45 protein-coding genes are annotated in these 45,728 nt (G+C 62.4%); 32 read left to right on the top strand and 13 right to left on the bottom strand.

The features are described from left to right. Positions 1 to 482: 482 nt before the first annotated feature. From C0Z18_RS31365 to C0Z18_RS31325, 8 genes are all read left to right on the top strand, one after another. A complete protein-coding gene (locus C0Z18_RS31365; protein WP_233217571.1) occupies positions 483 to 1,274 on the top strand; it encodes a peptidoglycan DD-metalloendopeptidase family protein in 792 nt (263 codons plus the stop codon). A gap of 281 nt (positions 1,275 to 1,555) precedes the next feature. Next, positions 1,556 to 1,759: a cold-shock protein gene (locus C0Z18_RS31360; RefSeq protein ID WP_102649347.1), complete on the top strand. Its 204-nt coding sequence runs from the start codon at positions 1,556 to 1,558 to the stop codon at positions 1,757 to 1,759. A 158-nt stretch (positions 1,760 to 1,917) separates the two neighbouring features. Next, entirely contained in the window at positions 1,918 to 2,142 is a 225-nt protein-coding gene (locus C0Z18_RS31355) for a hypothetical protein (protein ID WP_102649346.1), read from the top strand. A 157-nt stretch (positions 2,143 to 2,299) separates the two neighbouring features. Further along, positions 2,300 to 2,515 (top strand): hypothetical protein, encoded by a 216-nt coding sequence (locus C0Z18_RS31350; RefSeq protein ID WP_102649345.1) that lies wholly within the window; start codon positions 2,300 to 2,302, stop codon positions 2,513 to 2,515. Positions 2,516 to 2,946: 431 nt separating this feature from the next. Beyond that, the gene (gene rpsU / locus C0Z18_RS31345) at positions 2,947 to 3,126 is read left to right on the top strand and encodes a 30S ribosomal protein S21 (RefSeq protein WP_408647218.1); all 180 of its coding nucleotides are present in this window, start codon (positions 2,947 to 2,949) and stop codon (positions 3,124 to 3,126) included. A gap of 852 nt (positions 3,127 to 3,978) precedes the next feature. Beyond that, the gene (locus C0Z18_RS31335; protein WP_102649342.1) at positions 3,979 to 4,266 is read left to right on the top strand and encodes a hypothetical protein; all 288 of its coding nucleotides are present in this window, start codon (positions 3,979 to 3,981) and stop codon (positions 4,264 to 4,266) included. 84 nt (positions 4,267 to 4,350) lie between these two features. Then, a complete protein-coding gene (locus C0Z18_RS31330) occupies positions 4,351 to 4,614 on the top strand; it encodes a hypothetical protein (RefSeq protein WP_102649352.1) in 264 nt (87 codons plus the stop codon). Between the two features lie 44 nt (positions 4,615 to 4,658). Further along, on the top strand, positions 4,659 to 5,171 hold the full coding sequence (locus C0Z18_RS31325) for a DUF1697 domain-containing protein (RefSeq protein ID WP_102649341.1): 513 nt from the start codon (positions 4,659 to 4,661) through the stop codon (positions 5,169 to 5,171). 65 nt (positions 5,172 to 5,236) lie between these two features. Here the strand turns inward: C0Z18_RS31325 and C0Z18_RS31320 are convergent, their stop codons facing one another. Both C0Z18_RS31320 and C0Z18_RS31315 read right to left on the bottom strand, forming a co-directional pair. After that, positions 5,237 to 6,616 (bottom strand): FAD-containing oxidoreductase, encoded by a 1,380-nt coding sequence (locus tag C0Z18_RS31320; RefSeq protein WP_102649340.1) that lies wholly within the window; start codon positions 6,614 to 6,616, stop codon positions 5,237 to 5,239. Between the two features lie 53 nt (positions 6,617 to 6,669). After that, positions 6,670 to 7,434, bottom strand: a complete 765-nt coding sequence (locus C0Z18_RS31315) for a ParA family protein (RefSeq protein WP_102649339.1) — start codon at positions 7,432 to 7,434, stop codon at positions 6,670 to 6,672. 178 nt (positions 7,435 to 7,612) lie between these two features. Between C0Z18_RS31315 and C0Z18_RS31310 the strand changes: the two genes are divergently transcribed. The 3 genes from C0Z18_RS31310 (at position 7,613) to C0Z18_RS31300 (ending at position 9,213) form a co-directional block, all read left to right on the top strand. Then, positions 7,613 to 8,071 carry a GNAT family N-acetyltransferase gene (locus tag C0Z18_RS31310; protein ID WP_102649338.1) on the top strand — a complete coding sequence of 153 codons (459 nt, stop codon included), beginning with the start codon at positions 7,613 to 7,615 and terminating at the stop codon, positions 8,069 to 8,071. Between the two features lie 71 nt (positions 8,072 to 8,142). Continuing rightward, on the top strand, positions 8,143 to 8,739 hold the full coding sequence (locus C0Z18_RS31305) for an HD-GYP domain-containing protein (RefSeq protein ID WP_233217570.1): 597 nt from the start codon (positions 8,143 to 8,145) through the stop codon (positions 8,737 to 8,739). A 24-nt stretch (positions 8,740 to 8,763) separates the two neighbouring features. Then, positions 8,764 to 9,213, top strand: coding sequence for a GNAT family N-acetyltransferase (locus C0Z18_RS31300; RefSeq protein WP_102649337.1), 450 nt, complete (start codon positions 8,764 to 8,766; stop codon positions 9,211 to 9,213). A 9-nt stretch (positions 9,214 to 9,222) separates the two neighbouring features. Here C0Z18_RS31300 and C0Z18_RS31295 read toward each other — a convergent pair whose 3' ends face one another. The 5 genes from C0Z18_RS31295 to C0Z18_RS31275 all read right to left on the bottom strand — a co-directional run bounded on the left by C0Z18_RS31295 (position 9,223) and on the right by C0Z18_RS31275 (position 16,383). Then, positions 9,223 to 10,803: a hypothetical protein gene (locus C0Z18_RS31295; protein WP_102649336.1), complete on the bottom strand. Its 1,581-nt coding sequence runs from the start codon at positions 10,801 to 10,803 to the stop codon at positions 9,223 to 9,225. A gap of 12 nt (positions 10,804 to 10,815) precedes the next feature. Next, the gene (locus C0Z18_RS31290; RefSeq protein ID WP_158244343.1) at positions 10,816 to 11,427 is read right to left on the bottom strand and encodes a tetratricopeptide repeat protein; all 612 of its coding nucleotides are present in this window, start codon (positions 11,425 to 11,427) and stop codon (positions 10,816 to 10,818) included. 405 nt (positions 11,428 to 11,832) lie between these two features. After that, entirely contained in the window at positions 11,833 to 13,236 is a 1,404-nt protein-coding gene (locus C0Z18_RS31285; protein WP_102649334.1) for a hypothetical protein, read from the bottom strand. Between the two features lie 112 nt (positions 13,237 to 13,348). Continuing rightward, a complete protein-coding gene (locus C0Z18_RS31280) occupies positions 13,349 to 15,160 on the bottom strand; it encodes a cobaltochelatase CobT-related protein (RefSeq protein ID WP_102649333.1) in 1,812 nt (603 codons plus the stop codon). Further along, complete coding sequence (locus C0Z18_RS31275; RefSeq protein ID WP_102649332.1) at positions 15,157 to 16,383, bottom strand: AAA family ATPase; 1,227 nt, start codon at positions 16,381 to 16,383, stop codon at positions 15,157 to 15,159. Before C0Z18_RS31275 ends, C0Z18_RS31280 begins: the two co-directional genes overlap by 4 nt. Before the next feature lie 343 nt (positions 16,384 to 16,726). Here C0Z18_RS31275 and C0Z18_RS31270 point away from each other — a divergent pair, with 343 nt between their 5' ends. From C0Z18_RS31270 to C0Z18_RS31185, 19 genes are all read left to right on the top strand, one after another. Continuing rightward, the gene (locus tag C0Z18_RS31270; protein WP_233217569.1) at positions 16,727 to 17,593 is read left to right on the top strand and encodes a sterol desaturase family protein; all 867 of its coding nucleotides are present in this window, start codon (positions 16,727 to 16,729) and stop codon (positions 17,591 to 17,593) included. A 116-nt stretch (positions 17,594 to 17,709) separates the two neighbouring features. Next, positions 17,710 to 18,447: a methyltransferase domain-containing protein gene (locus C0Z18_RS31265; RefSeq protein WP_102649330.1), complete on the top strand. Its 738-nt coding sequence runs from the start codon at positions 17,710 to 17,712 to the stop codon at positions 18,445 to 18,447. Then, positions 18,435 to 19,388 (top strand): class I SAM-dependent methyltransferase, encoded by a 954-nt coding sequence (locus tag C0Z18_RS31260; protein ID WP_199189598.1) that lies wholly within the window; start codon positions 18,435 to 18,437, stop codon positions 19,386 to 19,388. The genes C0Z18_RS31265 and C0Z18_RS31260 overlap by 13 nt, the downstream gene beginning before the upstream one ends. After that, the gene (locus C0Z18_RS31255) at positions 19,385 to 20,530 is read left to right on the top strand and encodes a M50 family metallopeptidase (RefSeq protein WP_146014146.1); all 1,146 of its coding nucleotides are present in this window, start codon (positions 19,385 to 19,387) and stop codon (positions 20,528 to 20,530) included. The genes C0Z18_RS31260 and C0Z18_RS31255 overlap by 4 nt, the downstream gene beginning before the upstream one ends. Positions 20,531 to 20,547: 17 nt before the next feature. Continuing rightward, the gene (locus C0Z18_RS33095) at positions 20,548 to 20,712 is read left to right on the top strand and encodes a TglA family RiPP precursor (RefSeq protein ID WP_158244342.1); all 165 of its coding nucleotides are present in this window, start codon (positions 20,548 to 20,550) and stop codon (positions 20,710 to 20,712) included. A gap of 87 nt (positions 20,713 to 20,799) precedes the next feature. Then, complete coding sequence (locus C0Z18_RS31250; RefSeq protein ID WP_199189597.1) at positions 20,800 to 21,732, top strand: DUF692 domain-containing protein; 933 nt, start codon at positions 20,800 to 20,802, stop codon at positions 21,730 to 21,732. Further along, positions 21,729 to 22,601 carry a hypothetical protein gene (locus C0Z18_RS31245; RefSeq protein WP_146014145.1) on the top strand — a complete coding sequence of 291 codons (873 nt, stop codon included), beginning with the start codon at positions 21,729 to 21,731 and terminating at the stop codon, positions 22,599 to 22,601. The genes C0Z18_RS31250 and C0Z18_RS31245 overlap by 4 nt, the downstream gene beginning before the upstream one ends. Positions 22,602 to 22,603: 2 nt before the next feature. After that, on the top strand, positions 22,604 to 25,105 hold the full coding sequence (locus tag C0Z18_RS31240; protein ID WP_102649326.1) for a lantibiotic dehydratase: 2,502 nt from the start codon (positions 22,604 to 22,606) through the stop codon (positions 25,103 to 25,105). Next, positions 25,102 to 25,431 (top strand): DHCW motif cupin fold protein, encoded by a 330-nt coding sequence (locus C0Z18_RS31235; RefSeq protein ID WP_102649325.1) that lies wholly within the window; start codon positions 25,102 to 25,104, stop codon positions 25,429 to 25,431. Before C0Z18_RS31240 ends, C0Z18_RS31235 begins: the two co-directional genes overlap by 4 nt. A gap of 72 nt (positions 25,432 to 25,503) precedes the next feature. Next, positions 25,504 to 27,183, top strand: a complete 1,680-nt coding sequence (locus C0Z18_RS31230) for an AMP-binding protein (protein ID WP_102649324.1) — start codon at positions 25,504 to 25,506, stop codon at positions 27,181 to 27,183. A gap of 36 nt (positions 27,184 to 27,219) precedes the next feature. Beyond that, entirely contained in the window at positions 27,220 to 28,386 is a 1,167-nt protein-coding gene (gene prpC, locus C0Z18_RS31225) for a bifunctional 2-methylcitrate synthase/citrate synthase (RefSeq protein WP_102649323.1), read from the top strand. A gap of 28 nt (positions 28,387 to 28,414) precedes the next feature. Beyond that, positions 28,415 to 29,242, top strand: coding sequence for a c-type cytochrome (locus C0Z18_RS31220; protein ID WP_102649322.1), 828 nt, complete (start codon positions 28,415 to 28,417; stop codon positions 29,240 to 29,242). A 7-nt stretch (positions 29,243 to 29,249) separates the two neighbouring features. Next, on the top strand, positions 29,250 to 29,912 hold the full coding sequence (locus C0Z18_RS31215) for a chromate transporter (protein WP_233217568.1): 663 nt from the start codon (positions 29,250 to 29,252) through the stop codon (positions 29,910 to 29,912). Beyond that, positions 29,909 to 30,454 (top strand): chromate transporter, encoded by a 546-nt coding sequence (locus tag C0Z18_RS31210; protein ID WP_102649320.1) that lies wholly within the window; start codon positions 29,909 to 29,911, stop codon positions 30,452 to 30,454. The genes C0Z18_RS31215 and C0Z18_RS31210 overlap by 4 nt, the downstream gene beginning before the upstream one ends. A 63-nt stretch (positions 30,455 to 30,517) precedes the next feature. Next, a complete protein-coding gene (locus C0Z18_RS31205) occupies positions 30,518 to 31,648 on the top strand; it encodes a 3-deoxy-7-phosphoheptulonate synthase (RefSeq protein WP_102649319.1) in 1,131 nt (376 codons plus the stop codon). 34 nt (positions 31,649 to 31,682) lie between these two features. Then, complete coding sequence (locus C0Z18_RS31200; protein WP_102649318.1) at positions 31,683 to 32,660, top strand: extracellular solute-binding protein; 978 nt, start codon at positions 31,683 to 31,685, stop codon at positions 32,658 to 32,660. Between the two features lie 13 nt (positions 32,661 to 32,673). Further along, positions 32,674 to 35,841, top strand: coding sequence for an efflux RND transporter permease subunit (locus C0Z18_RS31195; protein WP_102649317.1), 3,168 nt, complete (start codon positions 32,674 to 32,676; stop codon positions 35,839 to 35,841). A gap of 86 nt (positions 35,842 to 35,927) precedes the next feature. After that, the gene (locus C0Z18_RS31190; RefSeq protein WP_102649349.1) at positions 35,928 to 37,118 is read left to right on the top strand and encodes an efflux RND transporter periplasmic adaptor subunit; all 1,191 of its coding nucleotides are present in this window, start codon (positions 35,928 to 35,930) and stop codon (positions 37,116 to 37,118) included. Between the two features lie 2 nt (positions 37,119 to 37,120). Further along, positions 37,121 to 38,614, top strand: coding sequence for an efflux transporter outer membrane subunit (locus C0Z18_RS31185; protein ID WP_102649316.1), 1,494 nt, complete (start codon positions 37,121 to 37,123; stop codon positions 38,612 to 38,614). Between the two features lie 68 nt (positions 38,615 to 38,682). Here the strand turns inward: C0Z18_RS31185 and C0Z18_RS31180 are convergent, their stop codons facing one another. The 3 genes from C0Z18_RS31180 to C0Z18_RS31170 form a co-directional block, all read right to left on the bottom strand. Further along, on the bottom strand, positions 38,683 to 39,975 hold the full coding sequence (locus tag C0Z18_RS31180; RefSeq protein WP_102649315.1) for a phospholipase effector Tle1 domain-containing protein: 1,293 nt from the start codon (positions 39,973 to 39,975) through the stop codon (positions 38,683 to 38,685). 32 nt (positions 39,976 to 40,007) lie between these two features. Continuing rightward, positions 40,008 to 40,499, bottom strand: coding sequence for a hypothetical protein (locus C0Z18_RS31175; RefSeq protein WP_146014144.1), 492 nt, complete (start codon positions 40,497 to 40,499; stop codon positions 40,008 to 40,010). A gap of 411 nt (positions 40,500 to 40,910) precedes the next feature. Next, positions 40,911 to 41,816, bottom strand: a complete 906-nt coding sequence (locus C0Z18_RS31170; RefSeq protein ID WP_233217567.1) for a LysR family transcriptional regulator — start codon at positions 41,814 to 41,816, stop codon at positions 40,911 to 40,913. 227 nt (positions 41,817 to 42,043) lie between these two features. Between C0Z18_RS31170 and C0Z18_RS31165 the strand changes: the two genes are divergently transcribed. Further along, positions 42,044 to 42,634: a class I SAM-dependent methyltransferase gene (locus C0Z18_RS31165; protein ID WP_102649313.1), complete on the top strand. Its 591-nt coding sequence runs from the start codon at positions 42,044 to 42,046 to the stop codon at positions 42,632 to 42,634. A gap of 94 nt (positions 42,635 to 42,728) precedes the next feature. Next, positions 42,729 to 43,016: a hypothetical protein gene (locus tag C0Z18_RS31160; protein WP_102649312.1), complete on the top strand. Its 288-nt coding sequence runs from the start codon at positions 42,729 to 42,731 to the stop codon at positions 43,014 to 43,016. 23 nt (positions 43,017 to 43,039) lie between these two features. Here C0Z18_RS31160 and C0Z18_RS31155 read toward each other — a convergent pair whose 3' ends face one another. The 3 genes from C0Z18_RS31155 to C0Z18_RS31145 form a co-directional block, all read right to left on the bottom strand. Next, the gene (locus C0Z18_RS31155; RefSeq protein WP_102649311.1) at positions 43,040 to 44,065 is read right to left on the bottom strand and encodes a DMT family transporter; all 1,026 of its coding nucleotides are present in this window, start codon (positions 44,063 to 44,065) and stop codon (positions 43,040 to 43,042) included. Positions 44,066 to 44,097: 32 nt separating this feature from the next. Then, entirely contained in the window at positions 44,098 to 44,727 is a 630-nt protein-coding gene (locus C0Z18_RS31150) for a TetR/AcrR family transcriptional regulator (RefSeq protein WP_102649310.1), read from the bottom strand. A gap of 326 nt (positions 44,728 to 45,053) precedes the next feature. Continuing rightward, entirely contained in the window at positions 45,054 to 45,599 is a 546-nt protein-coding gene (locus C0Z18_RS31145; protein ID WP_102649309.1) for a hypothetical protein, read from the bottom strand. Between the last annotated feature and the right edge of the window lie 129 nt (positions 45,600 to 45,728).

Below are 45,728 nucleotides of genomic sequence, written 5' to 3'. Positions count from 1 at the left end.
TTCGAGCACTATAACGAGCATCATCCCCATAGCGCGCTGAAATACCGTTCGCCACGCGAATTCCGGCGCAGGACCGAATCATCAACTCAAGTGTGAGGCGGTGTCCGGAAGTACGGGGGCAAATCCAGTATCCATCGCATGCCATGCATTCCTGCATAAACATGGCTCATGTTTGGAATCGCTACAGGGCCACTCCTTCCTCCCAATCGATCGCCGCCGGGTCCCTTCCCGGTCTGTCTTTACCTGCCGATCCTTTTGTCCGTATGCCCCGATTTCCACTGCTTCCCGTCCAGCCGGATAAGTTCACGCTCGTTTTCCTCGTGTTTTTGATGGTCGTCACCACGGCCATTCTCGTCGGTCGTTTCGCGATGAAAAACGAACAAACGAGCACCGATTCGCCGAGTGACCTCGTGTCGGTTTCCCCCGTGCCCACCGCCCCGGCAAGCGGCGCCGCGGCGGCGCCCGAGAAGGCGACTCGGTACGTGGTCAAGACGATCGATGGAGAGGCTACTTTTGTCGACGCCGCAAGCCGCGCAGGCCTGGATGCAACGGCAACCTTTCGAGTCGCGCAAGCATTGCGCAACATGATCGATTTTCGCCGTGATTGGAAAGAAAAGAATCGGGTGGCCTTCGTGTTCGACACAAAAGGCGATAAGGCTTCCAGCGAAGACCAGGGGCGCCCCGGCATGCCCGCCGCGGTTCGCGTGGTGACCGACGCCGGTGAGCACGACATCTTTCTATACCGGAATCTGGCCGGCAAGGCGTTCTACTACACGAAGCGTGGGGACCGCGCACGCGGTGGCGGTTTCTTGCGTTACCCGCTGGATTTTCGTCGAATCTCGTCTCAGTTCTCGCAGCGTCGTTTCGATCCTGTACTGAAACGTTGGCAGCCCCACGACGGCGTCGATTTTGCCGCGCCCAGCGGTACGGCGGTCCATGCAACTGCAAACGGCGTCGTGACTTTTGCCGGCGTGCAGACGGGCTATGGCAACGTGATCGAGATTCGCAATCGTCCCCCGTACTCGACCTTGTTTGCGCATCTGTCGCGATTTGCCAAAGGCATACGGATTGGGACCAGAGTGAAGCGCAACGAAGTGATCGGCTATGTCGGCGCGACCGGTTGGGCAACCGGACCGCATCTGCATTACGAGGTCCAGGTAGACGACGTTCCGAAAAATCCGCTCACCGTTTCGCTACCGCCGGCCGAGCCGTTGCAAGGGCGCGATCTATCGCGCTTTGCCAGCCGCTCGGAGACACTCGAGGACCTGCTGTAGGTTTGCTCGGGCGCACAAATGACGACGCAGTGCCCTGCCTCGATGACGACGCCCGTCTGTGCAACTGGACGGGCCGGCGATTGCGACCACGCGGAACGGTTACAACTTAACTGTTGACGCTGCTCGCTCTCAGCGGTTACCGTACGCCCTGAAGTTCAAGAAGTTCGATTGCTGTTCATCAATTTGTCGCTCCTCAGCGGTATTCGTTGTCCTCTCCCTCCTTGATGCTTTACGTGCTCCGTAACAGAGCAAATTTTTCTATTTTTCATCAAGGATTCCTCATGGATACCGGTATCGTTAAGTGGTTCAACGACAGCAAAGGCTTTGGCTTCATCACCCCGGACAACGGCGGCGACGATCTATTCGCGCACTTCTCCGAAATCAGCGGCGACGGCTTCAAGACGCTCGCTGAGAATCAGAAGGTCAGCTTCGAAACGAAGCGAGGCCCGAAGGGGCTGCAAGCGGCCAACATCAAGCCGCTGTAACGTTTGACGGGCCCGGCCACCCTCGACGGACGCCGGGTTGCCGCAACACTCTCGCGGAGCTCTGTCTCCTGCAGTTCACGCGATCGACATCGCGTCGATAGGCGTGCCCGTGCACATTTCGCACGGCGTGCACGCACCCGAATATCATTAAAACTAAAATGCACAACAAACTCATTCAACACTACAACGGCTATGCCGTCCAAGCCTCGGCGCATCGTTTGCCCGATGGCAGCTTTTCCTCCAACTTGCTGCTCGAACGCAGCGACAGCGCGCGCGCCGAAGGCCGCTACCAGTTCTATTCGCTCGATTACTTCCCTAGCGAAGAGCAGGCGCTGCAGCACTCGGCATGTTGGGCACGCGACTGGGTCGATACGCGCGGCTAAAGCCGACGCACCAGCTCGGCTGACCGCGACCGCGACCGCGATTGCGATCGCGCGGCCGGCTGGATCACGGCCCCGTTGAACACCCTGACGTGGGCCACCATTCACGCGACGCGGGCGCAACGATCATGGTTGCGCGGCAACCGAGCAAGGAAAGACAGTGCACTTCAATTCGACGCGATTCTTCATCGACCCCACGCCCCGCAGGGCTGACGGCGAATACATGGCCCATGCCAGTATCAGCGCCAGCCGAGCAGACGGTGGCAAGCACGACGTTCACCTAAGCGGCGATCTTGCGGGCTTCGACGTGCGCGAAGACGCCGTGGCGTTCGCAAAAAAGTGGGCGCAGGAGTGGCTGGACGCACGCTTCGGATGACGGGACGGCTGCATCGGAAGGCCCGTGCCCATGTGCGCGGCAATCGACCGCGATGAGCATGGCTGGCCACGCTTTTCGTATCGATCGAGTGGCGCGCCGATCGGTCGAATTTACACGCCGTTGAGCGAGAAATGTCGTTACGCAGCAGAGCAGCGGGCGTATAGTGGCCGTTCGCGGGTCGCTTTGCTTCTCTCTCTCCGATCGCGAATTTGAACGATATCTCGCGCTACAGGAGATATCGTCCGCACCACGGAGCAACGATATCGGGCTCACGAAGAGCGCCGATCCTGTCTCTACCGCTCCGATCAGATGGCGTCCATCGCGACGGAACGCCGCAGCGAACCCCGTCCGCGAACGTCCGCACGATCGGCGGCGCAAACCCACCACTAGGAAGAAAATTGACTACTGTGACCCCCAAGTTGAACGAACCCATGGAAGTCGCGTTACGCCGCTTCCGCCGTTCGATCGAGAGCACCGGTTTGATCAAGGAACTGCGGGCCAGAACAGCCTACGAAACGCCGACTGCGAAACGCAAACGGAAAAAAGCTGCTGCTGTCTCCCGGCTCCGAAAACAGATCAAGCGGTCGTTGCCGCCGAGAAAGCAGTACTGAGTTGAAGTCCTTAGGGGATAAGCGGGCGGCTGCTGTGCTCTAGGAGCAGCCGCTGGCAGCGCTGCGGCTCGCGCGCGGCTTCACTTGGCCGCACACGTTTACGCGTGTCCCCAAATCGGGCGACCGGCGCCATCCGCGTCGATCAACTGTTCAGCGTAGGCCAAGCAGGCGCGCCTAGCGTCGCCGGTGTTCGAAAAAGGACGTGTGCCCGGTACGCGGAAAACACGGCTCCGCAAGCTGTCTATCCCGGCATCGGGTTCGCTGATACGAATCGACGCATCGAACCCTTCCTCGTAATTACGGCCGAACCCAGCTTGGGTTGCGCGATGCGGATACACGAGTAGCGATATATCGAGGCCTCGATAATGGCGAATGTTGCTCATCAGGTCACTCCTTTTGGCCGCGGCAAGCAGCCGGTTTTTTGATCGTTGCGTATGCTGCCGACAGCGATATCCGAAACGCCAGGCGAGCCGTATTGATGGATCGAAGCAGCCCTGCGGGACTTTCTTCGGTGCAAGAGCTGGAACTCGGGCGAGAACTTGATTTAGGCAGTTTCGCGCCGAACTCGCTACGGGGTTTTATGCGTCCATCGGCAAGTGCTGACAAGCCCGGCTGCCGCTGAACGCTCTCATCGGGGCCGCTTAGGTGCGGCGGAGGAAGAACGAGGTCGATAGCCCTCGTCGGTCATCTGAACGGAGATAGATGACGGTGCGGACAAGACCCGCTTTGCGAACTTCTTGAGCTACGTTACGCGTACCCGTAGCTTCGGTCAACGCAATTCGGAAAAATTCTGCGCCGCCCCGTGTTGCCCGTTCCAGGGTATAGTGAGCCACCCCCTGTGGAGTGACCACCATGTCGACACCCGCGTTTCTTCTCTACAAGGGGTATGAACTTCATCCTCTTGTTTTCGCCCGCATATTCAATCGCTTTGACGGACATTCCCGTTACGCCGAAGGGTATGACATCGCGGTGCGGATATGTCGCCCGGCCTCGGTAGCCGGCTCTCCCGCAAGCCGCGTTTTCCGGCTGGATCGGCCCGACGCATATTCCGATCTAGGCGTGGCGAGGCGTGCCGCCCGGCAACAGGGAAAAGACATCATCGACGGGAAAGTGAGCGGAGCTTCAGTCGTCGATATGTAAAAGCGCTGCGAGCGTGTGAAAGCCGTTGATCGGCTTTTCCTTTGCGCGCCCGTTTCACTGTCGTTTTTGCAAACGGAGCGTCTCATGTATCGAATGATCGAGTACCGCGGATTTGAAATACATGTCGAGCTTAGTCAGTCCGCGGCGGATCTCTACGACGTTACGTTTCAGATCAAGGGCGGCGACAATCTGCGTGTCGTCGGCGCGCGCGGAGGTAAGATTTTGCTGCACAACGGTCCTTATACACGCCGTTGGGCGTACCTCATCGCCGAAGCCGCCGGGCGAGCCGCGATCGATGTGCTTATTGGCGTCATCGTCGCGGACTCGGACGATGGCTCGATCGCGTAGTGGAAGTTGGGGCTTGGACCAAACCTACGTAGAAAGCGAAACAGATGACCTCATATGTTGCCCTACTGCGTGCCGTGAATGTCGGCGGGACGGGTAAGCTACCGATGACCGAGTTGAAGGCGATATGCGTTGCCGAGGGTTTCGAAAACGTTCGGACCTACATTGCCAGCGGCAATGTCGTGTTCTCGACAGGGCGATCCGAACTCGAAGTCAAGGTCGCGCTGGAGAAGCGCCTGGCCGCTTATGCCGGTAAGCCGGTCCGCGTGGCGGTACGCACCGCCAAAGAGATCAAAGAAGTGCTCCGCGCGAATCCGTTTCCCGACGCACCCCCGAACTGGACGGTCGCGATCTTTCTCGATTCGCCTCCGCCCGCCGATACCCTCGACTTGGTAAAGGGCAGACAAGACGAGGAAGTGCGCCTCGGTAAGCGTGAAATCTATGTGGCCTTTGGCGCCGGCATGGGTAGATCGAAGCTCAAGATTCCAATAGAGGCAGGAGGCACTGCCCGCAACATCAATACGATCGCGAAGCTCGCTGAACTGGCAGCCGCCATTTGAGCGGCGAACGCAAGCATGAGCAAGGACGCGTAACGCGTCCTTCTCGTGTCTCAGCCGTTCGAGCCCTAGCTTACCGGATGCAAATCTTGCAACAGTGTCGGCACCAATTCAGACACGGTCGGATGGATGTGCATCGCGCGACTGATCGTGCTGTACGGCGCCTTCGCATACATCACGTCGAGCAGCGAGTGAATCACTTCGTCGCCCGTGACGCCCAGGATCGACGCACCGAGTATCGTCCCGGACTCGGCATCGACGATGACTTTCATGAAGCCCTGGCTCTCGCCTTTTTCCACGGCTCGGCCGACGCGTGACATCGGTCGCGTGCCGACTAGGAGCTTGCGTCCCGATCGCATCGCTTCAGCTTGCGTCATGCCCGCGCGCGCGAGCGGCGGGTCGATGAACATGGCGTAGGCCGAGATGCGGTCCGAGACCTTGCGCGCTTCGTTGCCGAGAAGATTCCCCGCCACGATCTCATAGTCGTTGTACGACGTATGCGTGAATGCGCCTCGACCGTTGCAGTCGCCCAGGGCCCAAATATGCGGGACGTTGGTGCGCAGCGTTGCATCCACGTTGATATAGCCTCGCGCGTCGGTCTCGATGCCGGCTCGCTCGAGACCGAGATCGTCGGTGTTCGGCACGCGCCCGACGGCGAGCAGCAAGTGCGAGCCTGCGACCTCGCGGGCGCCGGCGGCGCAATCCAATCCGACCACCACGTTGCCCGCGTCACGCCGCGCACTGAGGCAGTTGGCATTGAGCTGAACGTCGATCCCCTCGCTTTCCAGTATCTCCCGGACTGCTTGCGACACGTCCTCGTCCTCGCGCGAGATTAGGCGCGGGCCTTTCTCCACGATCGTGACTCGCGAACCGAAGCGCCGGTACATCTGGCCGAATTCGAGCCCCACGTAGCTACCCCCTACGACAATCAAGTGCTCCGGAAGGAAGTCCACGTCCATCATGCTCGAGTTCGTGAGGTAGTCGATCTGGTCCAGACCCGGCATCGACGGGATCAACGCGCGGCCGCCGACGTTGATGAAGATTCGGTCGGCTTCCAGCAATTCATTGTCGACTCGCACCGTATGCGCGCTCTCGAAGCGGGCATGGCCGCGGTAGACGGTGGCGTTTTCCAGGCCGCGGACCCACTGTTCCACACCATGGCTGGAATTCGCCGAAATCCGGTCTTTCCGTGCTTTGACCTGCTTCATGTCGACCGTGACCGGCCCGCCCACCCGCACGCCGAACTCATCGGCGCGCCGCGCGAGATGGGCCGCATAAGCGCTGGCAATCAACGTCTTCGTGGGGATGCAACCGGTATTCACGCATGTGCCGCCAAACCGCGCTCGCTCGACTATCGCGATCTTCATTCCGGCGCCGGACAACCGTGCCGCCAGAGGTGGGCCTGCTTGCCCGGTGCCGATGATGACTGCATCGAATCGTCGCGTCATGGCGTTCTCCTTCGCTGCCGAAGCAGCGGTGGGGTGGGACGTGCTCGAGTGCTTTAGCCGTTTAATTCATGATGTAGCGCGACGAACTCGCGTGCCATCTTGTGCGATGGATCCAAATGAATGACCGGCTTCGCTTGCTGATGCGATTCGCGAATCTTTACCGATGACGATAGTCGCGACGTCAGTACCGGCAAGCCTTCGTCGACGAGTTCCTCGACGAGCTTTTGCGGCAAGCTCGCACGCGGTTGGAACTGATTGACGACGATACCTTCGACCGCGAGATCGGCGTTGTGGTCCTGCTGAATCTCCTTCACGTTGTCGAGCAACGCATAGAGTGCACGCCGCGAGAAATCGTCGCAATCGAACGGAATCAGGCATCGCTCGACCGCGATCAGTGCGGACCGGGTGTAGAAGTTCAGCGCGGGCGGCGTGTCGATGTAGACCGCGTCGTACATGTCGAGTTCATTGAGCGCATCGCGCAGCTTGTAGATTTTGTAGCGCGATTCGAGTTTGCCGTGCAGCGTATCGAGATCCGGGTGCGCGGGCATGATGTCCAGATTCTCGAAGGGCGTCGCACGAATGAACGAGGTGACGTCGATCGGCCGGAAGTTGAACGTCAGGGCGGTTTCGAAGAACTCGGCGACGTTGGGCCTTACGCCGGCCGCCTCGGCGCCCAAGAGGTATTGAGTCGAATTTGCCTGAGCGTCGAGATCGACGACTAGCGTACGCCGGCCCTCGCTCGCGCAGATGGCAGCGAGATTGCATACGATCGTGGATTTGCCGACGCCGCCCTTCTGGTTGAACACGACACGCCGCATGTCATCGTTCTCCTATTTCGCGTAAGGCTGGTGGAGGGATGGACCAGGATACCCGAGAAATGTGGATGGATTCTGACGGATGCGCCACCGCGTGCTCGGTCGGCCCATGTACGTGAGCTTGGAATTTCGATTCGACGTTGTTATCGTGATGCGGTTTCGATGATTCCGGACCGAAAATATGCCCTTGATCTTGCGTTGCGCGACCTCGAAGGATGCCGCGGAGCTGGCCGACGTATATCTGCGATCACGCGATACGCTGGCATCGTACGCGCCCCGCGCGCACTCCGAAGCGGCCGTGCGCGATTGGATTGCGAACGTGCTCATTCCGTCGGGTGGCGTTACCGTTGCCGTGATCGATGACCGTATAGTGGGCATGGCCGCGTACTCCCTATCCGATGACGGGGCATGGCTCGACCAGTTGTACGTGTGCCCTCGATTCAAGCGAAGAGGGGTTGGCACCGCCCTCTTGGAGTCGGTGAAGTCACAGACCGATGGCGCGCTTCAACTCTATACGTTTCAAATGAACCATGATGCTGCGGCGTTCTATGAGCAACATGGGTTCTTGGCCGTTGCTTACAGCGACGGGAGTAGAAACGAAGAGGGTTGCCCGGATGTGGTGTATTGTCTTGCGCGGTAATTGATGCGACTCGCTGCTCGGAATTCAGTCCTTACGAAACGCATCGCAGTACAAATGAACTTGAGGATGTAATGTCGAATGTGACATCGGTTGCGGCTCGCCTTGAATGCGTGCATGTGGATAAGGCGCTTCTCGTCGCTCTGGACGAAAGGGATGCGGATACGTCGGGACATTGCCTGCGAGTGGGTTTGCTCGCCGAATCCCTGGGGCGAGCGCTGGGTGTCCGCGATGACGAACTAGGCTCGCTGAGGGAGGCGGGGTTCGCGCATGATATCGGTAAGATCGCGATTCCAGACCGGGTGTTGTTCAAGCCGGGGGCGTTGGATGAAAGCGAGTTTAGGCAAATGCAAACGCATAGCGCGATCGGCGAGCGGATTTTGGCGTCCCAGGGGCCGCAGGGTCCCGCGCACGACCGAATATCGGAAGCGGTTCTCCATCACCATGAACGGTTCGATGGGGCGGGCTATCCGTCGGGGCTGAAGGCTAGCGATATTCCGTTTTGGGCGAGAATCATTGCCGTCGCCGATTGCTTCGATGCCGTGACGATGACGCGTCCGTACCACGACCCCATGCCCGCCGACAACGCGCTCGATCTGATCGTAGCCGGATCGGGGACGCACTTCGACCCGGACGTCGTAAGCGCGTTCGTCACGCTGATGTCTGTATGAAGGCGTGACGCTCCGCGAGGACGAATGAGCATGCTCGAAATCACGCTCCGTTCAGCGACGCCTGCCGACGAGGCGTTTCTGTTCGATTTGCGCAGAGCGACGATGGACGAGCATCTACGGCGTGCCGGCGAGTCGCCCGACGAGCAGGCTCATTGGGAACGCGTTCGGTATCGCTACAGCGATGCACACATAGTCTGTAGCGGATCGGAAAGGATCGGGCTTTTCAAATTCTTCCGCAGTCGTGAAGAATGGACCATCGTTCAGATCCAAATTTTGCCTAGCCGTCAAGGTCGCGGTATCGCGGCGCGACTGATCGGCGAATTCGTACAACAGGCGCAGGCGGCAAACGTACCCGTCACGCTAAACGTTTTAAAAGGCAATCGGGCGATAAGGCTCTACCAACGTCTCGAGTTTCAAGTTGTCGATGAGACGGACACGTCGTTCCAGATGAGGGCAGGTAAGCCCGCACGCTAAGAAACACGGTTAATCGTCGGGCGCGAACATCGGGTAATGCTCCACAACACCATATTCGTTTATAGCCGCGTGCACATCCGGCCGTCCGAGGACATGTCGAAGGCGCAATGACAGAGTCCGGTCGTACGGTGTGGGGTTGGGCGTCGGTAGGTATTCCTGATCCGCCGCCAATTCGGCGTTGCGAGTCCGCTCGTTACGGAGCCTGGCGGTAATGATTTTCGCGATTTGGCTTTCATCGTCGGCGCAAAGCAACGCGATTCGCAGCGCGTCGGCATCGACGTCACGCTGCTCGAGCATGGCGTCAATCGTCGCGCGAAGCCGTGTCCTATCGCCGAGCTGCGCGAACGCGCACGCCCGTACTTCCCCCGCTTCCATCATGCCGTACGCACTAGCGTTCTCGGTGTTGACGGTCTTTACTTGCTCCAATGCCTCGCGAGGCCGATTGAGTCGATACAAGTAATCGCCGAAATTGATTCTTTGGCTGACGACATCGTCGGCAGGAACCGCCGCGTCGCTTTGCGCAGCTTGTTGCGCATCGAGCGCCGCATCCCAGCGGCCCATGCGTGCTAGGACGCGGGCGCGCGTATCCGACACCCATCTGAGATTGTCGGATAGGTCGTCGAATGCCGGCTTACCTTTTGGTGCCTTGGCAACGTTCGCCAACGCATCGTCCAACAGCTGCAAAGTTTCCGACAGCCGGTTCGACATCATCAACGCACGAGCCGTCTTCTCGACGAGGCCTATCAGGCGCGGACGAGCCTGCATCTCGCCGTTCAGCCACCGGATGTCGTCTTGCTGCACGGCGACGATGTCGGAGACGCGCGCGTCACGCAGGATCGATTCACGATAGCGGTTATCTGCCCGCAACCGCAATACCTGATAAGGATCGTGAATTGCCCCTAGGACGGCTTGCGCGCTTTTTGCGTCGCCGGCGTCGATGTACGACTCATACAGATCGGTCCACCACCGCTGGGTGGCGGGCAACTCGAACGCGTCTTTAGGCACGTACTTGACTTGCCATAGTGCCTCGAGCAACAACTTACGATGCGCGCCACCGTCGTTCATGCTGGCAGTCGTGTCATAGGCCGACCAGATTGTCGACACGTCGACATCGTTCGCGTGTTCGGGCGAACTCAAGAGCACGTGAGCTAGAGATTCAACTGCCACGTAGTCGCGGTGCGTCGCCCGGGCGGCGCTCATCAGCAAATACCAGTAATCCCGATTACGAACAGCCGGCGCGATCTCACCGGCTGCGAGCGCGTTCTCGTACGCAAGCTCGAATTCGTGATTGCCTTGCTGGCAGTACGCAAGCGCGGTATGTACGGCGAAACTGAAACGGGGCCCAGCGGCGGCAAGTCGCGGATTCGTAACGAGGGCCGTGAGGTCCTCTTCGGCGCCGCGCGCATCGCCTTGCTTCATTTTGCCGACGGCGAGGCGAAATGTTTGCCCGATATCAGCGAACGAATTCGTGAACGAACGGGGCGAGTCGGCGGGGTTGGTGTGCACCGCCGTACTTGCATGGGCTTGCGTTGCCGTGAAAGTCAGGTAGGCAAGCGTGAGTAATGTAGCGAGGCGCAGTACTTGGTTCATGAAATACCCTATCTATTTGGTATCCGTTGGCGACGGGCTGTCCTCGGGTACCGAATCCCCAGCTTTCCAACGGGCTGCGATCGTTTCGGCCGTCTTTAACGCTTCGCCTGACAAGTGCGGCTTGTAACCAAGCTCGCCAACCGCGGAGGCGGGATGCGTTTTCTCGGCAATCTCGAGCCATGCGTAAGCGGCGATCAAGTTCCTGGGTACGCCGAAACCGTTCTTTAACATCAGGCCCAATCGCGTCTGTGCATTTTCGTCGCCCTGTATGGCGGCCTTTCGCAACCAGGCGGCAGCTTGCGCTTGATCCTCGTTCACGCCGATCCCTAGGAAATAGAGGTTGCCGAGTTCGGATTGCGCGACGGCTACCCCTTGATCGGCGGCCTGGCGAAGCCAGTAAGCACCCATTTCGTCGTTTCGCTGGACGCCGTAGCCATGGAGGTACATCTGCGCGATGTTGAACTGGGACGGTGCATATCCCTGTTGCGCAGCCTTCTCATACCAAGTCGCGGCCCGAGAAAAGTTGCCCTCCAGACCCTCCCCGCACCAGTAAAGAACGCCGAGATCGTGCTGGGCAACGCGATCGCCCTGCGCGGCCGCTTTTTCGATCGCATCGACTCTCATCGCAAGGGTGGATGTGCCTGCGCACGCCGGGTCGTCCCGCCGATGCGCCGGGGAGGAAGAGGGGGCTTGCACCGCTTGCGCCGATACGAGCGGCGAATGCGCGCAAAGGAAAAGGGCGGCTACAGAGGCGACAATGACGCTGTACGTTTTCGTGCGATGAAGATGCATGGCTACGATCGGGGGACTTCGGGTGGCCGTCATTCCACCTGTGCGAGCCGGCACACTCGCTGGTCAAAGAGTGTGTTATCGGCACAAACGCGCAACCACTTGAGGGCAAAGCCTCGAGTCGAGTCCTGGACGGAAAGGGTGAGCATCCGCAACTCGCCGGCGACGAGCGCCATCGGCGAGGTGGCTGCCCACCGCATGATGAATACGGTCGAGCGACTTTGACCGTGCGAGGTGGCCTTATCCCTCGATCCCACCTTCTTTAAGCCGCGCGCACAATTGCGCTTGTCGTTCACCGGCGAGAGCGGCGAGACGTGCTCGGGCTTCCGGGTTGGAGATCAGTAAGCGTTGCTCGCCGCTGGGTTTTGTCCATGCTGCTCTCGGATCTTCAATCCAGCGCTTCAGCGCCTGCGACATATCTAATCGATCACGATGGGCCGGCAGGCAGATTTCAGTAATGAGGCCGATGCACGCGAGGCTATCCCACCGGTCTCTTGCGCAGATCGTCATGGCGGCGTGTCGGTCTCCATGCCGGACGAGCATCGTTTTGATAAGACCGAGACAGACGAATGCTCCACGTGCACACAGGCGAACGCCGATTTTTCGTACTTTCCTAGAGGGGTCGAGGAGTGCACGCGAGGCAATCTCGTCCTGTTGCGTAGGCGAAACCTTGGCCTGTAGCGCGACGGCATGCGCGCGAATCTCGGTTCGTTCGCATTGGGCGTACTCATTCAGCGTACGGAGGGTGTCCGGCGCGCGCAGTTCCACGAGAAGCGATAGCGCTGCGCGCACCTGCATGGAGGTCAGATTTCCGGCATGGAGTATCGCCGTGCAATGTCCAATAACATCCCGGCCCCGTCCCCTTAGCAATCGTGCCGCCGCCGACCGCAGGCTCCCTTGCGGGTCGAGAGTAGCGCGCCATAGAAAGGGTTCGTAGCCGGAGTTGCTATCGGCGCTGGCGATGAGGTTGAAGGCCGCAAAGCGTATCGAACCGAATGAAGATTCGGTGGCGCGGGCGATGTATTCGAGCCGGTCGGGGGTCGGTAGGCGGTCGAGCAGAGCAACCGCGGAACGTGCAAGCACCACGTCGCCTGAATTCAGGCCGATCTCTATGGTTTCGGTAACCGATAAGACCTGATGGTCGATACCAAGTAATACCGCTGCTCGCCTAAGTCGAAAATCTGCGCCGGTCATCGCAGCGACAATCGCTTCAGTGCCTCCGGCTTCAATGAGACGCCGTTCGAACTCAAACACCCATGAGCGATGGTCCTCGCGCGTGGCCAGCATGAGATCGCGCAGCCGTGGAATGAGAGGCACGAAGTGATCGGCCGGAACGGTGGCAAAAAGGGTAAGGAGCGCGTTCGTCGCAGCGCGCCGTACCTCGGGCACCCAGTCGTTCACGCGCTTCGCGATCGCCTCCAAAGGCGCATCGCCGCCAAGCTCGACTGCCCGGCTAATCGCCGCCTCCCTAAGATAGCCCGAATAGTGCGACATACATTGGGCCATGAAATCCTGGTCGGCGCTACTGCGAACGGCCTCGATCGCGGCCAAAAGGGACATCGACTGTCCCGGCTGCAAATACACCGTGTGTGCAGGTATCGTCGAAAGCGAACGAGTCCCGAAAATCTTTGCGATGAGGTTCATCGATTCTTGATGGGTCTACTTGAAATTTCCGCCAGTGGAGACTGCCGATTTTCGCAGAATCGGATGATGCCCGATTTCAAAGGGCCGCTCGCGAGATGCGGTGCCACGCCCCCTACCGCTCGAGCAACATCCGGCTAAGCACGCCCATCACCGTGGACGCCAACTCACCGAGCCGGCTTACGACGATGTTGTGCGGGTAGAACCACTCGACGGCATCGGTCAAGATGCCCACACCGACGAGCTCGATACCGCGCGCGCCGATTGCCGCCACGCGCGCGCGCAAGTCGCTGCGCAGCACTTGCGGGTCGCCGTCGCCCGTCGATGGGTAGCCATCGGAAAACACCATCAGAATGCGCCGCGCGGCGCGCTGCTCGGCAAGCCTCGCAGCGGCCCACGCCAGCGCCTCACCATCGGGGTTCTCATAGCCGCAATCGATGCAGGCGAGGCCGCTGAGTTCGGGCGAGCCGAAGCGCTTGTAGATTTTCAGATCGAGCCGCTCCACGAAACGGTTGTACCCGCTCAAATCGGCGCCGGCGACCCGCTGCCGTTCGAACAGCGCCTGCATCGGCGCGCACTCCAACGAGCTATACCCGAGCACCTCGCATTCGAACGATAGCTGGGTGAGGGCATCGGCAAGTGCGGCCACGCACAGCCGCGCAAGTTCGATCTTCCGGCCGGCCATCGAACCGCTGCGATCGAGCAGCAGCGTGATCGCCACATCTCGGCCCTTGGTCGCGAGCAGCGTGCGAAACGGTGTGCGGTAGCCCGGCGACGTCGCGAGCTTGGCCAACGCGGCGCGATCGATTTCGCCGCGTTCTTGCTCGCGGCGCCATCGGATGCGCTCGTCGGCGCTAAGCGCGCGTTCTAGCCGGTCCTTCAGTGGTGCAGTCTGAGCGCGCGCCGCTTGCCGCAGCGCCCGCCACGCCGCCGGTTCGCCGGTGCCGGTCAGATCGGCTTCGACATCGAATTCGGTCGCCAGCGGGACCGAGAGCCGCGGGCGAGCGCGGCCCGCGGCACGGTGGAGCGCGCGTTCACCCGCGTCGCTTGTTTCGCTTGCCTCTCCATCTTCATCTTCATCGAGCGCCGCCGCGCCGAGCGGCGATCGACCCATGCCCACGGCCTCATTCGACGAATCGGCCGCTGCCTGCTCGGCGGATTCCACGTGGGCCCCATCGGCGGCGAGCGGTGCATCGAGCGCAAAGGTATCGTCGAACGATTCGAACGATTCGAACGTGGCGGCCGCGCGATCGGTTTCGATGTCCTCGGCAGCTCGCGTCGTGAACATCATGTTGTTCGCGCCGCCCGCCGAGAGCGCGCGCACCCGCTCGATGATCGCTTGCGCGCGCTCGATACTTTCCGCGCTAGAGCGGCTAGTGCGCGCCGCCTCGATCGAGTCGCCGGCCGCATGCAAGGCGGCGGCCAGCGAGTGGCTTTGCGCCTCCACCGCGGTCGGCGCTTCGTCCCACAACGCGCGCTCGATGCGCCACACCAAGCGGTCGCGCCAATGCAAGCGCGGCCAGCGTTGCGCCGCCTGGCGCGCCGCATGCGACCGCAGCGCGCCGAGGAACCAGCGCGCACCGGGATAGCTTTCGATCAACAGCAGCGCGACGCGGCGGTCTTCGATGACTTGCGCGAGATCGGCGGCCACGCCGCGTGGTTGCGCGGCGAGCGCATCGAGCGACGAATGCTTGGCGCGCGCGGCGAGCAAATCCAAATAGCCGACGAGCACATCCCTTTCCAGCGTTTCGTCGGCGGCGCCATCGGGAATCACGATGCGCCCGCGTTCGACGCGCGGGCCGTCCGGGCTGAAGGCAACCGAGATGCCGTAGCGTCCCGTGATGACGCGCGCGATCTTGCCGAGCGTCGATTCGAATTCAAAGCCGTCTTGCTCTCGCACAGCACGGGCCGCATGTGTCGCGCTCATGATCCGGGATCGATGTGGTGGCGTACGATCGCGCGGATGAACGCCGCGTCTTCCGGCGCAACCTTCGCGTAAATGGCGGGCTCGGCGGCGCGCTCCGGATCGCCCGTGCGCAACATGAGCTCGGCCCAGTCGATCAGGCGGCGCGTCGAGAACGCGCTCGACAAGTCCTCGCGCAAAAATGCTGCGCGGCACTCGGCGGCGATAGTGGCGAGCGTGCCGGCGAGCGGCCGCGTCATATGAGGCGCAAGCGTGCGGACAAGTACGTCCGCCTCTTCCTCGGGCGAAAGATAATCGATGCGGTAGACGCGCCAACGATCGAGGAACGCCTCGTTCATCAGATTGGCGCCTTGGTACAGATGCCGGAAGCGGCTCATCGCACCGACGGCGTTGGCCGTCGCGAATAAGCGGAAGTCCGGGTGCGGCTCGACGATCTCATGGCCTTTCTCTTTCAGCACGAGACGTCCCTGCGGTTCGAGCACGGCGGTCAACGCGGCCAAAATCGATGGCTCGGCGAAATCGATCTCGTCCACGATGAGCCATAGTCCCTCGCGCATCGCCGTGGGCAGCACGCCGTCGACCCAAATCGTCTCGCCGCCCTTGACGGTCCAAAAGCCGACGAAATCCCCAGCCGTCGTCTGCCCGTTCATGTTCGAGCGCAACACTCCGTACCGTGCACGGGCGGCCACCTGCTCGATGAAGCTCGTCTTGCCGGCACCCGTGTGGCCGATCAGCATGACGCGCTTGTTCTCGACGATGTCGAGCACGATGTCGTCGAAGCGCGGCGAGAAAAGATAGGCCGGATTGATGCGCGGCACGAGCGCATGGCCTCCACCGCAAGGGATCTCGATCGTGCCTATCCGCACGGTCGCGGGCAGGCGAACGCCATCGCTGCGTCCATCGTCATCACCGTGATGACGGCGATAGTTCGCAGACGCGCGCGCGAGCTCCCCCAAGAACGCGACACGCGCGTCGGCGCTACCTTCGCGCTCGGCCGACGGTGCATCGGCGACGAACCCCTCGCGGTGCCACTTCTTGAGCTTGGCGCGCAGATTCTCCGCATCGACGACCAGATCGATATCGCCGGCCGTATCGCCAATACCCTGCTCGATCCGATAGGTATGCGGACGATCTCCGATCGTGACGCGCCACCATTGATCGCCCGCTTCAGTCGCGCGCCGATAAAACCCGAGGAAATCGTTATCGGTCATTTCTGGTGAGTTCATCGCATTGGCCGGTAATTGTGACTAGGATTGCGTGGCACGTCGGTGTCAACTGGCATAACTAGCAGACGAGCCTCAATTTTATAGTAGGTTGGCCTACGGAAAATCGAGTGTCTGCGTTTCCACCGGGAAACAATTGAAGCAGCCGGGCAAGCATCTTGCGCCCGTATTCGTTAGTGTTTATCGTAGCTGCGCATATGCTTATCGATTCTATTTATAACCAGAAGTTTCCAAGGATTGCAGAAGGCCGCATCGTTATTCGGCTATGAACTGCCGAATTGTCCGATGAGAGCTCTGCATGGCATCGTTTTTTTAAATGCACTGCCGTGGCCCGAAGGAGGGTATTTTGAAATCCTTGCTTCCTCAAACGATCAGCCTGTCATTGGTGGTTGCGGTCGGTGTTTTTGCGGCCTTCTTTATTCTCGAACGGATCTTTCCGCGCATAATCTTCGAGGGAAATAAGCGCAGCCGTCTGATTAATAACTTCGGTCTAGGCATCACGTATAAGCTCATATTCTCGCCGATGGTCATTGCGCCGCTCGTGCTGTATATCGTGCGCGATGTCCCGTACCGCTTGCATCGGCCGGATTGGTATCACGGCGCGCTGGCGCTCTTCATCGATTTCCTGATCCTCGATCTCACGCATTTCTTGCAGCACATGCTGGCGCACCGCATCCCGCTGCTGTGGCGCTTTCATGCCGTTCACCACATCGACGAGCATCTCGACGTGACGACGGGCATCCGCAATCACTTCGCCGAGAAGTTTTTCGCGCTCGCCACGAAGCTGCCCGTGCTGTTTCTGCTCGCGGTGCCGCCCGAAACCGTAGGGGCCTACGAAGCGTTCGTGTTCTGCTACGGCGTGTTCCATCACAGCAACATTCGTTTGCCGGATCGGCTCGAGCAGTGGCTCGGCAAGGTGTTCGTCACGCCGCTTTATCACAACATCCATCACGGACGTACGCAGAATTTCACCGATTCGAACTACGGCGCGATCTTGAGCGTGTGGGACTACTTCACCGACACCCGTTGCCCCGTCACGCATCGGCCGCCCGGCTTCACGAACGGGCTCGACGAGCATCCCGACTACTCGCTCGCCGGGCTCCATCTGCTGCCGCTCCTGCCGGTCAGCGTGAAAAACTGGGGCGATGTGTGGTTCGGCGGTAAGCGCGCTCGCAGCGGTCAGCGCGACATTCGCATCCAACCGCATTCGTAACGCCCGCGTAATCGCTCTTCGCTGTTCCTCCAGGCCGTCCCGCGTCGCGCTCTTATCCAGAGCGCGCCGGCAGAGGCGTGCCGCCCCGAAATCAAGCTGCAACGATAAAGGTGAGTATGGACACCAACCTGAACGTCGCCTCCGTGGGCGACTCGATCGTCACGGGCAACGCCGCCTGGACGTTTGCCGGCGAAACGGCTAAGCACTTCGACGACCACGTGTCGAAATCGGTGCCGCGCTATGCGGAAGGTCACGAACTGGTTGCGGAGATCAGCGATTTCTTCGTGAGCGCCCATTCGGTCTGCTACGAACTCGGCTGCTCGACGGGCGCGCTCACGCGCAAACTCGCACGGCGCCATGGGCCGACGGCCAAATGGATCGGCATCGACGTCGAGCCCGACATGATCGCTCAAGCCCGCAAGACGGCCGCGAACGAAGTCGATCCGATGGCGAACGTGAACTTTCTCGTCGACGACATCAATTTGCATCCGTATGAGAAGAGCGATCTGATGGTCGCCTACTACACGGTGCAGTTCGTCCGGCCGCGCCTGCGTCAAACGCTCATCGACAAGGTTTACGAGAGCCTGAATTGGGGCGGTGCTTTCCTGATGTTCGAGAAGGTGCGCGCACCCGATGCGCGCTTTCAAGATATCGCGGTGGCGCTGTACAACGAGTACAAGCTCAAACAGGGCTACGACTGCGAGCAGATCCTACAAAAGACGCGCAGCCTGAAAGGCGTGCTCGAACCGTTCTCGACGGCAGGCAACGTCGACATGCTCAAGCGGGCGGGTTTCAGCGACGTCGTGACGGTGTTCAAGCACATCTGCTTCGAAGGTTTCCTATGCATCAAGTGAGCGACGCGAGCGAAGCTCAGCGCGATGCCGCGCGCGAGTATCTGCGCGCCGTGGGCGTCGAGGACGACTACGCTTGTGCGGAGCAACCGTGCGACGTGTGCGGTGGATCGCACTTCGCCCCGCTCGTGGACGAGGTCGAGATCGGCCACGACCGGCGCTGGAAGCTGCCGGTCGTCATGTGCGAGAACTGCGGCTTCGTCATGCAGAACCCGCGCTTCGAGCCCGAGTTCTACGACGCGTATTACCGCAAGCACTACCGCGTGAATCTGTTCGGCGCGACCGAGCCCGAGCGCGCTTTCATGGTCGACCAGTTGCGGCGCGGCGAGCGGTTGCTTCAATCGCTCGAGTCATACCTGCCGGCCACCGGGCGTTTGCTCGACGTCGGCTGCTCGGCGGGCGGCCTCATGGTGTCGTTCGCCAAGCGCGGCTGGGAGGTGCTCGGGACCGATCCCGATGCGGGCTATGCCGAGTACGGCGCCCGCCATTTGAAGCTGAGGATCGAGACCGTCGGTGCTGAGGACATGGTGCTGCCCGAGGGGCACTTCGACCTCGTCGTCATTACCGGCTCTCTCGAACACGTGCACGACGTGAATCGCACGCTCGAATTGTGCCGGCGCGCGACGAGCGAGGGCGGGCTCATGTTCATCGAAGGGCGCGCGTTGCGTGGCGGTATCGCGCTCGGCACGTTTAGCCATACGCATCGGCGCTATCTGACGTTGCGCAGCATCGGCCTCTTGATGCGCAAGCATGGCTGGGAGCCGATCCTGTCCACCGACGAGCCGCTGACGGGGCCCACGCGGCCGGGCGGCGTCTACGTGCTGGGGCGGGCGGCCGAGCCGATGAGTGCGGCCGCGTTCGCTGCCGCCGCGCGCGAAGGCGCGGCCGAGGAAATGGCGACGATACGGGCAGCCGTCGCGGCGCTGCCGGGAGCGTGCAGTTGAACTCCGGTCTCGCTCAGCCAATCGTCGGCTATACCCGCTTGCGCGAGGATCTCGACATCGAGACCCTCGTGGAGCCGGGGCAGCCCGAGCGCTTCGTGCTGCGCGACCGCGACACGGAGGAGTCGTTCGTGCTCGGCAAGCGCGAGTTGCTCGTCGCACGCATGTTCGACGGGATGTGCTCGATCGATCGGATCGTCGAGCGGCTGCGTGATGAACACGGGGTGCGCGCATCGGAGGCGACGGTCAAGCAATTCGAAGAGCGCATGGTGGCGCTCGGCATCCTGACCGATCCGTCGCGCCCGTCCGCTTCTCGTGTGGCCAAGCCGCGCTCGCAATCGGCCGGCATCACCTACGGTCCGTTCAAGCGCGTGTTGATGATTACGCTGTTTCGCTTCGATCCGCACGACATGCTCGACGCGATGATGGCTCGCATGCCGTGGCTCGCGACGCGCACGGCCTTCGGCGCGTTCGGCGTGCTGGTCCTGGCCGCGTGCGTGATGCTGGGGTTGAACGCGCACACGTTCGCGCGCGAATTGGTGACGGTCTATTCGACCGGGTTCGCCTGGATTCCGATCCACTACGCGGTCGTGATCGCGTCGATCGTCGTGCACGAGTTCGGACATGCGCTCGCATGTCGCGCCTATCGCGTGCGCGTGACGGAAATCGGCGTGGCCGTGTACGTCGTGATCGCGACGGGTTGGGCGTGGCCCGTCCAGCGCGAATGGAGCCGCCTCGATAAGACCGCGCGAGGCGTGACGATTTTCGCGGGACCGTTTGCGAGTCTCGTGTTCGCCGCGGTGGCCGTCTTCGTTTGGGCATGGGCGGCACCCGGCAGCGCGGCGCGCTATGCGGCGACGGTCGCGATCGCGAGTCCTTCGCTCGCGCTGATCCCGACGCTGTTGCCGATATTCAACGGCGACGGCTACCTGGCGATGACCGAGTTCTTGAACATGCCGCGGCTGCGCCAGCGCGCGTTCTCGGCCTTCATGGCACTCGTGCGCGGACGCCGCGTCTCGCTCACGCGGCGCGAGACGCTGACATACACGGCTATGGTCATCGGCACGCTTGGCGGTTGGTTCATCGTTTGGGCCAACGTCGCTCGCATCGCGGTTTCCGCTGTTGCTGCTTTTCAACCCCACTGACTGCCCAGGAGGATTTCATGAACGACACGACCGTCTCCCAAGAGTCGAGCCAGCTCGACGCCGGCGCGCAAGCAAACGCCGCACAGCAAAACGACGAAGCCAAGCCGGCCGAGGCGCTGCAGGACTTCGAGGATTTCTCGCTGGACGACATCGAAGTCATCGAAAGCAAGGTCTTCGCGTGATGCACATGCACGCCCCCGCGCCGGCTCGCGCCTAGCCGCGCGGCGCCGGGCCCGTCGGGCCGGGGGCGGTCCTTTTCCGGAGCAATCATGAAATTTGCGAAGCCGTCCGCCATCGGCGTCGGGCTGCAATACAACCCAGAGATCCTCGACTGGTTTCCTTTCGAGGATATGGAAGTCGACGTGTACGAAGTGCTGCTCGACAACCTGATGGGTCCGCTCGACGGTCCGTATCTGATGCGTCCCGCCGCACGCGAGCAACTCGAGAAAATTCGCGGGCGCGGCCGGCTGCTCGCGCACTCGAATTATGGTTGCGATTTCGGCTTCGCGCCGCTTGCGGAGACGGCCGCGCTAAGACGCCACGTGCCGCTCGCCAAAGCGCTCGGAAGCCCCTGGGTTGCCAACCATTGCTTCTATGGCGACAACTCGTGGCTCGACATCTGGAGCAGTCCAGTCCAGTTCTCGCATGCCGAGATCGAGCGCTGCGCCGCGCGCGCCGCAGCCGTGCAAGATGCGTATGGCATGCCGCTCGCGCACGAGAACGCGGCCTACTACATGCCGACGCCCGGCGCGCAGATGCGCGAAGCCGAATTCATGGCGCGGCTCGTGGAACGATCGGGCACGTTCTTGCACCTCGATCTGCACAACATTTATACGAATTCGGTGAACCTCGCCGGGTTCTCTTGCGCCGACTACCTCGACACGATTCCGCTCGATCGCGTGATCGCGATCCACCTCGCGGGCGGCAGTTGGTATGGCGGCAGCTATCACGACTGGCACGACAGCAAGGTGCCGGAGCCTGTTTGGGAACTGCTCGAAGACGTGCTCTCGCGCGCCGAGCCGGCCGCGGTGATCCTCGAATTCCAAGGCCAGGCGCATCACGACGGCACGCGTGTGCTGGGGCAATCGACGGCGCAGTCCGATCACGAAATGATCGCGGGCGACCTCGCCCGTGCACGCGAAATCTGGAATCGCCATAAGGGCGCGCGGCAAGATCTGTCGACGATGGCGGAGCAAGCATGAATATGAATGCACAAACAGTCTGGTTCACGTGGCGCCGCATCATGTGCGAACAGCCGTTCGCCGAAGCCGTGCTCGCGGGCCGAGTCGACGACATGCAAGCGCGTTTTTCCCTGACGGACGAGGAAAACGCGGTTGCGCGCGAATACGCGCACGAAGCGTCGGGTGCGCGGTGGTTCGTCGAAAACTATCGCTTCCGCATGCGCAACTCGTTTCTGAACGCGCTCGAGAACGGCGCGCCGTTGACGCTGCGTGCGCTGATGGCCGACGGCCACGACGTACGCGAACTGGGCGCGCGGTTTCTGGATACCGTTGGATGGCGCGATTACGGGCCCTTCGTCTACACGTATTGCGCCGAGGCACTGGACTTCCTGCGCCGCGAGACAGACGCGGTGCGCGTGGCCGGCATGGCCGATTTGATGGGCCTCGAAGCGGCGGCCGTCGCGATGCTGCGGCGCGTGGGAGAGATGGACGAATCGGCACGCAAGCAAGCCGCAAGCGGCCCGAGCGCGGCGGCTGCTCAGTTCGACGACGCGAGCGCCGTGTGGGCACGGTCGCCTTATTGCGAGCTTTACCGCTCGTCGACGCAGCTCGCGAAATGGCTGCGCGAGAAGGGCACGCTCGGGCGTGAGCCGCTGCCGGACGTGCCGGGCGTGTATGTCGCCTATTACGTCGACGATGAGCACACCCACCGCTTCGGCATGTTGCCCGAGCGTGCGGCGCAGATCTACGACGCGCTCGAGCAGCCGGCCGATCGCGCCGCCCTAAGCGAGCGGCTGCTCGCGCGCGGGCTCGCGCCTGTCACCGCAGCCGACGCGCGCGCATTCGAGTTGCTGCGTCAGTGTCGCGCCATCGACGTCTCGCGGGGATAACCATGTCGCTCTCGTCGTTCTTCTGGATGCGCTCGGCCGGTTTTCCGATTAGCTGGCTCGAGCGTTTCGCCGTGCGGCTCGATGAAGCGCAGGTCGCGCGCCTGCACGCGTTGACCGAGTCGATCGAGGCGCGCATCGCGCGTATCCGCGAGGGTTTGCTCAAGGCCGGCTCGCCCGTGGCGCTGAAGGTCGTGCGCAAGCTGACCGAGGGCATGCCATTGACGGCCAAGGACTGGCCGGCCGATCAAACGGCGTTGGCGGCTGCCGAACTCGAGCCGCTTTATGCCGAACGCGCCGAGCTTACGCAACTGAACACCGCGCTCGAAGCGAGCTTTGCCGCGGCAGCCACGCGGGCGCGCGGCGCGTTGTTCGAGACGCTGCGCGATCCGTTGCTGCGCGAGGCGGTGTTCTTGTCCAATCCGAGCGCGCTCGAACGCGTCGACACGTTGGCCGAATGCTCGCCGGAGCGCGTCGACAACCGTATGCGGCAGCGTTTGCGCTTGGCATGGAGCTACGTGCAGCGGCTATGCGCGAAGAACGATACGACGAGCTTTTTCGGGCCGATTGCCTGGGGCGAATTCGCCCCGGCGGACGCCGCGGGCGGCGAGGCTGCCTCGTTCGAGGTGGATTTTGGCGAAGGCGGTTGGATCGGCGAGCGGCGCACGTACTTCGAACATTGGGTCATCTCACGCGTGGCGATGGCGATGTCGGAAGATCCCGTGCTCGCCGCTACGCTGCCGACCTCGCTTTCACCGGCCTGCGCATTGATCGAGGGTGCGTTGCACGCGCCGGGCAACCGGCGCATCGCCGTCGATGGCGCACTGCGTGCGGTGCTTGAAGAACTCGAAGCCGCCCGGGCTCACGGCATCAAGCGCGACGTGCTGCGCGAGCGTTGCGTCGCGCGGGGCTTGACCGAGCAAAGCGTCGATGCGGCCATCGACAGCGTGCTTGCGAAGGGCATCGCCTCGCGCGGCGTGCGGATCGCGGCGGGTCTTGCCGATCCCCTCGGTGCGCTGCGCGCCTACTTGGCGCATCTGGACGCGGGGCATCCACGTACGCGTTTTTGGCGCGAATTGTTCGAATCGCTGGAGCGCGAGCGGCTTCGCTTCGCAACGGGCGGGCTCGACGAACGACGCGCAGCGCTAGCCGACTGCGAGACGCTGTTGGCCGAAAACGGCATCGACGTCAGTCGCGAGCAAGGCAAGATGTACGTCGGCCGCTTTCCGTTTTATGAAGACTGCGCACGCAATGTGCGCGTGCGTATCGGCGGTGCGCTGAGGCGCGCGATCGATACCGAACTCGTGCCGCTGATGGCGCTCTACGATCGTCTGGCCGGCGCGATCGCCGCCCAATTGTCCGCGGCCTACGTGCGTATCCGCGCGGAAGGCGATGTGGCGGTACGGCACGACTTGCTCTCGTTCGCACGCGAATTGCAGCGTCATCGCGTGGCCGAGGAAGTGGTCGCTACGCTGCGCCCGCTGCTGCGCGCGGCGTGGAGCAGTGTGGTGGCGGACAAGCAATCCATCGATGGGGAGATTACGCTCGATACGAGCGATCTCGTACGGCTCGTGTCCGCGTTCGAACAAGCGGGCCTGCGGGCGAGCGGTCCGCAGCCGCTCGGCACGCGCGTGCATTCTCCCGATTTCCTGATCGCAGCCGGCAGTGTCGATGCGATCCGCGAGGGCCGGTTCGACCTCGTGATCGGCGAAGTGCATCCGACCGTGCATACCGTATCGCAGCCCGTGGCGCAGCCGTTCTGTCCATACCAAGACAGCGTGCGTGACGAGGTGAGCGACACGCTCGGCAATTCGCGCATGGTCGCGGCGGATTCCGACAGTACCTATCAGCGTTCGCATATCGACTGGCTCGACGTGCCCGAGCTGTGGCAAGTCGAGATGCCCGGCGCGAGTGCGCGCGTACCCGGTGAGCGGCGCGTGCCCGCTGCGCGGCTGAGGCTGATCGAACGGGAAGGCACGCTGTTCGTCGAGGATCGCGCGAGCGGTCTCGTCGAACACCTGCTTACCGTATTGCCCGGCGACTTCCATCGGGCCGCTTTCGCGTTGGCCGCGGACGTGCTCGGGGCGGGCATCGCCGAGCGTATCCGCCTGGGCCATACGATACTCAAGCGGCGCACGTGGACGCTGCAAGCGAGCGCGCTGCCGATCGCCGAGCGCGTCGGCGAGAGCATGCCGGCCTTCCTCGCATGGCGGCGTTGGGCCGATGCGCTGGGCTTGCCGCGCCATATCTTCGTCAAGGCCGACACCGAGCCCAAGCCCGTTTTCGTCGACTTCGATTGTCCGCTGTCGCTCGATGCCCTGACCTCGGTGTCGGCGCGCGCGCAAACGCTCGGTATCTCGGAGATGCTGCCGGCGCCGCATCAAGTGTGGCTCGCCGACGAGCGCGGCGCGTTTTGCGCGGAGTTCCGCACGTCGATCGCCGGCATGGGCGATGACGAAGGTGCACAATCGCATTCCCCCCAACAACACGAAGAAGCGTTGCCATGAAAATGAACGAGATCCCGTTCGGCGTGACCGATTGGTCGGCCGTCGAGCGCACGGAACACAAGGGCGAAACGGGTATGGCCTACTGGCGTACGCGTCAGTTTGGCGACGTGCGCGTGCGCGAAGTCGAGTACACGCCCGGCTACGTTGCCGATCACTGGTGCTCGAAAGGACACATCCTCTATGTGCTCGAAGGCGAGCTCGATACGGAGCTCGACGACGGCCGCCGCTTCACGCTGAAGGCCGGCCAGAGCTATCAGGTCGCCGACAACGCCGAGCCGCATCGCTCGCGCACGGAAACGGGCGCGAAGCTGTTCATCGTCGACTGACCTAACCGGCGGCCCTCGCTGCGAGGGCCGCCATCCACCCGCTTCGTTGTGTTCGATCCACGGAGAAGCCTCATGAGCGACCGCCAGGCCGACTTGCCGCGCCGTGACGCCAATTTCGCCGCATTGACGCCGCTCGATTACATCGCGCGCGCGGCGCAGGTGCACGGCGACAGGCTGGCCGTCGTGCACGGTCCCGTGCGCCGCAACTGGCGGGACACCTACGCTCGCACGCGGCGCCTCGCCAGTGCGCTCATGCGGGTTGGGATCGAACGCGGCGACGTGGTGGCCGTGTTGATGCCGAACACGCCGGCGATGGTCGAAGCGCATTTCGGCGTGCCGATGGCCGGTGCGGTATTGGCGGCGTTGAACTACCGGCTCGATCCGGCATCGCTCGTCTATATGCTCGAGCATTGCGCGGCGAAAGTGCTGCTTGTCGATGCCGAGTTCGCGGCATGCGCGCTCGAACTCGAAGCGGCCTGTCCGCATTTGCGCGTGATCGTCGATACCGATCCCGTCGCGCCGGGCGCCTTCTCGCTCGATCGGATGCGCGGCTGGACCAATTACGAAGACTTCCTCGCCGGCGGCGATCCGCACTTTGCGTGGTTGCGTCCGCTCGACGAGTGGGACGCGATCGCGCTGAACTACACGTCGGGCACGACCGGCAAGCCGAAGGGCGTCGTTTTGCATCATCGCGGCGCGGCCCTCAGTGCGCTGAGCATCGTGCTCGACTGGGATATGCCGATGCACCCGGTGTATCTGTGGACCCTGCCGCTGTTTCATTGCAACGGCTGGAGTTGCGCGTGGGCGCTGGCCGCGCGCGCCGGGGTGAACGTGTGCCTGCGGCGCGTCGACGCCGCGCTCGTCGTCGACCTCATGTGCACGGAACGTGTCACGCACTATTGCGGCGCCCCGATCGTGCAGACGCTGCTCGCCGACGAGATCGACACGCGGCTCGGCGAGTGGCATGCGCGCGGCGCGCGTTCCGTGCATGCATTGCTGGCCGGCGCGGCACCGTCTCCGACCTTGTTCAAGCGGCTCGAGACTCTAGGCATCGTGCCCTCGCATGGCTACGGTCTCACGGAGACCTACGGCCCCGCGGCCATCTGCGTGCCGCGCGACGAATGGGACGCGCTCGATCCCGCGGAGCGCGCCGCCAAGCGCGCGCGGCAGGGCGTGGCTTATCAATTGCAACTGGGGCTCTCGGTCCGGCATCCCGAGACGCTCGAGCCCGTGCCGGCCGACGGCACGACGATCGGCGAACTGATGTTTCGCGGCAACCTGTGCATGAAGGGCTATCTCTCGAACGGGGAGGCGACCGACAAAGCGTTCGCCCACGGCTGGTTTCATACCGGGGATTTGGCCGTGCAATGGCCCGACGGCTACGTGCAGATCAAGGACCGTAGCAAGGACATCATCATTTCGGGCGGCGAAAACATCTCCAGCATCGACATCGAAAACGCGCTTTATCAGCACCCGGCGGTGAGCGCGGTGGCTGTCGTCGCGATGGCCGACGAGAAGTGGGGCGAGGTACCGTGCGCATTCGTCGAGACGCGTTCCGGCATGCGAGTGAGCGCCGACGAATTGATTGCGCACTGCCGTACGCGGCTGGCCGGCTTCAAGATGCCGAAGGCGATTCGCTTCGAGCCGCTGCCCAAGACATCGACAGGCAAGATCCAAAAACACGAACTGCGCGCGCGGCTCACGGCCCGGCCGCGCGAAGACGTAGCCGAGCCTTCCGTTTCCCCTCAGTAATCAAGCCAGCATCAAAACACACAAGGAGAACCCACGATGGATGAGCGTGCGATTGCATCGGAGCCCGTTGGCTTCAAGCCCAAGAAGTCCGTTGCGCTGTCGGGCGTAGTGGTCGGCGATTCGCGCCTGTGCACGGTGGGCCGCGCGGGCAACGACTTGCACTATCGCGGCTACGACATTCTCGATGTTGCGGACGTGTGCCAATTCGAGGAGATTGCGCACTTGCTCGTGCATGGCAAGTTGCCGAATCAAGTGGAACTCGTGGCGTACAAGGCCAAGCTCAAATCGCTGCGCGGCTTGCCCGCAGCCGTGAAGGAGGCACTCGAGGCGACGCCGGCCGCCGCACACCCGCTCGACGTATTGCGCACGGGCGTCTCGGTGCTCGGCACCGTCCTTCCGGAGAAGGACGATCACGGCATCTCGGGTACGCGCGATATCGCCGATCGTCTGATGGCGTCGCTCGGCTCGATGATGCTGTATTGGTATCACTACAGCCAGAACGGCCGGCGCATCGAAGTCGAAACCGACGACGACTCGATCAGCGGCCACTTCCTGCATCTGTTGCACGGCCGTCCGGCGCCGGAGGCTTGGGTGCGCGCGCTGCATACGTCGTTCAACCTGTATGCCGAGCATGAATTCAACGCATCGACGTTCACGGCACGCGTGATCGCGAGCACCGGTTCCGATTTCTATTCGGCGATCACGGGTGCGATCGGCGCGCTGCGCGGACCGAAGCACGGCTGCGCGAACGAAGTGGCGTTCGAGATCCAGAAACGCTACGAGACGCCCGACGAAGCCGAAGAGGACATCCGCCGCCGCATCGAGAAGAAGGAAGTCATCATCGGCTTCGGCCACCCCGTGTACACCGTGGCCGATCCTCGCCACCAGGTGATTCGCTCGGTCGCCGAGCGCCTATCGAACCTCGCCGGAAACCGCAAGATGTTCGATATCGCGGAGCGCATCATGCACGTGATGCGCGACTCGAAGAAGATGTTCCCGAACATGGATTGGTTCTCGGCCATCGCTTATCACCAGATGGGCGTGCCCACGGCGATGTTCACGCCTATTTTCGCGATCGCGCGCACGTCGGGTTGGAGCGCGCACGTGATCGAGCAACGCATCGACAATAAGATCATCCGCCCGAGCGCGAACTACGTCGGCCCCGACAATCAGGCCTTCGTGCCGCTCGATGCGCGTCCGTGACACAGAGATTCACGCGAGGAGATTCGCCATGCAACTAAAACGAAAACATGCGTCGATGCTTGCGCTGGCCGCCATGCTGTCGGCAGCGGCCGCCGGCGCGGCCTACGGGGCCGACGATCTCGATGCGCGCATCGCCGCGCTGCCGCCGGGGCCGGATACCGATGCGATCGTGCTCGGGCGCAACATCACGTTCGACACGCCGCACTACGCGCCGGGCCATGTGTCGGGCAATGCCATCTCGTGCGCGAGTTGCCATATCGGCGGCGGGATGCAGGCGAAGGCGTCGCCGTGGGGCGGCATCACGGGGGTGATGCCGTCGTACAGCGGGCGCAGCGCGACCGTCGAATCGCTGTCGCAGCGGATCAACAATTGCTTCGTGCGTTCCGAGAACGGCACGCCGCTCGCCTTCGATTCGCCCGAGATGAACGGTCTGCTCGCCTATATGGCGTTTCTCTCGCGCGGCGTGACGGGCGGCGATTTCGTGCCCGGCCGCGGCATGGGCAAGATCGCGAACATCGCGAAGATGACGCCCGATCGGGCGCATGGTCAAGCCATCTATACACAGCGGTGCGCATCGTGTCACGGCGCGAACGGCGAGGGCATGCGCTCCGGCGGCACGTTCTCGATTCCGCCGCTGTGGGGCGAGGCGTCGTACAACATCGGCGCCAGCATGGCGCGGCTTAGCCCGGCAGCTGCGTTCATCAAGAACAACATGCCGCTCGGCCAGGGCGGGACGCTGACGGATCAGGAAGCGGTCGATGTCGCGGCCTACGTGACGCAGCAGCCGCGTCCCGACTATCCGCCCAAGGTCAACGATTGGCCGAAGGGCGGCAAGCCCGCCGACGCCCGCTACTGAGGACGCGATGCGAGCCGAGAGCACCGCCTCCGATATGAGTACGCTTGCCGAGCATCGCGCGTCGTCGCACGAACGCGTGCCTGCGCCCGTTTCGCCTGCCGCGCTGTTCGTCGCATTCGCGACGATCGGCCTGTGCGGCTTCGGCGGCATCTTGCCGTGGGCGCGGCGCACGCTCGTCGATACGAATGCGTGGTTGACGGACCAGGAATTCACCGAATTGCTCGGCTTCGCTCAGGTGCTGCCGGGCGCGAACGGGACGCACCTGGCCGTGATGTTCGGTGCGCGGCGATGCGGCTGGCGCGGCGCTTTGGCCGCCGTCACCGGTCTATTGATCCCGCCGTTCGTGATCCTGATCGTGCTCGCGCTGCTCTATCGCTGGTACGGCAAGCTGCCCGAGGTGCATGGGGCGCTGAAGGGAATGGCGGCCGTGGCGGCAGGCCTCAGTATCGAGACGGGGCTGCGCCTCGCGCGCGCATTGACGCGCCGCGTGCTCACGATCGGGCTCGGGTTGCTGACGTTCGGCGCGATTGCGGTACTGCATCTGCCGCTCGTGCACGTGATGCTGGTGCTCGTGCCCACGGCCATCGTCATCGAATACGCAATGCGCAGGCACGCAAACTGGACGGCGCGCCGCGGCGACGGCGGCAAGCTGGGAGGCGGGGCGTCATGAACCTGAACTTAAATTTGACGCGCGTACTGGCGCTGCATTTCTTTCTGATCTCGGTGATTGCGTTCGGCGGCGCGGGGGCGGTGTTGCCGGAGATGCATCGTTTTCTCGTCGACGATCTGCGTCTGATGACCGACCAGGACTTCATCTCGTTGAACGCGCTTGCGCAGGCGGCGCCGGGGCCGAACGTGCAGATTGTGGCGATGTACGGTTTCTGGGTGGCGAGCTTGCCCGGCGCACTGGCCTCGATCGGCGCGATGTGCGGGCCGACGTCGCTGCTCGCCTACGCCGTCGAGACGCTCGGCGCGCGTCACAGCGGCACGGAGTGGCACAAGCTGATACGCCGATCGCTGGCGCCGCTGACCGTCGGGCTCGTGCTGGCGACGGGCTGGATGCTGTCGGTCGGCGCCTCGCATATGGACGAGCGCTGGGTGCGCACGCTGCTGCTGACGGCGGTCGCGACGGGCATTGCGATGACGCGGCGGCTCAATCCGATCTACCTCATCGCGGCGGGCTCCGTGCTCGGCGCGATAGGAGTCATTTGACGCGAATTTGATGCGACGCCGGCGCTGGTGCGCCGAATCCAACGATCGTCGAGGAACGAGGACATGAGCGAAGATCTTCAGCGCAGCGGCGCCTACCACGGCGGACGGATCGCGCACGTCGCGCCGCTGCCGTCTCCTGCCGAGCTTGCCACGGTGCTGCCCGGAGCGGCGGCCGGCGATACGGTCGAGCAGGCGCGGCGCGCGCTCGGCGCCATCGTCGCGCGCGACGACGACCGCCTGGCGCTCGTCGTCGGGCCATGTTCGATCCACGACGTCGAGGCGGCGCTCGCCTATGCTGAGAAAATCGCCGCGCTACGGCGCGTGTACGCGGATGACGTCGAAATCGTCATGCGCGCTTACTTCGAGAAGCCTCGCACGATCGACGGATGGAAAGGCTTGCTCAACGATCCGCTGCTCGACGGCAGCAGCGACGTGCGGCTGGGCCTGCGGCTCGCGCGGCGCTTGCTCATCGACATCAATCTGCTGGGCGTACCGGCTGCAACCGAATTCCTCGAACCGACCGCCACGCATTTTCTGAGCGATCTGATCGCGTGGGGCGCCATCGGCGCGCGCACGACCGAGTCGCAGATCCATCGGCAGATCGCGTCGGGACTGCCTTGCCCGATCGGCTTCAAGAACGGCACCGACGGCAACGTGACGATCGCGGCCGATGCACTCAAGGCTGCGAGCCGCCCGCATCAATTCCTCTCGGTCGCGCCGGACGGCACGCTGGCGACGATCGGCACGACGGGCAACCCGGCGTGTCACCTCGTGTTGCGCGGCGGCAAGGAACCGAACTACGACGCGCAGAGCATTGCGCAAGCGTGCGCCGCGCTCGCGCAACGTGGCCTGCCCGAGCGCGTCGTGATCGATGCCTCGCATGGCAACAGCCGTAAGCGTCATGCGAATCAACTGCTCGTCTGCGATTACTTGGCGCGTCTCGTGGCCGAGGGCAACGAAGCCGTCGTGGGCGTCATGATCGAGTCCAACCTCGTCGATGGCCGCCAGGATCTGCGTCCGGGCTGTGAGCTCGTCTATGGGCAGAGCATTACCGATGCGTGCATCGGCTGGGGCGACACCGAACGCGTGGTCGAGCAACTGGCGCAGGCGGTACGCCGGCGGCGCACGGCCGGCCGCGATCGGCGCGCGCGGCTCACCGGTCTCGGCAATCTGCAAACACTCGTCAACGCTTGATAGCGTTTGATCTAAAGCGGCTCGATCGAAACCGATGAAACGATCTTTTGTGCGACTTCTCAGTGCATGTTGTGTGGCGCTCGTGTGTGCGGGGGCAGCGGCCGATGCCGCGGCGTTGACCGTTTATAGCGTCGGGCCCGCGCCGCTGATTCGCCGCCTCGCGGCGGATTTCCGCTCGGAAACGGGCATCGAGGTGAACGTCTTTCAAGGCGACACGGGCCAAGTGCTCGCGCGTTTAGCCGACAAGGGCGCGACGCCGGCCGACGTCGTGATTCTCGGCTCATGGGATACCGCGCTCGAGATGAGCCGGCGGGGCGAATTGCTGCCGTATCGGCCCGCAGGCTACGAGCAGATTTCCAGTGCTTATCGAACGCCGCAGTTCGTCGCCGAGGGCGTGGCGACACTCGCGCTAGTGTGGCGGATCGACAGCGGGACGCCTCGGCCCGAAGACTGGGGCGACCTCGCCGCACCGGCCTATCGCGATCGGATCGGCACGGTCGATCCCGCGCAGTCGGGCTCGTCGCTGGACCTCATCGCCGCGCTCGACGCCCAGCGCGATATCGACATCTGGGCGCTGCTCGCCGCGCTGCGCGAGAACGGCCTGACGCCTTCGGGTTCGAACGCGCAGGCCATGGATGCCGTGATCAAGGGCGGCAAAGCGGCCCTGTTCGCGGTGGCGGATCATACGGCGCTCGAAGACAAGGCGCACGGCGCACCGATCGACGTCATCTTCCCGCGCTCCGGCACGATCGCGACCGCGCGCCCGATGATGATCATGAAGGGCACGCGAGAGGTGCGCGACGCGAAGCGCTTCGTCGACTTCGTGTTGTCGCGCAAGGGCCAGCAAGACGTCGCCGACGAGTTCATCATCCCGGCGCGCAACGACGTCGCGCCTGCTCGCCCGGGGCTCGATGCGATCAAGCTGCTGCCCTCGCCGCAAGCTCGAGCGGGCGGTAGCGGCACGAGCCGCGACGCCGTGCTCAAGCGCTTCGCCCTGCTGTTTTCGCAATAACCGTACAGACGCAATGTGGATCGTCAGGCTCGCTCTCTCGCGGCCGTATACCTTTATCGTCATGGCGCTCGCGATCGTCCTCGCGACGCCGCTGACGCTCATCCGCACGCCCGTCGACGTGCTGCCCGCCATCGACATCCCCGTCATCAGCGTGATCTGGACGTACAACGGGCTGTCTGCCGAGGAGATGGCCAACCGCATCACGACCGTCAACGAGCGCAATCTCACCGTGCTCGTCAGCAACATCCAGCATAGCGAGTCGCAATCGCTGGCCGGCATCGCGATCATCAAGCTGTTCTTGCAGCCGCACACCGACGTGCGTACGGCGATGGCGCAGGCCGTATCGGCCGAGGAGGCGCAGTTGCGTTTCATGCCGCCCGGCGCGACACCCCCGTTGATCCTCACGTACTCGGCATCGAGTATTCCGGTGTTGCAACTGGGCATCTCGAGTCCCGTCATGTCCGAACAGGCGCTCAACGACGCGGCCACCAATTTTCTGCGCCCGCAACTCGTGACGATTCCGGGCACCGTCGTGCCGTTCGCATACGGCGGCAAGCCGCGCGTGATCTCGGTGGACCTCGATACGCGTGCGTTGCTGACGAAGGGCCTCACGCCGAGCGATGTGATCAATGCCGTCAATGCGCAAAACCTGATATTGCCGAGCGGGACGGCGAAGATCGGGGCGACCGAATATTCGGTCATGACGAATGCTTCGCCCGATACGATCGACGGGTTGAATCATATTCCCGTGCACACCGTCGACGGCGCGACGACCTACTTGGGCGAAGTCGCTCACGTGCGCGACGGCTTTTCGCCGCAGACCAACGTCGTGCGGCAGGACGGGCGGCGCGGCGTGCTGATGTCGGTGATGAAAAGCGGCGAGGCGTCGACGCTGTCGGTCGTCGACGCCATTCACGCGCTGTTGCCGCACGTGGCCCAATCGCTGCCGCCCGATTTGAAGATCGTTTCGCTGTTCGATCAATCGGTGTTCGTCAAGGCGGCGGTGCAGGGCGTGGCGCGCGAAGCGGTGATTGCGGCGGCGCTGACAGCAGCGATGGTGCTGCTCTTTCTCGGCAACTGGCGCAGTACGCTGATCATCGCGATCTCGATTCCGCTGTCGATTTTGGCTTCGTTGATCGCTTTGTCGGCGCTCGGCGAAAGCATCAACATCATGACGCTGGGAGGACTCGCACTCGCGGTGGGCATTCTCGTGGACGATGCGACGGTCACGATCGAGAACATCGAGCGCCACTTGCATATGGGCAGTAGTCTGCGCGAGTCGATTCTCGACGGCGCCGGTGAAATCGCGGTGCCCGCACTCGTTTCGACGCTGTCGATTTGTATCGTGTTCGTGCCGATGTTCTTTCTGACGGGCGTGGCACGGTACCTCTTCGTACCGCTTGCCGAGGCGGTCGTGTTCGCGATGCTCGCGTCGTATCTGCTATCGAGAACGCTCGTGCCGACGCTCGCGCTATTGCTCACGCAACATCCGCCGATGCACGCCGATGATGCGCAAACGGGAACCTCGCTGTTTGCGCGCGTGCACCGGCGCTTTCAGCGCGTCTTCAACCGTCTGCATGCCAATTACGTCGTGCTGCTCACGATGGCGCTCGAACGACCGGGCCGCTTTGGCGGCGTGTTTCTAGGCGGATGCCTGCTGTCTACGGCGTTGCTGTTCGTCGTCGGCACCGACTTTTTTCCGTCGGTGGACTCGGGTGCGATCCGCTTGCACATGCGGGGGCCGACGGGCCTGCGCATCGAGGAAACCGCGCGCCTCGCCGATCAGGTCGAGAACGTCGTGCGCGAAGTCGTGCCGGTACGCGAGCGTGGCCCGATCCTCGACAACCTCGGGCTACCCTACAGCGGCATCAACTTGTCGTATAGCAATGCCGGTACGATCGGCACGTTCGACGGCGAACTGATGATCGCGCTCGCGCCCGGACACGCGCCCGCGCAACGCTACGTGGAGCGTCTGCGTACGCTGCTGCCGCAGCGCTTCCCTGGTGTCGAATTCTTCTTTCAGCCGGCCGATATCGTTACGCAGATTCTGAATTTCGGCCTGCCCGCGGCGATCGACGTGCAGGTCGTCGGCGCGAATCGGAGTGCGAACGTCGCCGTGGCGAGCCATCTCATGAAGGCGATGCGCACGCTGCCGGGCACCGTGGACGTGCATATCCAGCAGCGTGTCGACGAGCCGGCATTCGTGTTTCGGATGGACCGTTCCCGCTTGCAGCAGTTGGATCTAACCGCACAAAACGTCGCACAGAACCTGCTCGTCGCACTGTCCGGCAGTTCGCAGACGGCCCCTGCGTTCTGGCTCAACGAACGTAATGGCGTGCAATACCCGCTCAGCGTGCAGATGCCCCAATACGACGCGGCATCGCTCGACAGCCTCATGCGTATCCCCGTGATGGCGCCGGGCGGCAACGGCCGGCCGCAACTGCTCGGAAATCTTGTCCGCGTCGAACGCCGCGCGTTGCCGGCGGAGGTGTCGCACTACAACATCCGGCCCGCCATCGATGTACTGGTGTCGGTGCAAGGGCGCGACCTCGGGAGCGTTGCGCGCGAGATCGACAAGCTCGTCGCGACGGCGCGGCCCACCCTTGCGCGCGGATCGGACATCGACGTGCGCGGCCAAGTGGAGACAATGCGATCGTCGTTCTCGGGCCTGTATATCGGGCTCGCCGTGGCGATCGTGCTCGTCTATCTGCTGATCGTCGTCAACTTTCAGTCATGGCTCGATCCGCTGATCATCGTGAGCGCGCTGCCCGCGGCGTTGGCCGGTATCGCATGGATGCTGTTTTTGACGGGCACGCGCTTGTCGGTGCCTGCGTTGACGGGCGGGATCATGACCGTCGGTGTTGCGACGGCCAACAGCATCCTCGTGGTTTCGTTCGCGCGCGAGCGGCTCGCTAGCGGCGCGACGCCGCTCGCCGCCGCTCTCGAAGCCGGAGCAACTCGCATGCGGCCGGTTTTGATGACGGCCACCGCGATGATCGTCGGCATGTTGCCGATGGCGCTGGGCGTCGGCGATGCGGCCGAGCAAAACGCGCCGCTGGGACGTGCCGTTATCGGCGGCCTCCTGTTCGCGACGGTGTCGACGCTCGTGTTCGTGCCGCTCGTATTCTCGGTATTGCATGGGCGGCTCGCGCGCAAGCGGGGTGCGGCGCACGCGCTATGACGACCCAATTAAAACGCAACGACATGGACGACTCCCTCGAATCCTTCAACGCACAGCGCCCGCACGCTGCCCCCGACGCATCGCGGATGCCGCCCGCGGGCGGCGCCGTGCCGTTGCCGTCGAGGCAGACGGTACGGCGGCGACTGCGCGTCGCGGCAATGCTCATCGCCTTGGCGATCGTCGGGTTGACGGCTCGCACGGTCGTTGTCGGCATCGAGCGCAAGCATGCGCTGGCCGACGCGGCGGCGGCCAATCAGCGCGAGTATGTGTACGTCGTCAAGCCGACCGTGCCGCACCACGGCGACGCGCTCGTGCTGCCGGGCACGCTGCGCGGCGCAGTGCAATCGCCGATCTATGCACGCGCCAACGGCTACGTGAAGCGCTGGTACGTCGATATCGGTACGCGTGTGCGAGAGGGGCAGCTTTTGGCGGAACTCGATACGCCCGAAATCGATCAAGAGCTGGCTCAGGCCATGGCGCAAAAGCGCCAAGCGAACGTGACGCTGGGATTGGCGAAGAGTTCGCTTGCGCGCTGGCGCGAGTTGCGCGCGCATGACGCCGTATCGCAACAAGAACTCGACGAACGCTCGAGCGCGTACGACGAAGCGGCGGCGAGCTTTGCCGCGGCCGATGCGAACGTGAAGCGGCTCGGCGAACTCGAGTCGTTCAAGCGCATCGTCGCGCCGTTCGCGGGCGTCGTTACGCGGCGTAACGTCGATGTCGGCGATCTCGTCGACGCGGGTAACGGCGGTACGCGTCGTGCGTTGTTTACGCTTGCACAGACGGATCCGCTGCGGGTGTATGTCGATGTGCCGCAGGCCTATGCACAGGGTATGGCAACCGGTGCGCACGTCGTCGTGACGCAGGCCGAGCTTGCGGGCCGCTCGTTCGCGGGCACCGTCACGCACACGGCGCAAGCCATCGATGTGACGACACGCTCGATGCAGGTCGAAGTGACCTTGCCCAACCACGATGGCGCGCTGCTGCCCGGGGCGTATGTGCAAGTAGCGTTCGACGATATCGCCCACGCTCGGCTTCAAGTGCCCGGTAACGCATTGCTGTTTCGCGCCGAGGGGCCGCGCGTGGCGGTGGTCGGCGCGGACGGTCGCGTTCATTTGCAGCCCGTCGTCATCGCGCGCGATCTGGGGCAATCGCTCGAGATCGAAAGTGGGCTCACGCCGAAGGATCGGGTCATCGTCAACCCCGGCGACTCGTTGGCCGACGGCGATAAAGTCATCGCCACGCCGGCGCCCGTGACGACGAAGGGGCACGCGTGAGGATGCGCTGGGCTTGGTTCTCGATGATGGCGGCGCTCGCCGGATGCGCGGCCGGGCCCGACTACCGACGGCCGGAGCTCGAGATGCCGGCGGCGTGGCGCATCGACGCCGGCGACGCATACTGGCATGCGGCGGCTCCCGCGCACGCGCCGCTCGTGCTCGACTGGTGGCGCGGCTTCGGCGATGCACAGCTCGACAGCCTGGAAGCCGCCGCGCTTGCCGAGAACCAAACGTTGCGAGCGGCGAGCGCGCATTACGATGCCGCGCGCGCGAGTCTTGCCGAAGTCGCTTCGGCGCAGGCGCCTCAATTGGGCGTGCAAGCGGGCGCGGCGCGCGAGAAGATTTCCGGTGAGCGTCCGCGGATCAACTACGGGGTGCCGACTTACTCGACCGTGCAGAACGACATCGTGTTGCGGGCGAGCGTGGGTTACGAGCTTGACTTATTCGGGCGCATTCGCCGCGAAGTTCAGGCGGCGAGCGCTTCGGCGGATGCGGCCGCCGACGATCTGGCCAATGCCCGGCTCGTGATCACGGCCGACGTGGCGGCCACGTACGTTGCGCTACGTGTCGTCGATGCCCAAAGCGACGTGCTGGCCAAACTCATCGCCTTGCAGCAGCAATCGCTCGATTACGTGCGCACGCGCCATGACCTAGGCGCGGTATCGGGCCTCGATGTTTTGCAGCAGCAGACGCAACTCGATGCGACACGGACCCAGGCGCAATTGCTCTTCGCCACACGTGCGCAATACGAGCATGTGCTTGCCGCGCTCGTCGGCGCGGCGGCGCCGGCATTCTCGATCGCGCCGCGCGTGGTGCCGCTGACGGATACCTCGCCGCCCGCCGTCACGCTCGCCCAGCCGAGCGAGCTGCTCGAGCGCCGGCCCGATATCGCTTCGGCCGAGCGTGCGATGGCCGCAGCGAACGCGCGCATCGGCGTGGCGCGCGCCGCGTATTTCCCGAGCCTTACGTTGAACCCCGGCATCGGCTGGGAAGCGACGCGCTTCGCGAGTATGTTCGGTGCGCCGGCGCTGCTGTGGTCGGTAGGCGTATCGGCGGAGTCGATGCTGTTCGACGGGGGCAAACGCCGGGCGCGAGTGGATTTTGCTCGGGCTGGCTATGCCGAGGCACAGGCGCATTATCGACAGACCGTGCTCGCTGCGATGCAGCAGGTTCAGGACGGCGTCACCGGCCTATCCGTGCTCGACGCGGCAGCGCGGCAGGCCCATGCGGCCGTCGACGATGCGCGCCGCCTCGTCGATATGTCGCATGAGCGCTACGCGGGGGGCATGACCGCGTTCATCGACGTGATCAGCGCGCAGCAGCAGTTGCAGACGAGCCGCGAACAAGAGGTGGCCATTCATGGCCGCCAGTTGGCGACGTTGGTCTTCCTGGCCAAGGCGCTTGGCGGCGGCTGGAAAGTGGGCGCGCCTGAGAGCCCCCAGTGTAACGAGGGCAATGGTGGGACGTGTATAGCGCAGGCGATCCATACGCAGTGATAAGAAAACAGTAGACCGAAATGCGCCGCTGAAGCGGAATCGCCGCGAGAGTTCGCGGCGTACCTGTCTCATCCCGTGTTCTTGAGCGATCGGGCCTGCGGCTCGCGGTAGCCTCTTTCATCGCACCACTGCTTGACGTACGCTTCGTTGGCGCCCTTCACTCCATCGATCAGCGACGGATGGATATTGCCCTTACGGTCCATGCCGTAAATGTCGAATCCACCGACAGTTGGGGATGAGTCGGGCTGCTGCGGCGCTCGGTTGTCGCCCGACGCGTCTATCGTATGGCCGTCGCGCGTGGTCATGTGCTCAGCATAGCCACCGTCCGGGCGAGCGATCAAAGTAACCTGCGTCCCGTTAAAATCCGTGAAGTGCGTCGTTTCGCCGTCGGCGCTTTTCTCCCGGAGCATAGCCGCGGTCACCACCCTCTCGTTCAAGCGTGGAACGCCGAAGCCGAACTTGGCATCCTCAGTCCACTGTGTGTGTCCGTAGTCGTCGACACCTTCCGTGTGAATGACTACCGGCTGCGTCGGATTGAATTTGCGGCTTTCGGCGACGTCCGCGATAGATAGCCCCGAATTGCGGAAAAATGCCGTCCCTGCCTCTAGAGATAGGGCGCCTAAGCCGTTGTCGTAACCTCCACCGACATCGCAATGGTTGCCGCTAAACGGCAAGACCGTCACGCCGGGCTGACCCGTGTAATCCGCGCCTCTAAATTCCGAGCGGCGCTCGTCGAGCGAACGTACGACTGTGATGTTGCGCACGTTCGGCGCGAAGGCGAGATTGCCGCTGACGCCCGTGTCGACCGGGTCATAGATAACGCCGGCCGTGACGCCGATTTCGCCGGGGGGAATCAAGGTCTTGCCGCTGTTCGGATCGACCAGGCCGTGTTCCCATAGCAGTTGGGAGAAGATCGCGGCGGAAGCGCCACCACGGCTGAAGCTCGTCATCATGGCGGTGACGGAACCGCCGGGATGCGTTTCAAGCCATTCGCTCGCCTTGCTGCAAAACTGCTCATAGGCGTGCCGAGCAGTATCGACTACCTGGGCTGTGACTTCCGGGCCGAACCATGTAGACGCGGTGCGTGAACCATCGCTTCCGGGACCGGGATAGTAACCCGCCCTCAAGTTCTCAGTACCTTTCGACGCTTTGTCGACTTGATCGAATAACTGGGCCACATTTGTGTCTTGTGGGTTCCCCGATAGCTTTACATCGTTCTTATCGTTGTTGGTCCCATCAAATGCCGCAAGATACACGAACCCATCCGAATGGGAGATCTGCTTAGCGCTGCTCGCGATTGCTTCTCCCTGTTGCCGCGCACGCTCAACACCGTCGGACTTTAAGGTCTCTATCACGCTCATGGTCTACCCCGCAACACCGTTACGTTCTTTTGTTAATCTGGATAAATTTGCTTTATCTTTCTAGAACAGTACATGATAAATATGCGTTTTTGACGAGGCGTACGTTTATATGCCAGCCCTGGATCATCGGGGCAAAGGCCCGTCACTTTCTCAGGTGAAATGAGATACACGTATAACTGACTGCCATCGATCGCGAAATGGATACGGTAGTCATCGAGATTGCGAGGCAAGCGGCTGCGTAGGTCCACTCGATCCTCATACAGCTTTCCCGTCGCTTGAACACGCCATTTCACATATAGAAAGTCTCCGCGGCGCATCGCTCCGTAGACGTCAGTTTGCTGCGGCACGTCGTTATGTTCCAGTGCGTCCGCCGATGGGCGAACACCCGGTAAGCGCGAGGTGCCGTACTGGTAGTTCAGCACCTCGACACCGGGACTGTCATCTTGCGCGTCGAAGTCGAATGCGTGCCTAGGCGTGTCCGTGCCGACAGCACACCCTCCCAAGAGCATTGCTCCGGCAACCATCAAACAACTCGAAGCTAAAAAATTTCGAACCTTCAATTTCCACCTTTTATGATCAGCTTACGAGTGAAATTTTCCGAATGCCCTAAGCATTCTTGTGCTGCACACGCGGCTTCGATTGAAAAAGAGATCTAACCGGCGCGGTTGCCCGCCTAAAGATAGCTGAGTAGCGAGCCGGTGTACATATCGCATCGAACGTTCCATATCGTACATAGGATACGATCTAAACCAATCACGGTCAACCGCTCCGAACGCTCGCGGCGAGCGCGGCGTAGGGGTGAAAGTTGACGAGGCAGTGACGTCGAATCAGCCCGAATTCCGGAAGTCCAGCATCAAAACGACATGAGCCGAAGCAGCGTAACGGCGCTTTGGAAAGCTGCCGCCTCGCCACGAGGGGGATGCTTCGACAGCCTGCTAGGTATTTGGATTGTCGAAGTGATCGGTCAGAAATTGAATCAAGGAGAGCACGCGCGGGGCGACGAACGGATCGTCGCGCCACATCAGGAAGGCGAAGCGTTTTTCGAAGGTCCAATCGGGAAAGATCGGCGTTAGCGTGCCGCCCGCGACGGCTTCGTGGGCGACATAGCGCGGCAGGTAGGCCACACCGAGACCGTCGAGCGCCGAACTGAGCAGCGCGCGGCTATTGTTCGAGCGCATGACACAGCGCGCGCGCACTTCGACTTCGCGCTTGTGCTTTTGCATGGCGACCACGCTCGTGTGAGCGGAGCCGCGAAACAGCATGAAGCCGTGACGCGAGAGTTGTTCCGGATCGGTGATTGCGGGGTGGCGCGCCAGATAGGCCGGCGCCGCGAACAATCCCCAGTCGATCTCCATGAGGACTTTGCCGCGGGTGTCCTCGGGCTTGCAGCGATTGATCGAGATCGCGACATCCAGGTTTTGGCTTTCGAGGTCGATTTGCCGATCGGTTAAATCGAGCTCGACCTGCACGTTCACGTATTTCGTGGCGAATCGATTCAGCGCCGGCATTAGCATGACGTTGCCGAATGTGACCGGCGCCGCCACCCTCAGATTTCCCACGGGATCGGCGTGATATTTCTCCATGAACGCATCGGCGCTGCGCATTTCAGTGAGCATGCGCGCGCAGTACTCGTAGTACGTTCGCCCCACGTCGGTGATTTCCACCTTGCGCGTGGTGCGCTTGAGCAACGTGACGCCGAGCGTGGCCTCCAGCCGAGCCAACTCCTTGCTGACGGCCGACTTCGACACCCCTATGACCCGTGCCGCCTCCGTGTAACTCATGGTCTCGACGATCTTTGCGAAGATCGCCATCGACGCCATTTGTTCGAGCTGATTCATCATCGCCCTCGGTATGATTATTTTTGTGTCTTTCTTTATTCGCCATGATTATAACGACGCACGTGGCCGAGGCAATCGTCGGCAAAGGAATGGTGAGGTCGATGGGTCCATAGGTCGATTCCTTCGGAGCCTGTCACGAACCATACCGGGATAACCACATGCCTTCCGCGCTAAGCGGCGTGCGCCTAAACTACACCGCTATCGTCATTATTTGATCCGAGGCCTATCCGATGGACGAACAGACTATCGAAGCCTATTCGACAGCCGCGAGTCGGTTTGCGGCCGAGTGGCGCGAGCAGCCCCCGCCTACCGACATGTACGCGTTACTGGAGCGTTACTTCACGCCGGGTGGCAAGACCGCCGATATCGGTTGCGGCGCCGGCCGCGACGTTGCTTGGTTGAACGCGCACGGTTTTCCGACGGTGGGCTATGACGCGGCCGTTGGGCTGCTCGCACAGGCCGAGGCGGCTTATCCTTCGTTGGTTTTCAAGTGCGACACGCTTCCGGCGCTCGATTCGATCGGCAAAGAAGCCTATGACAACGTGCTGTGCGAAACGGTCATCATGCATTTGCCGCCGGAAGAGGTGACACGAGCGTGTGCGCGTCTCGCGGAGATTTTGAGGCCGGGAGGGACGTTGTATCTGAGCTGGCGAGTGACCGATTCGGCCTCCAAGCGCGATGGCTCCGGCCGACTGTACGCGGGGTTCGATGCTTCGCGAGTTAGGGAGGGCCTTGGCGATCTGCAATTCTTGGTCGATGCGGAGACCGTCAACGAATCCTCCGGCAAGCGCGTGCATCGGGTCATCGCGCGGCGGGGGTGAGCGCGGCGATGTAGCGTGGGCAGGCACCACTTGCCAATTCCGGTTCGGATCGTGTATATATGTACATGTGTTTTTATACAGTGCAAGGTCCTGTATGGAACGACTGATCCGAATCGCGAACGACGAAGACCGGTACGCACTAGCGTGGCTCATGGCCCATGCTGGGAAAGTGCGCGTGACCGAGGCTGCGCGGCACTTGGCGCACTCGGGGCGGGCCGTCTTCGTATCTGCGCTGTGCCGCTATCTGGGCATCTGGCCGCCGGCATCGCCTCGACCGGCGCGTGAGGTACAAGACTGCACGCTTGCGGACGAGCATCTGGCGCAGATGCGGCGGATTCTGGCGGGTGCCAAAGCCGGCGGCGCTTCGGCTCGTCATCGGTAGGCATGGACGAGGTAAGGCTGGTGTCATGCACCGCGTGGCAGGCGCTCGGTTCGCTGAAGCCGCCGTCGCAAGTAGATGTTGTTGAAGATCAGTGCTGCGCCGGTCATGCACGCTCCGGCGATCTGCGCGCGCGCCGGCACAATTCCCGTCAGTGACGATACGACGAACGTCGTCATAGGCAGGACGTCCATGAACAATACGCCGTTGAGTGGAGTAAGAATCCGGTTGCCCATGTTCCAGAGCAGGATCGCGGCAAACCCAGCGACCGGGCCCATATAGAGCAGATGAGGCGCGACTGCCCGCAATTCCGATGCGGTTGGCACGGGTATCACGTGCAATGAGCAAAGCAGCGCATTGACTGCGATGATCGTGGTGAGCCCGAGCCAGGTCGTCATCGTCGTGTACTTCAGCGCAGACCAGTTCTTGAAACGCGACGCACCGAACGTGTAGATCACCCAGCATAACGCGCCGACGACGATAAGCGCGTTAGCCGAATAGTGCTGTGGCTCATGCAAGGCAGCCGTGACGTCACCCTTGGTGACGACCAGAGAGACTCCCGCGAACGACATTAAGATGAACAGCAGGGAGAACACCGGTGGCCTGCTTCTTTGGACGAGCGAGTTGAGAAGCAGTCCCAACATCGGCTGCGTGGCCATCATGATCGACGCAGTGAGCGCGCCGTCCGGGCCGGCGAGTTGTTGCCCGAGAAACACGAAAGAGCCGAATCCGCAAAAGCCGATCGAACCCAGCAGCCAGGCCAGCACGATCGATTCATCATTCGAACGCAACGCGCGTGGCCCTTCCTTGATCAATAGCAGCACGAGGAATGCCGAGCCAGCGATGAGGTAGCGCAGCGAAGTAAAGGTGAATGGATCGATATGTGTGAGCGCATCCGTCATCACGGGAAACATGATTCCCATCAGTACAGTCGCTATCACGCAAAACAGTACGCCCCGGCCGTACGCACCATGGTTCGGCGAGGCCGCTGCAGTAGCAGCCCCGGCTATCTGCCCGACAGGAGCAGTCGGAAAATCGATCGCTTTATTCATGACTGATCGTTCCAGAAATAGGGAAAAAATTTTTAGACTAGTGCCCGCATCGTCAAATCGACGACAGAGACCAGGTCCTCCTCGCGGACATTGATCTTGCCGAGCACGCGCAAGCCCTGGATGACGCACAGCAGAAACGTACTAACTGCCTGTTCATCGAGCGTTGCGTTGAATTCCCGCGCCCGCTGACCTCGAACTACCGCAGCGGCCAGGTGAGTAGCGATCCGATGCAGCGTCGCCTCAATGTGCGACCGCAGCGTCTCGTCCGCCGGCAACAACTCGATCGCGGCATTGGTAATGAAGCATCCGTGCCGTTCCGATAACTTCGCGGCGACCCTCGTGTAGTGCAGTAGCGCCTGCCGCAGTGCCTCACGTGGCGACCCTGGCGAATTCAGTCTTTCTTTCAGACGCGCTATCGCGCCCTCCGCATATTGGTCGAAAGCGGCGATCAGTAGGCCATGTTTGTCGCCGAACGCACTATAGAGACTGGCGCGAAAAAGCCCCGTGGACTGGCACAGCTTCTCGATAGACGTCGCGTGATAGCCCTGTTCCCAAAAGATGCGACTCGCGACCCGCGTCACTTCGTCGATATCGAATTCTCGCGGCCGTCCGCGCTCGGGTGAAGGCGGGGGAGCAGCGTCGGGGGCGGATGGACGTCTCATGGTGAGTTGATATTAGGACTGATCGTTCTTGAAATCAAGCGCGCTGAACGGCCGTGAGGCCGCGGGGGGGGCTCTCAGCGTATCGATGGTGATCGGCAAACGTTTCACGTCGGGCAGTTCAGCAGACGTCAGTCGCTGGACAGGTGCCAACGTTATCCCAATAGCCCCTCGGCGGCCATCTTCTTCGCACTGAAGCCCAACGGCCGCTTTACGGGAAGCTGAAGTTGACGGCTAACTCGGCGACGCCCGACCATCGGTGAGCTTCGGATTTCCGAAATCGGCCAAGAGCGGTCAGTCGACAGCGCTGCGTACATCGTTGACGATCATCATCCAGCCTTTACGGTAATCCGCGTCATGCCGAGAGACGCCAGAATTTCGATAAGCTCGATCATTGCTTCCGCCGGCGCCGTGCCGAAGTCAACTGTCAGGTACCACCACTCGCCATTCGATTCGACAGGGGTGAAGGAATGAGCCGCCCCGCTAAGATTTTTATAAGCATGAGCTTCTGTTTCTTCAACGTCGAGCCACCGAGTAATAAATCGATCCAACTGCTGCTGATCGGCGATCGCCTTTTCGAAAACGATTTGTGCCCTGTTCCAGCTGAACGGATAAAGCGCGACCTGGACCTCACCAAACTTGAATTCGGTCGCCTCGAAATTTGGGTCTGGGTCAAGCGTCAACTCGAATGGCTTGATCGCGTCATCCGAGTTTTTGGAGAGCACATCGACTCTGAGATAACGATACGGATACGGGATCTGTTCGTTGTTGAGAGCGACTAATACCTCTGCAGCAACGTTGTCTTCAGAGGCCGAAATGCGGTCGCGGGCGGCAATGAAAAATTCAATGTAACGTCGCTGTACGTCACCGATCAAAGTGAACCGCCCCGGGAATCGTGGAGGCTGGTTGGTTTAAGTTGATGCCGGCATTGCAACTGGGTTGCAGAGTTGCCGGTAGTAGTTTGCCTCAGCTTCAGCGGGCGGGATATAGCCGAGCGGTTCCAT

The organism is Trinickia dabaoshanensis, assembly GCF_002879885.1.
In the GTDB taxonomy this organism is placed as follows: domain Bacteria; phylum Pseudomonadota; class Gammaproteobacteria; order Burkholderiales; family Burkholderiaceae; genus Trinickia; species Trinickia dabaoshanensis.
This window is presented reverse-complemented; position numbering and strand designations above follow the sequence as displayed.

Coding starts and splice junctions, on each gene's coding strand:
- rpsU (WP_408647218.1), top strand. CDS start 2,947: ATGGAAGTCGCGTTACGCCGCTTCCGCCGTTCGATCGAGAGCACCGGT.
- C0Z18_RS31150 (WP_102649310.1), bottom strand. CDS start 44,727: ATGAGACGTCCATCCGCCCCCGACGCTGCTCCCCCGCCTTCACCCGAG.
- C0Z18_RS31275 (WP_102649332.1), bottom strand. CDS start 16,383: ATGAACTCACCAGAAATGACCGATAACGATTTCCTCGGGTTTTATCGG.
- C0Z18_RS31280 (WP_102649333.1), bottom strand. CDS start 15,160: ATGAGCGCGACACATGCGGCCCGTGCTGTGCGAGAGCAAGACGGCTTT.
- C0Z18_RS31175 (WP_146014144.1), bottom strand. CDS start 40,499: ATGGTTGCCGGAGCAATGCTCTTGGGAGGGTGTGCTGTCGGCACGGAC.
- C0Z18_RS31200 (WP_102649318.1), top strand. CDS start 31,683: ATGAAACGATCTTTTGTGCGACTTCTCAGTGCATGTTGTGTGGCGCTC.
- C0Z18_RS31155 (WP_102649311.1), bottom strand. CDS start 44,065: ATGAATAAAGCGATCGATTTTCCGACTGCTCCTGTCGGGCAGATAGCC.
- C0Z18_RS31160 (WP_102649312.1), top strand. CDS start 42,729: ATGGAACGACTGATCCGAATCGCGAACGACGAAGACCGGTACGCACTA.
- C0Z18_RS31205 (WP_102649319.1), top strand. CDS start 30,518: ATGAGCGAAGATCTTCAGCGCAGCGGCGCCTACCACGGCGGACGGATC.
- C0Z18_RS31295 (WP_102649336.1), bottom strand. CDS start 10,803: ATGAACCAAGTACTGCGCCTCGCTACATTACTCACGCTTGCCTACCTG.
- C0Z18_RS31210 (WP_102649320.1), top strand. CDS start 29,909: ATGAACCTGAACTTAAATTTGACGCGCGTACTGGCGCTGCATTTCTTT.
- C0Z18_RS31215 (WP_233217568.1), top strand. CDS start 29,250: ATGCGAGCCGAGAGCACCGCCTCCGATATGAGTACGCTTGCCGAGCAT.
- C0Z18_RS31230 (WP_102649324.1), top strand. CDS start 25,504: ATGAGCGACCGCCAGGCCGACTTGCCGCGCCGTGACGCCAATTTCGCC.
- C0Z18_RS31180 (WP_102649315.1), bottom strand. CDS start 39,975: ATGAGCGTGATAGAGACCTTAAAGTCCGACGGTGTTGAGCGTGCGCGG.
- C0Z18_RS31170 (WP_233217567.1), bottom strand. CDS start 41,816: ATGATGAATCAGCTCGAACAAATGGCGTCGATGGCGATCTTCGCAAAG.
- prpC (WP_102649323.1), top strand. CDS start 27,220: ATGGATGAGCGTGCGATTGCATCGGAGCCCGTTGGCTTCAAGCCCAAG.
- C0Z18_RS31235 (WP_102649325.1), top strand. CDS start 25,102: ATGAAAATGAACGAGATCCCGTTCGGCGTGACCGATTGGTCGGCCGTC.
- C0Z18_RS31185 (WP_102649316.1), top strand. CDS start 37,121: ATGCGCTGGGCTTGGTTCTCGATGATGGCGGCGCTCGCCGGATGCGCG.
- C0Z18_RS31190 (WP_102649349.1), top strand. CDS start 35,928: ATGCCGCCCGCGGGCGGCGCCGTGCCGTTGCCGTCGAGGCAGACGGTA.
- C0Z18_RS31165 (WP_102649313.1), top strand. CDS start 42,044: ATGGACGAACAGACTATCGAAGCCTATTCGACAGCCGCGAGTCGGTTT.
- C0Z18_RS31265 (WP_102649330.1), top strand. CDS start 17,710: ATGGACACCAACCTGAACGTCGCCTCCGTGGGCGACTCGATCGTCACG.
- C0Z18_RS31305 (WP_233217570.1), top strand. CDS start 8,143: ATGTCGAATGTGACATCGGTTGCGGCTCGCCTTGAATGCGTGCATGTG.
- C0Z18_RS31335 (WP_102649342.1), top strand. CDS start 3,979: ATGTCGACACCCGCGTTTCTTCTCTACAAGGGGTATGAACTTCATCCT.
- C0Z18_RS31300 (WP_102649337.1), top strand. CDS start 8,764: ATGAGCATGCTCGAAATCACGCTCCGTTCAGCGACGCCTGCCGACGAG.
- C0Z18_RS31220 (WP_102649322.1), top strand. CDS start 28,415: ATGCAACTAAAACGAAAACATGCGTCGATGCTTGCGCTGGCCGCCATG.
- C0Z18_RS31360 (WP_102649347.1), top strand. CDS start 1,556: ATGGATACCGGTATCGTTAAGTGGTTCAACGACAGCAAAGGCTTTGGC.
- C0Z18_RS31290 (WP_158244343.1), bottom strand. CDS start 11,427: ATGAGAGTCGATGCGATCGAAAAAGCGGCCGCGCAGGGCGATCGCGTT.
- C0Z18_RS31355 (WP_102649346.1), top strand. CDS start 1,918: ATGCACAACAAACTCATTCAACACTACAACGGCTATGCCGTCCAAGCC.
- C0Z18_RS33095 (WP_158244342.1), top strand. CDS start 20,548: ATGAACGACACGACCGTCTCCCAAGAGTCGAGCCAGCTCGACGCCGGC.
- C0Z18_RS31285 (WP_102649334.1), bottom strand. CDS start 13,236: ATGAACCTCATCGCAAAGATTTTCGGGACTCGTTCGCTTTCGACGATA.
- C0Z18_RS31245 (WP_146014145.1), top strand. CDS start 21,729: ATGAATATGAATGCACAAACAGTCTGGTTCACGTGGCGCCGCATCATG.
- C0Z18_RS31330 (WP_102649352.1), top strand. CDS start 4,351: ATGTATCGAATGATCGAGTACCGCGGATTTGAAATACATGTCGAGCTT.
- C0Z18_RS31310 (WP_102649338.1), top strand. CDS start 7,613: ATGCCCTTGATCTTGCGTTGCGCGACCTCGAAGGATGCCGCGGAGCTG.
- C0Z18_RS31315 (WP_102649339.1), bottom strand. CDS start 7,434: ATGCGGCGTGTCGTGTTCAACCAGAAGGGCGGCGTCGGCAAATCCACG.
- C0Z18_RS31320 (WP_102649340.1), bottom strand. CDS start 6,616: ATGACGCGACGATTCGATGCAGTCATCATCGGCACCGGGCAAGCAGGC.
- C0Z18_RS31240 (WP_102649326.1), top strand. CDS start 22,604: ATGTCGCTCTCGTCGTTCTTCTGGATGCGCTCGGCCGGTTTTCCGATT.
- C0Z18_RS31325 (WP_102649341.1), top strand. CDS start 4,659: ATGACCTCATATGTTGCCCTACTGCGTGCCGTGAATGTCGGCGGGACG.
- C0Z18_RS31195 (WP_102649317.1), top strand. CDS start 32,674: ATGTGGATCGTCAGGCTCGCTCTCTCGCGGCCGTATACCTTTATCGTC.
- C0Z18_RS31260 (WP_199189598.1), top strand. CDS start 18,435: ATGCATCAAGTGAGCGACGCGAGCGAAGCTCAGCGCGATGCCGCGCGC.
- C0Z18_RS31250 (WP_199189597.1), top strand. CDS start 20,800: ATGAAATTTGCGAAGCCGTCCGCCATCGGCGTCGGGCTGCAATACAAC.